The sequence below is a fragment of the Pasteurella sp. P03HT genome (assembly GCF_054052285.1).
This window is the reverse complement of record NZ_JBSIUM010000004.1, coordinates 57672-115342: the sequence shown is the minus strand read 5'-3', so window position 1 is coordinate 115342 and position 57671 is coordinate 57672. Positions and strand designations below refer to the sequence as shown.

Annotated in this window: 47 protein-coding genes (2 of these 47 cut by a window edge); 19 read left to right on the top strand and 28 right to left on the bottom strand. The window is 39.3% G+C overall.

The annotated features are described in order from the left end of the window. The 6 genes in view from ACWIT3_RS04785 to xthA are tightly spaced (at most 15 nt apart) and all read right to left on the bottom strand, a layout consistent with a single transcriptional unit that may run on beyond the window. Nucleotides 1–138, bottom strand: partial view of a LicD family protein gene (locus tag ACWIT3_RS04785; protein ID WP_457161660.1) — the 5' portion only. The gene continues 666 nt to the left of window position 1, outside the view; only the first 138 of its 804 coding nucleotides appear in the window; the start codon lies at nt 136–138; its stop codon lies beyond the left edge, outside the window. A gap of 1 nt (nt 139) precedes the next feature. After that, complete coding sequence (locus ACWIT3_RS04780; protein ID WP_457161659.1) at nt 140–835, bottom strand: NTP transferase domain-containing protein; 696 nt, start codon at nt 833–835, stop codon at nt 140–142. Further along, entirely contained in the window at nt 832–1743 is a 912-nt protein-coding gene (locus ACWIT3_RS04775) for a DMT family transporter (RefSeq protein WP_457161658.1), read from the bottom strand. Before ACWIT3_RS04775 ends, ACWIT3_RS04780 begins: the two co-directional genes overlap by 4 nt. Nucleotides 1744–1752: 9 nt before the next feature. Continuing rightward, nucleotides 1753–2634: a phosphotransferase gene (locus ACWIT3_RS04770; RefSeq protein WP_457161657.1), complete on the bottom strand. Its 882-nt coding sequence runs from the start codon at nt 2632–2634 to the stop codon at nt 1753–1755. Between the two features lie 14 nt (nt 2635–2648). After that, nucleotides 2649–3425 (bottom strand): TIGR01619 family protein, encoded by a 777-nt coding sequence (locus ACWIT3_RS04765; protein WP_457161656.1) that lies wholly within the window; start codon nt 3423–3425, stop codon nt 2649–2651. 15 nt (nt 3426–3440) lie between these two features. After that, nucleotides 3441–4244, bottom strand: coding sequence for an exodeoxyribonuclease III (gene xthA / locus ACWIT3_RS04760; RefSeq protein WP_457161655.1), 804 nt, complete (start codon nt 4242–4244; stop codon nt 3441–3443). A gap of 265 nt (nt 4245–4509) precedes the next feature. On the opposite strand from xthA, the gene acs reads away from it, so the two are divergent. After that, nucleotides 4510–6468 carry an acetate--CoA ligase gene (gene acs, locus ACWIT3_RS04755; RefSeq protein ID WP_457161654.1) on the top strand — a complete coding sequence of 653 codons (1959 nt, stop codon included), beginning with the start codon at nt 4510–4512 and terminating at the stop codon, nt 6466–6468. Between the two features lie 81 nt (nt 6469–6549). Here acs and folE read toward each other — a convergent pair whose 3' ends face one another. Continuing rightward, a complete protein-coding gene (gene folE, locus ACWIT3_RS04750) occupies nt 6550–7206 on the bottom strand; it encodes a GTP cyclohydrolase I FolE (protein ID WP_046338542.1) in 657 nt (218 codons plus the stop codon). 140 nt (nt 7207–7346) lie between these two features. On the opposite strand from folE, the gene moeA reads away from it, so the two are divergent. Further along, nucleotides 7347–8570, top strand: a complete 1224-nt coding sequence (gene moeA, locus ACWIT3_RS04745) for a molybdopterin molybdotransferase MoeA (protein ID WP_457161653.1) — start codon at nt 7347–7349, stop codon at nt 8568–8570. Nucleotide 8571: 1 nt separating this feature from the next. Continuing rightward, entirely contained in the window at nt 8572–9294 is a 723-nt protein-coding gene (gene moeB, locus ACWIT3_RS04740; RefSeq protein WP_457161652.1) for a molybdopterin-synthase adenylyltransferase MoeB, read from the top strand. 20 nt (nt 9295–9314) lie between these two features. On the opposite strand, the gene ACWIT3_RS04735 is transcribed toward moeB, so the two are convergent. After that, nucleotides 9315–9902, bottom strand: coding sequence for a UbiX family flavin prenyltransferase (locus ACWIT3_RS04735; protein WP_457161651.1), 588 nt, complete (start codon nt 9900–9902; stop codon nt 9315–9317). Nucleotides 9903–10234: 332 nt separating this feature from the next. Between ACWIT3_RS04735 and ACWIT3_RS04730 the strand changes: the two genes are divergently transcribed. After that, the gene (locus ACWIT3_RS04730) at nt 10235–10987 is read left to right on the top strand and encodes a hypothetical protein (RefSeq protein ID WP_457161650.1); all 753 of its coding nucleotides are present in this window, start codon (nt 10235–10237) and stop codon (nt 10985–10987) included. Between the two features lie 50 nt (nt 10988–11037). On the opposite strand, the gene purF is transcribed toward ACWIT3_RS04730, so the two are convergent. The 3 genes from purF to yfbV form a co-directional block, all read right to left on the bottom strand. After that, nucleotides 11038–12552: an amidophosphoribosyltransferase gene (gene purF, locus ACWIT3_RS04725; protein WP_457161649.1), complete on the bottom strand. Its 1515-nt coding sequence runs from the start codon at nt 12550–12552 to the stop codon at nt 11038–11040. Nucleotides 12553–12568: 16 nt separating this feature from the next. Beyond that, complete coding sequence (locus ACWIT3_RS04720; RefSeq protein WP_457161648.1) at nt 12569–13060, bottom strand: CvpA family protein; 492 nt, start codon at nt 13058–13060, stop codon at nt 12569–12571. A gap of 150 nt (nt 13061–13210) precedes the next feature. Continuing rightward, a complete protein-coding gene (gene yfbV, locus ACWIT3_RS04715) occupies nt 13211–13654 on the bottom strand; it encodes a terminus macrodomain insulation protein YfbV (RefSeq protein WP_457161647.1) in 444 nt (147 codons plus the stop codon). Nucleotides 13655–13940: 286 nt separating this feature from the next. Between yfbV and ACWIT3_RS04710 the strand changes: the two genes are divergently transcribed. Next, nucleotides 13941–15143, top strand: a complete 1203-nt coding sequence (locus ACWIT3_RS04710) for an acetate kinase (RefSeq protein ID WP_457161646.1) — start codon at nt 13941–13943, stop codon at nt 15141–15143. Nucleotides 15144–15213: 70 nt separating this feature from the next. Beyond that, entirely contained in the window at nt 15214–17352 is a 2139-nt protein-coding gene (gene pta / locus ACWIT3_RS04705; RefSeq protein WP_046338551.1) for a phosphate acetyltransferase, read from the top strand. Nucleotides 17353–17423: 71 nt separating this feature from the next. Here the strand turns inward: pta and rnd are convergent, their stop codons facing one another. From rnd to ACWIT3_RS04680, 5 genes are all read right to left on the bottom strand, one after another. Beyond that, nucleotides 17424–18578: a ribonuclease D gene (rnd, locus tag ACWIT3_RS04700; RefSeq protein WP_457161645.1), complete on the bottom strand. Its 1155-nt coding sequence runs from the start codon at nt 18576–18578 to the stop codon at nt 17424–17426. A 56-nt stretch (nt 18579–18634) separates the two neighbouring features. After that, entirely contained in the window at nt 18635–20323 is a 1689-nt protein-coding gene (gene fadD / locus ACWIT3_RS04695) for a long-chain-fatty-acid--CoA ligase FadD (RefSeq protein ID WP_457161644.1), read from the bottom strand. A gap of 127 nt (nt 20324–20450) precedes the next feature. After that, the gene (locus tag ACWIT3_RS04690) at nt 20451–20993 is read right to left on the bottom strand and encodes a Slp family lipoprotein (RefSeq protein WP_457161643.1); all 543 of its coding nucleotides are present in this window, start codon (nt 20991–20993) and stop codon (nt 20451–20453) included. A gap of 28 nt (nt 20994–21021) precedes the next feature. Beyond that, complete coding sequence (gene tsaB / locus ACWIT3_RS04685; protein ID WP_457161642.1) at nt 21022–21741, bottom strand: tRNA (adenosine(37)-N6)-threonylcarbamoyltransferase complex dimerization subunit type 1 TsaB; 720 nt, start codon at nt 21739–21741, stop codon at nt 21022–21024. Beyond that, nucleotides 21734–23674: an ATP-dependent DNA helicase gene (locus ACWIT3_RS04680; protein WP_457161641.1), complete on the bottom strand. Its 1941-nt coding sequence runs from the start codon at nt 23672–23674 to the stop codon at nt 21734–21736. Before ACWIT3_RS04680 ends, tsaB begins: the two co-directional genes overlap by 8 nt. 98 nt (nt 23675–23772) lie before the next feature. Between ACWIT3_RS04680 and ACWIT3_RS04675 the strand changes: the two genes are divergently transcribed. Continuing rightward, nucleotides 23773–24600, top strand: a complete 828-nt coding sequence (locus ACWIT3_RS04675) for a D-hexose-6-phosphate mutarotase (protein WP_457161640.1) — start codon at nt 23773–23775, stop codon at nt 24598–24600. A 54-nt stretch (nt 24601–24654) separates the two neighbouring features. On the opposite strand, the gene ACWIT3_RS04670 is transcribed toward ACWIT3_RS04675, so the two are convergent. Continuing rightward, nucleotides 24655–25614 (bottom strand): AEC family transporter, encoded by a 960-nt coding sequence (locus ACWIT3_RS04670; RefSeq protein ID WP_457161639.1) that lies wholly within the window; start codon nt 25612–25614, stop codon nt 24655–24657. A gap of 135 nt (nt 25615–25749) precedes the next feature. On the opposite strand from ACWIT3_RS04670, the gene yhbY reads away from it, so the two are divergent. Beyond that, nucleotides 25750–26052, top strand: coding sequence for a ribosome assembly RNA-binding protein YhbY (gene yhbY / locus ACWIT3_RS04665; protein ID WP_457161638.1), 303 nt, complete (start codon nt 25750–25752; stop codon nt 26050–26052). 109 nt (nt 26053–26161) lie between these two features. Here yhbY and ACWIT3_RS04660 read toward each other — a convergent pair whose 3' ends face one another. Both ACWIT3_RS04660 and greA read right to left on the bottom strand, forming a co-directional pair. Continuing rightward, a complete protein-coding gene (locus tag ACWIT3_RS04660) occupies nt 26162–34051 on the bottom strand; it encodes a YadA-like family protein (protein ID WP_457161637.1) in 7890 nt (2629 codons plus the stop codon). A 448-nt stretch (nt 34052–34499) separates the two neighbouring features. Then, on the bottom strand, nt 34500–34976 hold the full coding sequence (greA, locus tag ACWIT3_RS04655) for a transcription elongation factor GreA (RefSeq protein ID WP_457161636.1): 477 nt from the start codon (nt 34974–34976) through the stop codon (nt 34500–34502). A 168-nt stretch (nt 34977–35144) separates the two neighbouring features. Between greA and dacB the strand changes: the two genes are divergently transcribed. The 7 genes from dacB to yfaE all read left to right on the top strand — a co-directional run bounded on the left by dacB (nt 35145) and on the right by yfaE (nt 43553). Then, on the top strand, nt 35145–36608 hold the full coding sequence (gene dacB / locus ACWIT3_RS04650) for a serine-type D-Ala-D-Ala carboxypeptidase (RefSeq protein WP_457161635.1): 1464 nt from the start codon (nt 35145–35147) through the stop codon (nt 36606–36608). 2 nt (nt 36609–36610) lie between these two features. After that, on the top strand, nt 36611–37399 hold the full coding sequence (locus ACWIT3_RS04645; RefSeq protein WP_457161634.1) for an MOSC domain-containing protein: 789 nt from the start codon (nt 36611–36613) through the stop codon (nt 37397–37399). A gap of 298 nt (nt 37400–37697) precedes the next feature. Further along, complete coding sequence (gene nrdA / locus ACWIT3_RS04640; protein WP_457161633.1) at nt 37698–39968, top strand: class 1a ribonucleoside-diphosphate reductase subunit alpha; 2271 nt, start codon at nt 37698–37700, stop codon at nt 39966–39968. A gap of 310 nt (nt 39969–40278) precedes the next feature. Beyond that, nucleotides 40279–41790 (top strand): sodium-dependent transporter, encoded by a 1512-nt coding sequence (locus tag ACWIT3_RS04635; RefSeq protein WP_457161632.1) that lies wholly within the window; start codon nt 40279–40281, stop codon nt 41788–41790. After that, the gene (locus ACWIT3_RS04630; protein ID WP_457161631.1) at nt 41787–41879 is read left to right on the top strand and encodes a methionine/alanine import family NSS transporter small subunit; all 93 of its coding nucleotides are present in this window, start codon (nt 41787–41789) and stop codon (nt 41877–41879) included. Before ACWIT3_RS04635 ends, ACWIT3_RS04630 begins: the two co-directional genes overlap by 4 nt. A 212-nt stretch (nt 41880–42091) precedes the next feature. Continuing rightward, the gene (nrdB, locus tag ACWIT3_RS04625) at nt 42092–43222 is read left to right on the top strand and encodes a class Ia ribonucleoside-diphosphate reductase subunit beta (protein ID WP_046338566.1); all 1131 of its coding nucleotides are present in this window, start codon (nt 42092–42094) and stop codon (nt 43220–43222) included. Nucleotides 43223–43304: 82 nt separating this feature from the next. Continuing rightward, entirely contained in the window at nt 43305–43553 is a 249-nt protein-coding gene (gene yfaE, locus ACWIT3_RS04620; protein ID WP_457161630.1) for a class I ribonucleotide reductase maintenance protein YfaE, read from the top strand. Between the two features lies 1 nt (nt 43554). On the opposite strand, the gene ACWIT3_RS04615 is transcribed toward yfaE, so the two are convergent. From ACWIT3_RS04615 to ttrB, 3 genes are read right to left on the bottom strand one after another with little or no spacing between them, the layout of a single operon-like run. Then, a complete protein-coding gene (locus ACWIT3_RS04615; protein WP_457161629.1) occupies nt 43555–46644 on the bottom strand; it encodes a molybdopterin-dependent oxidoreductase in 3090 nt (1029 codons plus the stop codon). Continuing rightward, nucleotides 46637–47686: an NrfD/PsrC family molybdoenzyme membrane anchor subunit gene (nrfD, locus tag ACWIT3_RS04610; protein ID WP_457161628.1), complete on the bottom strand. Its 1050-nt coding sequence runs from the start codon at nt 47684–47686 to the stop codon at nt 46637–46639. The genes ACWIT3_RS04615 and nrfD overlap by 8 nt, the downstream gene beginning before the upstream one ends. After that, nucleotides 47683–48420: a tetrathionate reductase subunit TtrB gene (gene ttrB / locus ACWIT3_RS04605; protein WP_457161627.1), complete on the bottom strand. Its 738-nt coding sequence runs from the start codon at nt 48418–48420 to the stop codon at nt 47683–47685. The genes nrfD and ttrB overlap by 4 nt, the downstream gene beginning before the upstream one ends. A 148-nt stretch (nt 48421–48568) precedes the next feature. Here ttrB and ACWIT3_RS04600 point away from each other — a divergent pair, with 148 nt between their 5' ends. Next, nucleotides 48569–50287, top strand: a complete 1719-nt coding sequence (locus ACWIT3_RS04600; protein ID WP_457161626.1) for a sensor histidine kinase — start codon at nt 48569–48571, stop codon at nt 50285–50287. Continuing rightward, the gene (locus tag ACWIT3_RS04595) at nt 50281–50859 is read left to right on the top strand and encodes a response regulator (protein WP_457161625.1); all 579 of its coding nucleotides are present in this window, start codon (nt 50281–50283) and stop codon (nt 50857–50859) included. The genes ACWIT3_RS04600 and ACWIT3_RS04595 overlap by 7 nt, the downstream gene beginning before the upstream one ends. Nucleotides 50860–50917: 58 nt before the next feature. Here the strand turns inward: ACWIT3_RS04595 and dapB are convergent, their stop codons facing one another. Genes dapB through ribH form a run of 6 tightly spaced genes read right to left on the bottom strand, consistent with a single transcriptional unit; the run spans nt 50918 to nt 54810 of the window. Next, entirely contained in the window at nt 50918–51730 is an 813-nt protein-coding gene (gene dapB, locus ACWIT3_RS04590; RefSeq protein ID WP_457161624.1) for a 4-hydroxy-tetrahydrodipicolinate reductase, read from the bottom strand. A gap of 22 nt (nt 51731–51752) precedes the next feature. Then, nucleotides 51753–52379, bottom strand: a complete 627-nt coding sequence (locus tag ACWIT3_RS04585; RefSeq protein ID WP_457161623.1) for a homoserine/threonine efflux transporter — start codon at nt 52377–52379, stop codon at nt 51753–51755. 8 nt (nt 52380–52387) lie between these two features. Beyond that, the gene (locus tag ACWIT3_RS04580) at nt 52388–52870 is read right to left on the bottom strand and encodes a phosphatidylglycerophosphatase A family protein (RefSeq protein ID WP_457161622.1); all 483 of its coding nucleotides are present in this window, start codon (nt 52868–52870) and stop codon (nt 52388–52390) included. Further along, nucleotides 52870–53877: a thiamine-phosphate kinase gene (thiL, locus tag ACWIT3_RS04575; RefSeq protein WP_457161621.1), complete on the bottom strand. Its 1008-nt coding sequence runs from the start codon at nt 53875–53877 to the stop codon at nt 52870–52872. The genes ACWIT3_RS04580 and thiL overlap by 1 nt, the downstream gene beginning before the upstream one ends. 19 nt (nt 53878–53896) lie before the next feature. Then, complete coding sequence (gene nusB, locus ACWIT3_RS04570; protein WP_046338576.1) at nt 53897–54331, bottom strand: transcription antitermination factor NusB; 435 nt, start codon at nt 54329–54331, stop codon at nt 53897–53899. Between the two features lie 5 nt (nt 54332–54336). Beyond that, nucleotides 54337–54810: a 6,7-dimethyl-8-ribityllumazine synthase gene (gene ribH, locus ACWIT3_RS04565; protein ID WP_457161620.1), complete on the bottom strand. Its 474-nt coding sequence runs from the start codon at nt 54808–54810 to the stop codon at nt 54337–54339. A gap of 213 nt (nt 54811–55023) precedes the next feature. Here ribH and ACWIT3_RS04560 point away from each other — a divergent pair, with 213 nt between their 5' ends. Then, nucleotides 55024–56235: an aromatic amino acid transport family protein gene (locus ACWIT3_RS04560; RefSeq protein ID WP_457161619.1), complete on the top strand. Its 1212-nt coding sequence runs from the start codon at nt 55024–55026 to the stop codon at nt 56233–56235. A 270-nt stretch (nt 56236–56505) separates the two neighbouring features. After that, nucleotides 56506–57671: the 5' portion of a Do family serine endopeptidase gene (locus tag ACWIT3_RS04555; protein ID WP_046338579.1), read on the top strand. The gene runs 214 nt beyond the window's last position; only the first 1166 of its 1380 coding nucleotides appear in the window; it begins with the start codon at nt 56506–56508; its stop codon lies beyond the right edge, outside the window.

Below are 57671 nucleotides of genomic sequence, written 5' to 3'. Positions count from 1 at the left end.
GCCTTGATGACGGACTGCACCAATAAGTGTTCCACCACCGAGAGAATATTTGATCTGATGTTCTGCACAAATTTGATCAAAATACTTCAGAATATCTAAAGTAATTAATTGATGTTCCCTGAGCGTGATTTGTCTCATATTAATTTCCTGCTAAGCTTTTCAAAATAAATTCGTATTGAATCACATTGTCCATTTCATATCCGTCAGATAATGCGACCTCTTTTGTCATGACATCCAATTCTTTCATTTGCTCCATAGGAATATTATCCCAATACAAGCTCGACTGGCTTAACATGTCGTGATCAAGATAGTGAGGGAGCACTGATTTTATCTTACGACAATCTTCATTTGACCAAAAGGAAACGCCTAATAAACTCGGCAAGTGCTTATTTGTAACTTCTATTTTTTCTACTTTCCCTTCAGCCGTTAAAATTGGCACCCATTCTTTATCTTCACTCTCTGGTCTTTGAACAACAAAATAGAAACTTTTCTCTGGTTTTGTTAAAAAAATATTCTTAAATAACACCACATCAGAATCGATCACAAAACTATCCGAAAAATAATCTTTTGCAGTAAAAAAGGAATAAATACTATTATATTCACGGTATTTAGCGTTATATAAAAGATGGCAGCCATATTGTTCTGCTAAGTAATCAAACTGCTCTGACAAATGTCCTGTTACAATATAAATCTCGTTTATATTCGCTTGTTTTAAATAGTGAATCGTTCGTTCAATATTAGGAATATTATCAATGGGTAAGAGCGCTTTATGAGTTTTTTGTGTAATTTCTTTAAAACGACTGCCTAACCCAGCGGCAAGTATAATTGCATTCATAGCCTTTCCTTATGTTCTTTTAATGTCAATCCAGCCCCTAAAATCACACCTAATACTAATAACATCGAGACAAAATTCACATCAGTATCATTAACAACTAACCCAATCAAAATAATCCAAAATCCGTATGTAATATTCAACATCATTGCACGAATAGGTTTGATCAAATAAATTGCTCTATAGTATAAAAAATAAGACATCATGGATGAAAGGATAATAAAAATAATCAAAGTCAAAAAGTGCGTATTTTTAAATGAAGGTAAAAAATCCAAAAAGGCGACATCGAATGACAAAAGTAATATCAAGTACCCAATACTCGAACCGAGTTGTCTCAAAAAATAAGCAACAGAGGAAGGAATCGACTGCATGACATAAGAAGAAATCACAATTTCACTGCCCCAACTGAGCGCACAGACAACAGCTAACGCGATTCCCAATAGAGAAAATTGAGCATTGTTTGCATCAATACCTAATAAAATAGTACAGCCGATTGCAAGAGACAAACCAATTACACCTGTTTTGGTCATCGAATCTTTTAAGAATAAAACTGCTAAAATAGCACCAAATACAGGATAAACTGATGAAATTGGTGCCGCATAGCCTACACCAATATATTGAATGGCTTGGAGATAACACAGCATACCAATCGGTCCACCAATGATACCCGCCAAAACGCCTAGTATGGTACCTTTATTCTTGAACTTAATGATCGATAAACTTTTTAATTTATAGTGTGAAATGCCACAAAAAATAAAGGCTGTGCTTTCAATGATAAATAATAAGCATAACACGATTGCAAGTGATGTGGTAAAAGGGTAAGTAGTATTTAAAATTTCATACAAAATCCCTGCAATACCCCATAATAACCCCGAAAAAATCCCTGCTAAATAGCCTTTATATTTGTTCATCGTATATCCTTAAGCTTGCTTCCATTCACTCATAAATGAAATCGCTCTTTCGAGGCGCCGCTGACCATAATCATCAAAAAACTCATTATTTTCTTCTTTGACTAGCGTCCAGACAAACCACAACACATCTTGTGTAAATTGATAAAATTTAATTTTTGTTAGCATGACAGCGGAAATCGGTTCATCTTGAAAATAATGCAATAAAAAAGTCTTTTTTTGCTCATCGTTTAGTCTTGCCTCTAAGAAAAAGGCCGCAAGATCAAACATAGGGTCATTCATACCTGAATATTCCCAATCAATAAAATAAACATCTTGCTTTTTTAAAAGAATATTTTCAGGAACTAAATCATTATGACAGGCTACAAGTGTTACGGTGTGCTCTGATAAATAATTCTTCACAAATTGGAAAAAATCCAGTAATTCTGGCATGCGCTGATGATAGTGGTAAAAACGAAGCTTATCTTTTAAAAGCCCCAGATATTTATCAAATTCCAGAAATGGATCAAAACGGTTGGCTAATTTTGCATTACTCTGATGAAGCGCACGCAATTGTTTGGCTACTTGAATTAAATGGGTTGTATCCTTAATCGTGTCGTGATCTAGCGTCATACTATCTGATAAATATTTAGTAATTTTAATACCTGATTCAGCATCTAAAAAACAGGTTTCTACGTTGAATCCAGCCTCTGACATTACAACACTATTGATGGCTTCATGATCTCGAACAATCAAGCTTTCTGTCATTGCTCCAGGAATTCTCACAACATACTGCTCTTGTTGTGTCGTAACAAGATAGTTTTTGTTTGTCATTCCGCCCAAAAACACAGTATCAACAATGTCAGTTGGTGCCAATCCTAGTTTATCCTTAATAATCGCGTTAATTTCTTCCATCGTGTTTTCTTTCATTAATTCAATTGTTCTCTATCATTTATAGCATCACATTCCCAACCACTGTATTCGCCACCAAATTGATTGGCAAGTTCCTCACATTCTTCGACGACTCGAAAAATATCAGCATTATCTAAAGGCATCTCCTGCTCTAATTTGACAAGATACTTTTCCTGCTCTTCCTCTTCAAGATTGATTGGCGCGTTACTATATTGCAAGGAAACAAAATCAATGTTCTGAATATTTACCTGTTCCATAAAACGAAACATACTCTCTTCATCATCAAAATAAAAAGTATGTTCAACGACATAAGTATCAGAAAGATCACGACCATTTTGACTTAATAACGCTAATACTTCTTCCGTCGCATTCATTTTCATTTCTAATGGAGAAGGCAATAAAAAATCAAAGTAAATATCCCAATGTGGATCATCTTGACTCTCAATGTGTTCAATATAGTCAAATTGTTGTAATACATCCAGACAAGGCTCAAGGTCGTCACAATAAAAATAGAGTTGAGCCTTACCTGCTGAAAAAACATATCCCGCATATAAGGTATTGGGTAAAGCACTAAGCTGTGTTGATACTTTTAAAATCTGTGTCATTAATGTTTGATAAGCCTGATTGGTGGGCAATTCGCCATCATCCATCACCTCATATGCAAATTGAAATTGGATAATTTTATGACTCGTTTCCGAAGGAAATTTCGTTAAAATATCAAGATTCACAGAAAAGATGGCAAGTTTATCATTCACTAATGAGCGATAATGTTGCCAGCTTTGTTCTAATGTCATGGGATTACCTTAACCTTATTTAAATACAGCCCAAACTGGCGCATGATCAGAAGGCTTATCCATCGCACGAATATCTAATGCGATCCCAGTATCTACGCAACGCTCTGCTAAACTCTGATTAGCAATAATATGATCAATGCGTAAACCTCGATTATCATCAAATCCTTTAGAACGGTAATCAAACCACGAGAATTTATCATTGACCTCTGGATGTAAATAACGGAAGGTATCCACTAAACCATAACGATACAAACGATTCATCCATTCTCTTTCTTCTGGTAAGAAAGAACATTTTCCTGTGCGTAGCCAACGTTTACGATTTTCATCACCAATCCCAATATCTAAGTCAGTCGGACTGATATTCATATCCCCCATAATAATAATAGGATTCTCGGCATTGTGGTCCTTTTCTAAATACTGTTGCAAATCGGCATAGAATTTTTCTTTAGCGGGAAATTTGGTTTCATGTTGACGACTTTCTCCCTGCGGGAAATAGCCGTTAATCACGGTCAATAAACCAAAATCCGTTTCAAAATCTGCCATAATAATACGCTTCTGGGCATCTTCAGCATCCGTTGGAAAGCCTTTACGCACTGCTTTGGGTGCCTGTTTTGTTAACAGTGCGACACCATAATGTCCTTTTTGACCATGGTGGAAAACGTGATAACCCAAGTGTTCGACCAATTCATAAGGAAAAACCTCATCTGCGACTTTAATTTCTTGCAAACCTAAAACATCTGGCTGATATTTTTCAATGATCGCTTCTAATTGATGAGGTCGAGCACGCAATCCATTAATATTAAAAGAGATAATTTTCATTCTAAATATTCCTATTTCACTTGGCATTATTTGAGCTGGTGATTATACCGAATATCGACAGCATACTGAACAACTAAACTGTGCCTTTTATTACCAGCAAATCAATAATGTGAAAAAGTCCCATTTTTTTCTGTGATTTGACTGTTTTTTTCAAAAAATGTGATCTCACGCAATAACATTTCATTAACAACCATTGAACATTTAATAAACATATTTTACATTGAAACGACTCCACAAATTATTCAAACACGATGCCGGAGGATCTATGCCGCACAATTCAATGTTAAAAGAAAATCGTATTTTCAAACCAACAGATGAATTTCGTCGTCAAGCCAATATTTCAGGCTTAGAAACTTATCAAGAGCTGTGGGAATTTGCTGATAAAGATTACCTAACGTACTGGAGTGATCTTGCCCGTGAATTGATCACGTGGAAAAAGCCGTTCATGAATATTTTTGATGACAGCAATGCCCCATTTTATAAATGGTTTTCTGATGGTACATTAAATGTTTCCTACAACTGTCTTGATCGCCATCTCCCCGACAAATCCGAAAAAACAGCCATTATTTTTGAATCAGATTTTGGTCAGGTTCAGCTTTATACTTATGCCAAATTGCATAATCGTGTTTGTCGCTTTGCCAATGCATTACGCCAATTAGGCATCAAAAAAGGAGATCGTGTCATCATTTATCTGCCAATGATCGTGGAGTCCGTCATTGCAATGCAAGCTTGTGCAAGAATTGGGGCGGTTCACTCTGTCGTTTTTGGTGGTTTTTCTGCAAGTGCCCTGCGCGATCGCATTGAGGATGCAGAGGCAACATTAGTCATCACCGCTAACGGTGGCTTGCGTGGTGGGAAAATCATTCCGTTGAAAGCCACTGTCGATGAAGCTTTAGAAATGGGCTGTAAAACCGTTGAAAACGTAGTTGTTTTCCACCGCGTAAATATCGATACACCTTGGAAAAAAGGGCGTGATTTATGGTGGGATGAATTGACAGCCAACCAACCTGCATTCTGTGAACCAGAATGGATGAATGCTGAAGATCCGTTGTTTATTCTTTATACTTCTGGGTCAACAGGCAAACCCAAAGGCATTGTACATAGTACTGGGGGCTATTTATTAGGCGCACTTAATTCTTTCCGTAATGTGTTTGATAATAAACCGAATGATATTTTCTGGTGTACTGCTGATGTAGGCTGGATTACGGGTCACTCTTACGTCTGTTATGGACCGCTTGCCAATGGTGCAACACAATTGATGTTTGAAGGTGTACCGAGTTACCCTGACCCTGGTCGCATTTGGCGTATGATACAACGTCACAAAGTGAATGTATTTTACACCTCCCCTACCTTAATCCGCTCTTTAACGCGATTAGGTGATCATATTCCGAATAAATATGACTTATCTACATTACGCTTACTTGGTAGCGTGGGCGAGCCGATTAACCCATCAGCGTGGATGTGGTTCTATGAAGTGGTTGGGAAAAGCCGCTGTCCAATCGTAGATACTTGGTGGCAAACAGAAACTGGTTCAATTATGCTTGCACCAATGCCGGGCATTATTGCGACAAAACCAGGATCTTGTACCCTCCCATTACCCGGCATTATGGCTGATGTCATTGATGAAAATGGACAAAAATGCGAGGTAGAACAAGGTGGAGCATTAGCTATTAAGCGTCCATTCCCATCAATGTTACGGACCATTTGGAACGATCCTGAACGTTATAAATCTACTTATTTTCCACAAGAATATGGTGGCAAATACTATATTGCAGGTGATAACGCCCATCGAGATAAAGATGGTTATTTTTGGATTTTAGGTCGTACCGATGATGTGTTAAATGTCTCTGGTCATCGCCTTGGTACGATGGAAATCGAATCCGCTTTAGTTGCTAATCCCAAAGTGGCAGAAGCAGCAGTAGTCGGTAAACCAGACGAAATCAAAGGAGAAGCTGTAGTAGCATTTGTGGTTTTAAACGATATTCGTCCAGAAGGTGATGAGGCGCGCCAACTAGCAGAAGAACTTAAAGCCTGGGTATCAAATGAAATTGGTAAAATTGCACGCCCTGAAGACATTCGTTTTGCCGACAACTTACCAAAAACCCGTTCTGGCAAAATTATGCGACGTTTATTACGCTCGATTGCAAAAAATGAACTGATCACACAAGATATTTCTACTTTAGAAAATCCACAAATCATTGGTCAATTACAACAGCAATGGTGATGACATAATAAAAGCCCCTTGCACAACTCAAGGGGCTTTTTGTGAATAAAGTGCGGTCAAGTGTTAAAACATTTCATTTAACTACTTATTAATCAACGTTAAAAATTCTTTGCGTGTTTCACGATCGTCTAAAAACACGCCACCAAACGCAGAAGTCACTGTATAGCTATTAGTGTCTTTAATTCCACGACATTTCACACAGAAATGGGTGGCTTTTACATACACTGCCACATCCTCAGTTTCTAAAATCGTTTGGAATGCCAATAAAATCTGTTCCGTTAAACGCTCTTGCACCTGAGGACGTTGCGCAAAGAATGATACAATCCGATTGATTTTTGAAAGACCAATAACCCATTTTTTAGGATAATACGCAACCGATACCATCCCATCAATCGTGACGAAATGATGTTCACATGTACTGGTTAATGTCACATCATTAACCAACACCATTTCGCTCACTTTCATACGGTTTTCAATATTAGTAATTTTAGGGAAATTGGCATAATCCAATCCACTAAAAATTTCGTCTACAAACATTTTCGCCAAACGGACTGGTGTTTCCTCTAAACTATCATCACGTAAATCTAAACCAATCAGTTTCATCACTTCACGCATATGGTGTTCAATCCCAGCTCGACGAGCATCTTTATCTTGCTCAAGGGAAATCATTGGGGTCTCAATCCCTTTACTTAATAATGCGTGACGGACTTTTTCTGCCTCTGGTGAAATCTTGTTCATTTAACACTCCTGATAAATAATCGGCACATTCTAGCAAACTCTGACTTAATAATAAAATGAGAAATAAAACGCTATAGGGGATGAAACGTTTTTAGTATAAAATAGCCCGTACTCTAATATGAACAAAAAGGATTCAAACTATGTTACCTCTTGAACAAGCACTAAACCAAATGCTTGAGGCGTTGCCTACGCCATCTTTACAACACCTTGAATCATGTCCGTTAGCACAAGCTGCAAATCGTATTTGTGCCGAAAACATTATTTCGCCAATTAATGTCCCATCGTTTGATAATTCAGCGATGGATGGGTATGCAGTTCGTTTAGCTGATTTAGCTCAGTCCCCCACTTTAGCCGTAGCAGGTAAATCCTTTGCAGGTAACCCTTTCACACAAGCCTGGCCAGCCATGAGCGCAGTACGTATTATGACGGGTGCAATGATTCCAGAAGGGGCTGATGCCGTAATTATGCAAGAAGAAACTGTTTTAAATGAAGATGGTAGCGTAACTTTCGTGGCAGATCGTATAAAGCTGGATCAAAATATTCGAAAAATTGGAGATGATGTCAAAGCAGGTGACATTGTTTTACCACAGGGCTCGCTCTTAAATGCGGTCTCTTTGCCTCTTTTAGCCTCTCTTGGCATTGAACGCGTCAACGTTTTCCCTCGTTTAAAAGTCGCGATTCTCTCAACAGGAGACGAACTCGTTCCAGTTGGTCAACCGCTTCAAGCTGGACAAATTTACGATACTAACCGTTTCAGCGTAAAACTCATGTTAGAAAAACTTAATTGCGATGTTCTAGACTTTGGCATTTTACCCGATGATGAACAGGCATTCGAAAACGCCTTTATTAACGCACAACGACAAGCAGATCTTGTGATTACTAGCGGCGGTGTTTCTGTGGGTGAAGCCGACTTTACCAAAACTGTTTTAGAAAAAGTAGGACAAATCAATTTCTGGAAAATTGCTATGAAACCAGGTAAGCCATTTGCCTTTGGTAAACTAGAAAATGCGTGGTTCTGCGGTTTACCAGGCAACCCTGTGTCTGCATTAGCCACCTTTTATCAATTAGTCCAACCTGTTATCGCCAAGCTCAGTGGTTATAGCCAATGGAAAGCGCCACAACGTTTTTCTGCCATTGCCGCGACGAAAATGAAAAAAGCGCCAGGTCGTTTAGATTTCCAACGTGGCTATTATCAAGTGAATAGCAATGGACAAATCGAAGTACAACCCGTAGGGTTCCAAGGCTCACATTTATTCAGCTCATTTGTGAAAAGTAACTGCTTTATCGTGTTAGAACGTGAACGTGGCAATGTAGAAGCAGGCGAAACGGTCACTATCGAGCCTTTTAATCATGTGATCCGCTAATATGACAGAGTTAAGTTATCAAGAGGAATTGCGTTATAACCGTCAATTGATTCTCAAAGCAGTGGATTTTGACGGTCAAGAACGCTTAAAAACCAGCAAAATGTTGATTGTTGGCTTGGGTGGTTTAGGTTGTGCGGCAAGCCAATATTTAGCGACAGCGGGCGTTGGTCATTTAACATTGTTAGATTTTGATACCGTGTCACTTTCTAATTTACAACGTCAAGTCCTGCACGATGACAGCCGTTTAGGCATGCCCAAAGTGGAATCTGCTCGCCTATCTTTACAACGTTTAAATCCACATATTCAAATCGACACGATAAATGAGAAACTATCTGAACACAAACTTGCAGAAATAATACCGCACTTTGATGTGGTATTAGACTGTACGGACAATGTGGATATTCGCAATCAACTTGATCGTTGTTGCCAACAAGCCAAAGTGCCATTAGTGTCGGGCGCAGCAATTCGAATGGAAGGTCAAGTCACTGTATTCACTTACGAAGAAAATACACCGACTTATCATCATCTAAGCCAATTATTTGGTGAAAATATATTAAGCTGTGTAGAAGCAGGCGTGCTTGCGCCAATTGTAGGTATCGTAGGCACCCTTCAAGCCTTAGAAGCGATTAAAGTGCGGTTAAATATCGGCAAAAATTTGTGTGGCAGACTACTAATGATTGATGGCATGACCATGTCGATTCGGGAAATAAAGTTGCCTGTTTAATACAGGCATTTTTTATGGATTTATCGAATATCCCCACCCCAACGCTGAAACAAATCCTGTGCTAATTGAATCTCAAATTGATCACATAAACGATTCACACTTTGATCTACAATATCTTGTACAGATTTAGGATGATGATAAAAGGCTGGCATTAATGGTGTAATTTGTGCGCCGATTTCAGCTGCTTGGGTCATTAAACGTAAATGCCCTAAATGCAATGGGGTTTCACGCACACACAACACTAAAGGTTTGCGCTCTTTTAAACAGACATCTGCCGCACGTGTGATTAAATCATCGGTATAACTATGCGCAATACCTGATAACGTTTTAATCGAGCAAGGCAAGATAATCATGCCTAAAGTGCGGTAAGATCCTGATGAAATTGCTGCGCCAATATCACGTACATCATAATTCACATCCGCAAGTGCTTTGACCTCTTGAATACTGTAATTTGTTTCTGCCGTGATAGTTTGTTTAGCGGCATTACTGATAATTAAATGGGTTTCAATGTACGCCACCTGTTTCAGTACTTCGAGTAGTCGAATAGCATATATTGCGCCTGATGCACCGGAGATACCAATAATTAAACGTTTCTTTTCATTTGTCATTGTGAGTTATCTCTTCTCAAAATTGGCTCATTTTATCACAGATTCATAATGATACAGTATTGCTTTCTTACTCATATGTTTTAAGTTCTCGTTCTAATAAAAAGCGCCATCTATGCGTTTTTATATGACGCTCTGTGTATCACGCGGATACACCAACACGCGAATGGATTGACGATAACCCGCCATTTGAGTGAAAGCACATAACAAAAAGCACTGAAATTATTCAATCGCTGATTTATTGGACAATAATAACCTAAAAATAGGTGGTGATTAGACCAGTTTCTTTTTTATTTAAAATAAAATTTAATTTTTCACTATCAATAGGGAAATTGATGTTAAAAAATATCAGTGATCTTATTTTCTCATCTATTTCAATGGCATTTCTTGTTATTTTAAGCTGGTCTATCGCTTATTCTTATGGATGGGGTCAATCTTATTTTTATGGTTATCCATGGTGGTATGTAGATATTCATGTGAGCAATATCGCACGCAGCATTGGTTATGTCATGTCCGTCACGTTATTACTCGCCAGTATTTCTTTCCTAACAATTTATGCCATTAGAAAACTAAAACCTTTCTTGTCTTATAACAATTTAAATCGATTAAGAGCATCAAGCCTGAGTTTTATTATGTGGCTTCCCCTCTTGATAATCGGTTTTCTATTAACTGGAAACCTAAACCACTTAATTTTAATTAGCTACCTGATTTTATTTATCAGTTTTACATTCATCATAAAAAATTATATTGAAAAATATATTCGCTATTTTAACAAAGACATCATTTTGAAATACGTCCATCAATATAAATTTTATTTAGCTATCTTAATTTATCTTTTCTTTGTTTTATTTGCGTTTGTCATCGGTTACTTTAGACCTCAATTCACTCATACTTTTGATATGGTTGAATTTAACCGAAAAATGTATTACGTTTTATCAAAATATGAAGATACGATTATTTTATCGGAAAGCATTAAAAAAGAAGGGGAAGATTTTTATATTTATCGCATTAATACAAATGTATTAAATCATATTAAAACAGGTCAAAGTGGCTATTTAGCCGATAGAAAATGTGATGAAGAACACTAAAAAAGAAAGAGAGCTCACTCGCTCTCTTTCTTATTAATTTCATGAATCACTTATTTCTCATTGTGCATTTCAAGATTCGTTGCATCTTTTTCACGCTTTTTCTTCGCGCTATCACTGCGTTGTTGTGCAATATTTTCAAGATACTCTGGTGTAATGTCACCCGTTACATAGCATCCTGTAAAGACGGAACAGTCAAATTCTTTAATCGCAGGATTTTCTTGTTGAACCGAGCCCGTTAATGCATCAAGATCTTGGAAAATTAATTTATCTACACCAATTAATTTCGCAATTTCATCAACATCTCGTCCATAAGCAATTAATTCATGCTTCGTTGGCATATCAATACCATACACATTCGGATAACGAATCTCTGGTGCAGCCGACGCAAAATAAATTTTCTTCGCGCCCGCAGCTCTTGCCATTTCAATAATTTGTTCTGATGTTGTACCACGAACAATCGAATCATCAACAAGTAGCACATTCTTATCTTTGAATTCTGAGGCAATGGTATTGAGTTTACGACGTACTGAACTGACACGCTGTGCTTGACCTGGCATAATGAAGGTACGACCAACATAACGGTTTTTGACGAAGCCTTGACGATAAGGTTTATTGAGTACACGAGCAATACGTAACGCAATATCATTTGAGGTTTCAGGTACTGGAATTACGACATCAATATCATCTACATCAGCCCATTCACGTGCAATTTTCTCACCTAAACGCTGTCCCATATGCACACGTGCTGCGTAGACTGATACGCCATCGATACAAGAATCTGGACGTGCAAAATAAACATATTCAAAGATACAAGGCGTCAATTTTGGATTTTCAGCACATTGTTCTGAATACAATTTACCGTCAAACGTCACATAAATGGCTTCACCCGGCTGTACATCACGAACAAATTCAAACCCCACCGTATCAAGTGCGATACTTTCAGAAGCAAACATATAATCTGTTTTACCTTGTTCTTCTCGTTTACCTAAAACGAGCGGACGAATACCATGAGGATCACGAAATGCCACCATACCATGTCCAATGATCATTGCTACACAAGCATAAGCACCGCGGATAGTTTTATGTGTTTGTTTAATCGCTGTGAAAATGTCTTCAGGTTCTAATTGGTATTTTTCAAATTTATCAAGGTGGTTTGCTAAGATGTTCAGCAATAATTCTGAATCGGAATTTGTATTGACATGACGACGTGCAAGTCTAAATAGTTTTTCTTTTAATTCGGCAGAATTCGTTAAATTACCATTATGTACTAAAGTTAAACCATAAGGCGAATTCACATAAAAAGGCTGTGCTTCAGAGACACTAGAACTGCCTGCCGTTGGATAACGGACATGCCCAATCCCCGCATTACCTTGTAGACGTAACATATGGACTTGCTCGAATACATCACTGACTAGCCCATTTGCTTTTCGTAAACGAAATCGATTTTCGTCGTCGACTGTCACGATGCCTGCAGCATCTTGTCCACGATGCTGTAATAATGTTAACGCATCATAAATTAATTGATTAACAGGGCTTTGACTCACTATACCGACAATACCACACATTCGTGTTTATCCTCTATTATTTATTTAAAGTTGAATTTATAAAACTAGAACTTGCTTGTAATTGCTGAAAAAACCATTCAACAATAAAGGCAAAGTGGGGGATTAACTTTGATTCTTTCCACCAAACACTTTGACTGAAATTCGTAAAGGTATCCATAAAGAATAACAATGCAGCCACAATGAGCACACCGCGTAACAGACCAAAACACGCGCCAAGTACACGGTCGGTGCCTGTTAACCCCGTTTTATCGACTAACGTACCCAAAATGTAATTGACGATTGCACCAACAAGTAATGTTGCAATAAATAAAATCGCTATTGCTGTTCCATTACGGATATAAAGTGACTCAATTTGTGTTAAATACTGTGCTAGGTAAGGATAAAAGTGGCTTGCCACCATAAAGGCAACAACCCAACTCACCAATGACATCACTTCTCGTATAAATCCACGTAATAGACTGATAATAATCGAAAATACAATTATGGCGATGATAATATAATCAATCATGGGCATATCTCTAAAAATGCTCGAATTCTGCCTGCGCTATTCTACAAAAAAAGAAAACGTTTGCGTAGTACAAAATTCAAGAAAGTTGAACAAAAATCAAAAATAAAAAGTAGGACACCATCATGTGACAACCTATCCTTTATATGCTTGCTATAGCTCTTGCCAAAATGCCTTATCTAATCGGCGCTGTGCTTTTGTCAGCACATCGGCTAAATGCTGGTAGGTTGGCTGTACATTCATCACGGGAAGGGATTCATTAACTTGCTTCAATCGCTCACAAATTTCATAAAACCAATGCGCACTTTGTGGCGACAAAGGGGTAATTGCACGTTTACCCAGCCAATATAACCCCTGTAAAGGAAGACATAACGCAAAAATCGCGCTCAAGATCGCAATAGCAAATGCCGCCATATCTGATTTTGCATAAAACTGCTGCCAAGTGATCGCAAATACGGCTAAAAAGGGCATAAATTTTTGTGCAAAGACAGTGGCTTTAATGATTCGATTTTCGGGGAAAATCATCCCTAGCTTACTTTCCAATGGCCAACTTTTCAAATAATGCTGACCTTTTTTTAAAAAAATAAAAAAACGCATATGTTGTGATATCGTACCTTTGTGACCGAGAATAACTGGCTAAACATACCATAGTTTGTTCAAATATTCAGCTCAATTTCACTCTCCTGTTTTACCATTGCTGGTTGTTTGTTAAATCTGTTTAAAAATTGATGATTTTTTTGATAAATGTCTAATTTTTGGCTTTTTGTGAATTTATTTTATAGGATGAAAGGTGTATTCTATAGCCATCAGATTTTCGTCTGCCTATTCGCTCAACTATCGAGCGAATAAATTTTTTAACTTAAAATCAAATTATAGGTCTCTTATGTCTCAAAAATTAGTCCTAATCTTAAACTGTGGTAGTTCTTCATTAAAATTTTCTATTTTAGACCCGCAAACTGGTGATGAAAAATTGTCAGGTTTAGCAGAAGCTTTTCATTTAGATGATGCTCGTATTAAATGGAAATTACACGGTGAAAAAGGTAATGCTGATTTAGGTGCAGGTGCTGCACATAGTGAAGCACTTAACTTTATTGTGAACCATATTTTCCCATTAGACCCATCATTAAAAGAAGATATCGTTGCAATTGGCCATCGTATCGTTCATGGTGGCGAGAAATTTACATCTTCTGTCGTGATTACAGATGAAGTGGTCAAAGGCATCCAAGACGCCGTTCAATTCGCGCCACTGCATAACCCTGCACATTTAATTGGTATTGAAGAAGCGTTTAAAATGTTCCCACATTTAAAAGAAAAAAATGTGGCAGTTTTTGATACAGCATTCCACCAAACTATGCCAGAGGAAGCCTATTTATATGCTCTTCCTTATTCACTTTATAAAGAACATGGCGTACGCCGTTATGGTGCTCACGGTACCAGTCACTTCTTTGTAAGCCAACAAGCAGCAGAACGCTTAAATGTCCCAGCCAATAAAATTAATGTTATCACTTGCCACTTAGGTAACGGTGCTTCAGTTGCAGCGGTTCGTCACGGTGAATGTATTGATACGTCTATGGGGTTAACACCATTAGAAGGATTAGTCATGGGAACGCGCTCAGGAGATATTGATCCTGCGATCGTATTCTATCTACATGATAACTTGGGGCTTTCTGTAGCAGAAATTAATACGTTATTAACTAAAAAATCAGGTTTACTCGGTTTAACTGAAGTCACTAGCGATTGCCGTTATTCAGAAGATAACTACGATAAAGAAGCTCCAGCAAAACGTGCATTAGATGTTTTCTGCTATCGTTTAGCAAAATATATCGGTTCTTATATGGCAGTCATTGGAGAGCGTTTAGATGCTATTGTCTTTACAGGTGGCATTGGCGAAAACTCCTCTTTAGTGCGTGAATTAACTTTAAACCACTTAAAACTCTTTGGATACCAAATTGATACAGAGAAAAATAAAGCCGCACGTTTTGGTCATGAAGGTGTGATTACTGCAGATAATACTCCTGTTGCAATGGTTATTCCAACTAACGAAGAACTTGTTATTGCACAAGATACAGCTCGTCTTTGTATCTAAAAAATCAACGAACTGCCGATTTATCGGCAGTTTCTTTTTATATCAATAATCAACAAAATTAAGGTTTATTATGTCCCGTACAATTATCCTTATTCCAATTAGCGCTGGCGTTGGTTTAACAAGTGTAAGCTTAGGCTTAACTCATGCTCTTGAGCAAAAAGGCGCAAAAGTAGGTTTCATGAAACCTATCTCACAACCCAACTCTGGTGAAGATACTATCGATCGTACTACCTCTATTATTCGTACCAGTACCACGATTGAAACCGCTGAACCTTTCATGCTCAGCGTTGCAGAATCATTAATCGGTCAAAATCAATCTGATGTAGTGCTAGAGAAAATTGTTGAAAATCATCAACAACTTGCAAAAAGTAACGAGATTGTTGTCGTTGAAGGCTTAATTCCAACACGTAAACATTCTTATGCGAATAGCATCAACTATGAAATTGCACAGGCTCTAGATGCCGAAATTATTTTAGTTGCGGCGCCCGCGACTGAGACGCCTGCTGAATTAAAAGAACGTATTAAGGCAGCTGCATCGCTGTTTGGCGGAAAAAACAATCCTAACTTATTAGGTGTCGTAATCAATAAATTTAACGCACCAATTGATGAATCAGGTCGTACACGCCCAGATTTAGCTGAAATTTTTGATTCATTCCAACACACGCAAAATCAAGTCTCTGAGATTTATCAATTATTTGATAAAAGCCCAATTAAAATTCTCGCATGTATTCCTTGGAGTGCGGACTTAATTGCGACCCGTACAATTGACTTAGCAAAACACCTAGGGGCAGCCATTATTCATGAGGGTGCAATTAATGAGCGCCGTATTCGTGGTATTACGTTCTGTGCACGTAACTTAACGAACATGGTTGAACATTTCCGTGTGGGGAGTTTATTGGTCACTTCAGCAGACCGTCCAGATGTGATTGTTGCTGCTGCCTTAGCCGCAAGTAACGGTGTGGAAATTGCAGGTGTACTTTTAACTGGTGGTTATAAAATTGATAACCAGATCAAAAAGTTGTGTCAACACGCGATTGAAAGTACGGGCTTGCCTGTATTCCGTGTTGAAGGAAACACATGGCAGACTGCTCTTGCTCTACAAAGCTTTAATTTAGAAGTTCCAGTTGATGATAAAGATCGTATTGAGAAAATCAAACATTACATCAGTGATCTCATTGACAGTGAATTTATTGATTCACTTGCAACGGCCTCTTCTCGCTTACGTCGCTTATCTCCACCTGCATTCCGTTTCCAATTGACTGAACTCGCGCGTCAAGCACAAAAGCGTATTGTGTTACCTGAAGGTGATGAGCCTCGTACAGTCAAAGCCGCCTCACTTTGTGCTGAACGCGGTATTGCAGAATGTGTGCTTTTAGCGAGCCCAGAAGCAGTGATGCGTGTTGCAGAAGCACAAGGTGTACAATTAGGCAAAGGCATTACTATCATTGATCCTGCAACAGTACGTGAAAATTATGTTGCTCGCTTAGTGGAATTACGCAAAAACAAAGGCATGACCGAAGATTCCGCACGTGAACAATTAGAAGATAACGTTGTATTAGGTACGATGATGCTAGAAGCAAATGAGGTAGATGGTTTAGTATCAGGTGCAGTCCATACTACAGCCAACACAATTCGTCCTCCAATGCAAATTATCAAAACAGCACCAGGCAACTCTATTGTTTCTTCTATCTTCTTTATGTTGTTGCCAGACCAAGTGTTAGTTTACGGTGACTGTGCAGTGAATCCAGATCCAACCGCAGAACAATTAGCTGAAATTGCAATTCAATCGGCTGACTCCGCAAAAGCATTTGGTATTGATCCTAAAGTTGCGATGATCTCTTACTCAACAGGTACATCTGGAAGTGGTGCCGATGTAGAAAAAGTGAAAGAAGCAACCCGCCTTGCTCAAGAAAAACGTCCAGATTTAATCATTGATGGTCCATTACAATACGATGCGGCCGTGATGGAAGATGTGGCTCGTTCTAAAGCACCAAACTCCCCAGTTGCAGGTAAAGCGACTGTATTTATCTTCCCAGATCTGAATACAGGTAACACCACTTATAAAGCGGTACAACGTTCAGCAGATCTTGTTTCGATTGGACCAATGTTACAAGGTATGCGTAAACCAGTAAACGACTTGTCTCGTGGTGCCTTGGTTGATGATATTGTTTACACCATTGCGCTCACTGCAATTCAAGCAACACAATAATTTTCATCTTTCCATAAAAAACCGCACTTTTATGTTTAAAAGTGCGGTTTATTTTTTACAAAATTTGAAAACTATGCCTCTCCTTTAAGGACTGGCAATAATGCTAGACCAAATTGTCGTCGCCAGCCAATCATCAAATCGGGTAACTTATCTTCTGCTTCTTGATCTAACCAAACCCACTTAATCAAACTTTCCAAACTTCTTTTACTCGCAATCACATCAAGTGCCAATGTTTGAGGTGCAATCACTTTTAATTTTTGTTGCAGTGCTTTGAGTACTTTTTTATAACGAGGATCATCCGCAATACGCACAATCGGCATTGGATAATCGATTGGATCATTTTTTTTAGTTTGTAAAAGGAGTTGGAGTAGCTTTTTACCATGAATACGTACTTCTTGGGCGGTTAATCCGAGTTCCAGTAATTCGGAAGTATGCTTAGGATTATATTTAGCCACTTGCCACAAATGTTCTGAACGCACGACAAAGTTCAACGCTAAATCCCGTTTCATAGCCTCTTCTTGTCGCCATTTTGCAATGACTTTCAAACGCATTAACTGCTCTGAATTTAAACGCCAAGCATTTGGAATCGTCAAATAAGCCGTGTCTGGTGATTTAGCTTGCTCTCTTTTCGCTAATAACAATTCACAATCATTTTCTACCGCACGTTGCCAAGGTGTTTTAGCCAATGCCTGTTGCATTTGATGATAAAGAGGCAGCAAATACCAAACATCTGCCGCTGCATAAACAAGTTGTTTTTCCGATAAAGGACGCGCTAACCAATCCGTACGGGAGGCCCCCTTATCAATTTCTATTTGAAAATAATGTTGAATTAATGTAGCTAAGCCAGTGGAATTTGGAAAGTTTAAAAAACTTGCCATAATCTGTGTATCACACATCGGCACAGGGGCTTGCCCAAAATGATGTAAAAAAACCTCTAAATCCTCACTGCTCGCATGCAATACTTTTAGGACTGCCGTATTTGCAAGTAAGGCGATAAAAGGTGAAAAATCCTGAATAGGTAGCGGATCAATTAAACTTACTTGATCACCATCATAGAGTTGGATCAAGCCTAGCTTAGGATACAATGTGCGCACACGAATAAATTCGGTATCTAATGCTACAACTGATTTTTGCTGTGCTAAATCACAAACTTCAGCTAATCCCAAGTCCGTGTTAATAACAGTAAAGTGCGGTCTATTTTTAATTTCTTTTAATTGAATGTTCATCTTAATACGACAAATTGGGGGCTTGCTCGCCCCCAATAAAATGAAATGAATAAAAATCAAGCTACTGGACGTTTTGCCAGTTCCTCATCACGTAATACACGACGTAAAATTTTACCCACATTGCTTTTTGGTAACTCGTCACGGAATTCAATCTCTTTTGGAACTTTATATCCCGTCAAATATTGACGACAATGTTTACGTAACTCATCTCGAGTTAGACTTTCATCTTTTTTCACCACAAAAATTTTAATAGTTTCACCAGAAACTTCATGTGGTACGCCAATTGCTACGACTTCTGAGACTTTATAATTGAGCATGACAACATCTTCAATTTCATTTGGATAAACATTAAATCCTGACACTAAAATCATGTCTTTTTTACGATCAACGATACGAAGATAGTAATCTTTATCCATGATAACAATGTCCCCAGTTGCCATCCAACCATCTTTCAATACTTCTGCCGTTGCTTCTGGTCGTTGCCAATACCCTTGCATCACTTGAGCACCTTTTACCCACAATTCCCCAGGTTCGCCTAATGCGGCTTCATGCCCATCTTCTTTAACAATACGAACATCAGTATTCGGCACAGGCACACCAATACTGCCATTGTGTTTCACCATATTAATTGGGCAAGCTGCGATGAGAGGTGAGCATTCAGTCATCCCATATCCTTCAATGATGTTACATCCTGTGGTTTCATGCCATCGTGTTGCAACAGATTGTTGAATAGACATCCCACCACCGACAGATAATTTCAAGGCGGAAAAATCCACTTCTTTGAAATTTTCGTTATTCAACAAGGCATTAAATAACGTATTTACCCCTGTAATTGCTACAAAACGATGTTTTTTCAATTCTTTTACAAAACCATCAATATCACGAGGATTAGTAATCAATACGCCTGTGATCCCTAACTCAATGAATAATAAACAGTTTACTGTCAGCGCAAACACATGATAAAGCGGTAGCGCAATGATTGCTTTGCGTTCTTTACTGCGATCACCAACAAATGGCTCAGCAATCCAGTTAGCTTGGAATAAATTGACGATAATATTGCCATGTGAAAGCATTGCGCCTTTCGCAACTCCTGTTGTTCCCCCTGTATATTGTAAGAATGCTAAATCTTTACGCTCAACTTGAGGACGAACATATTGGCGATGTTTCCCAATACTCAATACTTCACGGAAAGTCACAGCATTAGGTAACTTATATTTTGGGACTAATTTTTTAATGTATTTTACGACAAAGTTAACTAATGTCCGCTTACCGAAAGAAAGCTGATCGCCCATTCGAGTTAAAATGACGTGTTTTACATCGGTATTAAAAACGACTTTTTCTAACGTAGACGCAAAATTTGAGACCACAACAATGGCACTTGCACCACTGTCTTTAAGTTGGTGTTCTAATTCTCGTGGTGTATAAAGTGGATTCACATTCACTACGACCATACCCGCTCTTAATACACCAAACAACGCAATAGGATATTGCAGTAAGTTCGGCATCATGAGCGCGACACGATCACCTCGTTTAAGTTTTAATTCATTTTGTAAATACGCAGCAAACGCACGACTGCGTTCTTCTAATTTACGGAAGGTTAGCACCTGCCCCATATTAATATATGCGGCACGGTCAGGATGCTGACGAACAGCATTATCAAACATATCAAGAAGAGAGTCATATTTTGAGGTATCTAACTCCCTCGGTAAACTGTCAGGGTAATTCTTAAACCAAGGTTTTTCCATGTTATATCCTTATTTTTTTCAACAAAAATAAGCTCAAATTATAACGCATTGTCGCTTGTGTACGAAATAAGAAATTTCATGACTGGTCGAACCAATTAACTTACATCAATGTGCTTATTTATGTCATTTAGTATAAAACATAGCGTAATCGCGGTTCAGGTCGCCAAAATGGATAACCCCATCCTTTACGACGACTTTCGCGCCAATCCGCCATTTCCTCTGGATCATAGTAGTATTCTTCGACTAATTTCCACACTTTATAATGCGCAGCTTGTATCACGGGATAAGGGTACTCAACTTGATCAATTTTGCCTATTTCTTGCCCTTTTAATATTCCTTTTACAGTAATAAATTGTGCTTTTAAGCGTTCTGGATCAAGAAACCCTTCGAGATACACAATAAAACGCCCATTCGTTTCCGCCTCAAGCATCGGTTTCGCCGATAAGGAAACTAGCGGTAAACTTAATACTTCAAGTTTCATTTGTCCTTTTAATGCCGTGGCAGATAATATTTTTCCCCCTAAACGTGCTGATTTACATTGACAAGCATAGTCCTGTTTTGTGATGGTATCGAGTTGCTGTAGCGTCAATTCATCACGTTCTAGCCCTTTCGGTGCCATGATACAGCCACTTAACAAAAAAGACAGAAAAAGTGCGGTGAGTTTTTTCATGCTTTACCTCCAGTTTATATTTCGTGCGTTATTCACGACCAGGTAATTTTTTCCATGTGACTTCATTGCGTAAATAAATCGGTTCAATCTCTAATGCAGTGATGACGTGTTTTTGTTGCCATAGCGGTAGGGCCAAGGACAACATATATTGTGCTGAAGGCAATAAAATGTCCGTTGTTTTATCTTCAGCTAAAGCGGTTAACTCAGAATAAGCTGACCAACCTGTTCCGACCGTATGCCATGTGCCTGTCAGAGACGACAATTGTGCTACAACAGAAGCAGGGCTTGCCACTTGCTCTTCAATCACTTCTTGCCACACGATCCCCTCGCCCAATGTACCAAACACTTTTTGCGCTTTCCATTGAGCAAAATAGACTTCATTCATACGAGCATCAATCGCTGTTAAAACCTGTTCTGCACCAAGCTGTTCGTAAGCTGCCTGAGCCATTGCGGCTAAATTTGAAATCGGGATAACAGGTAATTCAGCTCCTAATGCCAGTCCTTGAGCAATCCCTGCCCCAACCCGCACGCCTGTAAAACTGCCTGGTCCGCGCCCAAACACTAAGCCATCGACTTGTTTTAAACTCAGACCAGATTGCGCTAAGATCTGATCGATCATAGGTAAAATTCGCTTCGTATGTGTACGTTGTGCTAATTCTTCTAATACGGTTTTTTCACCTTTATGTAGTAGCGCCACTGAACAGGCTTCAGTTGACGTATCTAATGCTAATAACGTTACATTATTCATCTTGTTGTCCATCTTGAATTGCTGTCAAAAATTGTACCACTTTGTTGAGATCTCGGGTACGTTTTGAATTGGGTAAACTTTTTAAAAATGTGGCGCCGTAGCTACGCATCACTAAACGGCTGTCACAAATCATCACCACACCACGATCCGTCACATCACGAATTAATCGCCCGACCCCTTGTTTTAGGCTGATGACGGCTTCAGGAATCTGAATATCATTAAAAGGATCACCGCCTTGTAAACGACAATCTTCAATACGAGCTTTTAACAACGGCTCATCTGGCGCAGTAAAAGGTAATTTATCGATAATCACTAGAGACAGTGCATCACCTCGCACATCAATCCCTTCCCAAAAGCTCGATGTCGCGACTAAGACAGCATGCGGCTCTGAAATAAACTGATCGAGCAATTTTGTTTTTGCGGTCTCTCCTTGTAGTAAAACACACAATTGGCTCTGTTCTCGAAAAAATTCTGCTAGACCTCGCATCATGACATAAGAAGTACATAATACGAAACAGCGCCCTTGGTTTGCTTCAATCACGGGTAATAGCATATTGCCAAGCTGTTTTAGGGTATGGGATTGATTGCTACTCGGTAAATAACGCGGTACGCACAATAATGATTGTTCAGGATAATTAAAAGGGCTGGGTAGAATTTTTTGAGTAGCATCAGTAATCCCTAAACGTTGACAAAAATGTGTAAAGGATCCTCCCACTTCAAGCGTCGCTGAAGTAAAAATCCATGCACTTTCACGCTTTTGCATTTCTTCACTGAATTTGTCTGCCACCGTAAGCGGTGTGATATGTAAAGCGAACTGTCGCCCCACCGCTTCATACCAATAGCAATAGCCCGTAATCGCTGTTTCCGTCAAGCGTTTTACTTGTATTTTTACAGCTTCAAGGCGTTCAAAAATACTATCTAATGTTTGCGAGCGACCTAATGCCAACTTCACGACTTCTGACACAAATTCAATTTTGTCTTGCAGATGCTCAAAACGTGCTTTGATAGCCGCTTGTGCCAATCCCTCACGCCAATTTCCACGTACATTACCTTCACCTAGTACCAAACGAAAATCCTGTATGGTTTTTAATAAATGATCAGATGCTGTGCCGAGTTGTGCCATATCTTTTATTTCTGTACGATACACAATATTGATGTCTTTACACAGATCAAATAATTGGCGAGAGGTGAGCGATTGCCCGAAATACTGGCTGGCGATATCTGGCAATTGGTGTGCTTCATCGAACACAATCACTTCCGCTTGTGGAATCAGTTCGCCGAAACCAGTTTCTTTGACCGCGAGATCGGCAAAAAATAAATGATGATTCACAACCACTAAATCTGCATTCAGCGCTAGCTTGCGTGCAGCGGCAACATAACAGTCTGCATAATTAGGACAATCAGTCCCTAAGCAACTGTCTGCGGTACTGGTTAATTGAGGCAAAATCGGACTGTCCTCTGCTAATTCAACACACTCCGTAAGATCGCCTGTTTTGGTCGCATTATTCCATTGTCGAACTTTCGCTAAATCTGCCAGAACAGCACGATCGCCTAATACACCTTGTGCGATTAATTGATCTAGCCGCTCTAAACATAAATAATTTGCTCGCCCCTTTAATAATGCAATTTTTCCCGTGTAAGCCAAGGCATTTTTAATCGCGGGTAAATCTCGTTTGAATAATTGGTCTTGTAGATTTTTTGAACCTGTTGAAATAATAGTCTTTTTCTTTGCAAATAGTGCAGGCGCGAGATAAGCAAAGGTTTTTCCCGTACCAGTTCCTGCTTCGATGACTAACGTTTTTCGCTGTTTAATCGCTTGTGCTACCGCACTTGCCATCTCAATTTGCTCTGCGCGTGGACGAAAGCCATGAATATGTTGGCTCAGCGCACCTTGTTCAGAAAAGACCTTGATTATTTGTTCAATATTCGCCATTATTTTTCAAATTCATTTTTACATTGTGTCTTAGTGTAGCAGATTTTCCCTCTGCGCTAAATAATATACTGAATAAAAGAACAGTATCATGAGGTTTTATGCAACATTCAATTTCTCCCCAATTCATCAAGCAACTAGCGCCAGCCCTGTGCTTATATCACTATAATCAAATTCCTGTTATCGCACTTCAACACCCAGTTGGCTCAGCCCTAATCTCGCTACAAGGAGCTCAATTACTCAGTTGGACCCCTACTGCTGCTCAACAAGATGTCATTTGGTTAAGCGAAGTAGAACCCTTTCAATTAGGTCAAGCGATCCGAGGTGGTATACCTCTTTGTTACCCTTGGTTTGGTCCAGTAAATTCCCCTGCACATGGTACTGCCCGAATTCGCTTATGGCATCTGACTGATTACCAACTTAACTCAGAGGAAGTGCGGTTAGTTTTCTGTTTATTTGACGATGACCATCTGATTGAAGCAAAACTGGAAATCGTATTTAACCAAGATTGTCAATTAACTTTCCAGCATTATGGCACTGAAACAGCCCAAGTAGCCTTGCATAGTTACTTTCGTGTGGGTGAGATCGAACAAATTGAAATACAAGGTTTACCAACAACCTGCCTCAGCAATATCACAAAACAAGTAGAACAAGTTCCATCACCTCGAGTGATTAGCGAAAATGTAGATTGTATTTATTCGATTCAACATCCTGAAACAACGCTGATCGATCAGGCGTTGGCACGTCAAATTGTGCTAACCCATCATCAAGCTTCTGATGTGGTGCTGTGGAATCCTTGGCATAAATCAACCAGTAATATGAGCCAAACAGGCTACAAAACGATGGTTTGTATCGAAACGGGACGAATTAGCCACACGCTCAATACTGGCGATCAGGTCTCCGTCACCATCAAAGTGCGGTCTAATTAAACACAAGTTCAGAGGCAAGGAAACTGCCTCTTCTTACGTCCATATGGGTGTACGTTATATCCAGCCCAGCTGCGTTAAAATTAACAAGCCTAATGAAGAAGAGACAATCGCACCTAATGTTGTTAACGCAATAATATTGGCTGCACTGGTCCCTTCACCTCCCATGCCACGCACCATCGCATATGCAATTGTCGCCATCGGAGTGGCAGCCATTAGAAACAAGATCCCCATATTCATCCCTGATAAGCCGAAAAGTTTCCCTATCCCCACCATCAAAATAGGGGCGATAACAATACGTGCTGTACTCCCCCAGAGCACCGTACGAGAAACGCTGCCAATGCCTTTAAATTTCACACTGGCTCCCGCACAAATCAGTGCCAGTGGTAAGGTCATACTGGCTAAATAATTACCAGTTGTTTGTAATGTTTTAGGAAAAGTTAACTCAATACCATTTACAACATAACCTAACACGATTGCAATAATTAAAGGGTTCTTGAACACATTTTTCAACATGCCCAACATGCTGACACGTCCATCTGAAAACGCTCGATTTAATGTAATCACGCCCAATACGTTAAATAAGAAAATCGTGGCTGCCGCATAAATAGAGGCTGGAGCCAACCCAGCTTCCCCATACGCATTAATACACAGCGCTAATCCTAGAATCCCATGATTACCACGGTATACACTTTGTACAAAAGTACCTCGTTCTTGTTTTTCTACAATATACTTCGCGGCAACCCATTCCGCGATAATAAAAAGTAACAAAGTCCCCGTAAAACTCGCAGTAATCGGGAGCAATTGACGACGAAAATCCACGGGATTATTGGTAATATTTAAAAACAATAAGATGGGTAACGTAATATTGAAAATAATTTTTGTTGCTTGCCCAGTAAACTTATCATCCACGATCCGCCGTTTTTGTAGCAAGACACCTAGCAATAACATTAACACTGTCGGCAGAGTCACACTCATTGAAAATAAAAAAGACGAATAAAAATCCGTGTTGTGCATAGTAATTTACCTGTATTGAATCAAATTGCTTTCTCTGAATGCCATTTGCGGTTAGAATTGCGCAATTACGCAGGTCATTATGCAATAATTTTGGCGAAGATGACCGCACTTTTTTCTCTTTGATTAGGATAAATTATGTCGATTACATTATCTACCAAACAAAAACAATTTTTAAAAGGTCTCGCCCATCATCTCAATCCCGTCGTAATGATTGGTAACAACGGGTTAACAGAAGGTGTCGTCGCAGAAATTGACAATGCCTTAGAACATCACGAATTAATTAAAGTCAAAATTGCAGGGGCAGATCGCGAAGTGAAGCAATTGATTATTGATGCAATCGTACGTGAAACCCGTGCTTGTGCAGTACAAACAATTGGTCATATTTTAGTGCTTTACCGCCCAAGCCAAGAGCCTCACATTCAGCTACCTCGCAAATAACACAACACATACATAAAATAAAACGGTCTCTCTGCCGTTTTATTTTTAGCCAAAAAAGAAAGGGTATTGACGAATCAATACCCTTTTTCATTATACCCTTAAGGCAGAATTACCATTGGTAACCGATACTACCACCGAGGTTCACATCACCACGGGTGTTCACACCACCACCAAGTTTAATTGAGATCTTGTTATTATCAGAGTTTCTTGCGTAACCTACTGCTACAGCTGATTCACTCTTATAATGACCCACACCTAATGACACGATGCTTTTACCAGCTTCATTTGGACGTTGTAAGAAGGCAACTGCTGTTGCTCCAGCTACACCCGCACGAAGATCTTTGTCAACTTTGTTGAGCTGATTACCCAGTTTGTTAATTGCCATCGTGTTGTTGTTCACTTGTTGTTGAACACGATACAACTGGCTACCATTTACGGCTTGTTTACTTGTTGCGCTTACTTGACCATCAGCTACACCGTCAACTACGTTGTTACCCATGTTAATTGTCGCGCCTTTTTCAACCAGGAATTTTTCCTTAACCGTTACGCCTTTCACATTGATGTTATCATTCAGTTTCACACGAATCGTGCTACCTGCCACCGCTGTTGTGATATTGTCATCACCTTTAATCTCAACTTTTGAGCCGAGTTTGGCGTTATGATCCGTACCACTATCAGCACCAAAGACTAAACCATCGTTCATGGTAGCAAGTTGTTCTTCTTTGCCATCTGGTTTTTTATAGACAATACGTGTTTTGCTATTGCCATCTTTACCATCATTTTCAAACAAGCCTTTCTCGCCGTCTTTTACACTGATTGTCGCATTGGCATTTTTGCCATCTGCACCCGCTGGACCCGTTAGCCCGATTGTACCGATACCATCTTTACCGCTGATAGCGACCGCATCTTTACCATCTTTACCGACGATACTGATACCATCTTTACCATCTGCACCATCTTTCGCGCTAATGACAACCGCACCTTCTGCTGGTACACCATCTTTACCTTTCTCACCAACAACAACCGCTTCTTTCACATTAATGTTGTCAGATAAACCAAAGGTGACATTGTGTTTGTCGTCTTTAGCTGTTTTGGTCAGAACGATGTTACCATCCGTATTGTTTAAATCCACAATATGTTTTGGTTTCACATTCGATGAATCTTCACCATTTGCAGTTAAATGCCAGCCTGCTTCAGCGATCTCTTTCACAACATGTAATTGACCACCATTTACAGCATCTTTGCTAGAAGGTGAAATATCGCCATCAGCAACATTTGTCACTTTCTTACCACCTGCATTGATACCCTCAGCCGTGATGTTAATGTCACCTACTTTAACAGAGTTGAAATCCACATCATTTTCTGTTGCGACAGTATAGGTTGTACTACCATCTGCATTCGTTGTAGGTGTGACAGTAATGTTTTTACCTTGTGCGACTTTAGTCGTTGCTTTTGCAATACCTTTTTCTAACTGGCTGACATTGACAGCATCACTTGCATCCGTACCATCTTTGACATTGGTAATACGACCATCTTGATTGAAGGTGACACCTGGGTTACCTTCTTTATTCTTGATGGTTAAGCCCGTTGTGTTTCCATCTTTATCTGTCACTGCAGCAAGAGACATTCCATCTTTACCATCTTTCTCGAATTTAATCGCAACATCTTGATCGTCTTTACCATTGAGGACTAGACCAGAGAACGTTGGACGCTCTTTCATCACGATTTCTAAACCTGTCCCTGCAGCGTTGCTTTTCACCCCTACATTGCCAGAAGACACTTTTGTATTATCTGCAACCGTTGTAGCATCTAGTCCACCTTTAATATCTAATGTTTCATTCAGCTTGCGGATCACTTCTTTACCATCGTTACCCACAAACTTCATGCCATCATTTAAGGTAGCAACTTCTTCCTCGATAGGTTTACCATCTTTGTCTTTGATCGGATTACCCTCTTTGTCTTTTAAGGTATAGACAATACGTGTTTTGGTTGTACCGTCCGCACCGTTTGTACCATCAACGCCGGCTTTGCCGTCTTTCACGCTAATATCGGTTGATACTGATTTTCCATCAACACCTTTCGGACCAGTTAAACCAATTGAACCATCTTTACCGTTTAGGACAACGCTTGCACCATCTTTACCTGCTACACCAAGCTTACCGTCCACCCCATCAGCTCCAGCTTTACCTAATGAGATTTCATCCGCGAGGCTGACTTCTAATGCTTTACCACCAGTCACATCAATAACTTTCGTATTGATATTTTTATCGCCAGTAATTTGCGCAGTAGTGCCTAAATCTTGTTTCAACTCAACGCCAGCTTTATCTTTCAAGCCAAAGCCACCGTTTGCTGCAGAAGTAATATCAGTAATCGCATTTTTTAAATCACCAACATTCACACCATTTTTCAGTACATCGCCGTCTGCTTCTTTTAACTTAACTGTATTACCCTTATTGTCTTTTAGACCTGTGTCTACATTAACAATTTGGTTACCACCGTTATCTAAACCGTTTTCGGTTACTTTAACTGTTTTATCACCTTGCGTGATAGTTAAGCCATCTTTATTAATGACCGCACCATCTTTTGGATCGCCTGCAGGATTACCAAATGTTGCACTGTCCAATCCTGCTAAGGCTTTGGCTAACGCGATAGTAATGGTATTACCATTGATTTGTGTCATAATATTTTGACCCATATCAAAGTTCGCCCACGTAACATTTGTTGCCGCCCCTTTCACATCAACACGTGTGTTAAGTTTGGCATCATGTACCTCACCATCATTCGCACCGAATTTTAAGCCATCGTTTAGGGTCGCTAGCTCTTCAGTAACTTTACCTGTTGGAGTAGTAATCTCATAAGTAATACGTGTTTTCTTATTTTGATTTGGTGTATTCGGATCATCAGATGTTTCTGCTAAACCAGCTGCACCTTCTGCAACTTTGATTTTCGCTGTTGGTGCATTGGTACCTGCTTGTGCTGGCTCACCTGTTAACGAAATAGCACCTTCACCACCATCAACAACAACACGATCCACACCTTTATTATCTTTCAAAGTAACTTTACCCGCTTCACCCGCAGTTGCCGCACCTTCAGGAGCTTTGCCTAACGTCAATTGATTCGCTAAGCTCACTTCAAGGGCTTTTGCACCATTTTGACCATCGACAACTTTAGTATTGACATTCGCGTCACCTGTAATTTGGGCTGTTTCACCAAGGTTTTGTTTAAAAATATTACCTGCTTTATCTTTTAAACCAAATCCACCCGTGGTATTTGGTGTGCCTTGATCATCATTACCCTTAAAGATATTTCTTAAATCATTAACGTTGACGCCATTTGTGCCCACGGCATTAGCAAGATCCGTTGCAGTACCATCATCTTTTGTTAAACCGCTCGCCACATTTTTAATTTGGTTACCACCGTTATCTAAACCCGCTTGTGTTAGCTTAACGGTTTTATCCCCTTCAGTGATAGTTAAACCATCTTTATCAATCACCGCTATATCTTTAGGATTAGCCGCAGTATCGCCAAATGTTGCGCTAGTTAAACCTGATAGAGCTTTGGCTAATGCGACTGTAATAGTGCTACCGTTGATTTGTGTCATGATATTATGACCCGCATCAAAACTATCCCAGGTTTTGTTCGCCTCAGCGCCTTTTACATCAACTTGAGTATTTAACTTCGCTTTCAGCGTATCGCCTGTATTCGCACCAAATCTTAAACCATCATTTAATGTGGCGACTTCTTCAACACTCGCTACACCAGGAGTATTATAAGTAATACGCGTTTTCATCTTAGTCAGATCATTGCCAGCAGGCTCATTTTCTACATCAGCCTTACCTCTTTGAACTTTAATTTCTGCAGTTACTGCATCGGCTCCTGGTGCAGCACCTGGTACAGTTGGATCAGGTTTATCACTTGTTAAAGTCAATGAACCTTTAGCACCATCAAGCACCGCGCGATCTGTCCCTTTGTCATCTTTCAATGTCAATTTACCAGCCTCGCCAGCTACTGTGCCTTTTGGTTCTGTGCCTAATGTAATGTTATTTGCTAAGCTAATTTCTAAAGAATCTGCTTTATCTGCATTATCTTTTAAAATCTTAGTGTTAACATTTTTATCACCAACTACTTTAATCGTTTCGCCGATAGGTCTCTTGATATTCTCACCTGATTCAGCCTCTAACCCAAAACCAGCTGCTTTAAGATCATTTAACTGTTTAACATTAACCGCATCGTTATCTGCTTGACCTTCAGCTACATTGATAATTTTGTTATTACCATTGTTTAAGCCAGTTTCAGTTAAGCTTACTGTTGAAGTGCCATTAGTAATCGTCATACCATCTTTATTGATGACAGTCTTATCACCATCTGCACCAAACGTTGCTTCAGTTAAATTCGTTAGGTTCTTAGCCAGTCTAACTTCCATTGAATTATCGTCAGTAACAATAACACCAATATTCTTATCTGTTTTAGCCGTCAATTTATTAGTATCTGTCTCACCACCAGTAATATCAATCGCTTGATTAGAACTACGAGAGACGACATTAACATCTGTAGCTGGTTTACCATCTTGGTTTGTTAATGTAGAGTTATCACCCGCAAAACGTAATGGGCGTGTTAAGGCAAATAATTGGCTACCGTTAATTGCATCAGTACTATGCTCAGTTACTAAACCTGCCGCTACATTTTGTACACGACGTTCTTTACCTTCTGCACCAACTGTTACTACACCAACAGGCTGCGAACCCGCGAAGGTATAACCTGATTTATTTAAATTATCTGCCATATTAGAATATGCAGTCATTCCAATTGTAGAATTTCCATTAGTATAAGCGGACTCTTTACCTAAATAGACAGAATTACCAAGTGTAGCGTTAACATTATTACCTAATACAAAAAAGTCAGAACCCGCTGTATTTAATGTATTATTTGCACCAATAACTGATGAATTTGTTAAAATAAACTCTTCTGTTGAATCTGGATTAGATAGTTGTGCTACTTTATTATTGTGACCATAAACAAACAAGCCACTTAAATCTTTAGCCAATTTTTTATCACTACTGATTTTATTGTCATAACCTGTAACATAAATATCTTTTAAGTCATTAGCTGGAGAAGCTGGTGGTGTTCCAGGAACGTGTGCTTTCTCTTCAATAGCACCAATCAAGTTTTTATTACCTACAACACGCGCATTGTCTTTGGCTTTAATCGCATTACTATTACCAAAAATACCACTTTCATTCGCCGTAACTGTACTGTTCGTATTCCCTACGGAGTAAGTGCCTTCACCTTCTACGATAGTTTTATGTACATCTGCTTCAGCACCTGCATAACCAATACTGCCAGAATTTTTTCCCTTAACGTTTTGATTTGTACCAAAAGCAATAGAGTTTTCACCACCTGCGTAAGCTTTAGTACCAATTGCATTCGAAGCAGCTGCATCTGAGAATGCTTCGCTACCAAAAGCATTCCCCGTCAATGAGTTGGCAACAGCTCGATCACCAATTGCGTTAGCTTTCTGTGCTGAAGATGTTGCTCGATAACCAATAGCAATTGCACGATCTACATTACCTTTTTGGATATCTTGATTAGAGGCAGATGCTAAACTACCAATCGCAAGAGAATTATTACCTTCCGTATTAGCCCCAGCACCAATAGCTAAACCATATTTATATGGTTGATTTGCTACTGTTGCATTGGTTGCACTACTTCTTGCTTTGCCATCATCTAATGCATCACTTCCTTCATAGAAAGTTCCAATTGCTATTGAACCAACTCCATGTGCACTCGCCTTATTACCAATAGCGACACTACGTTCCTCTCTAGCAATCACACCTTGTCCAATTGCCATAGAGAGTTTTCCTACAGCACCATCATTATCATAATTAGATGGTTTTTCAGTTAAATCTTTATCATTAACGCTAAAATAGTGTATTTTATCTTGGCTAAGAAGATCTTGTACTTGTGCTAAATTCACTGCATCAGTAGCAACTTTTGCTTTTGCTACATTAGAAATACGAGTGTTATCTTTTAATACAATTTTATTTTTAGCATCATCATCTGGATCTGGAGTCCAAGTTGCATACTTAATTTCAGATGCTGTTGTAGCATGATTTAAATTATTAAATTGTGCTTGTAATTTAGTTGTAACATCATCCGAAACTCGTTTTAACTGAGCTACCGTTACTGCATCTTGATCAGCAGAACCATCTGCAACATTAGTTAATCTGCGTAAAATATGTTGAGTAGAGTTTCCTTCTTGTGAACCTACTGAAACAATTAAAGTTGACTTTTGACCTGTCATATAACCTGTTGCTTCTGGCATTGTTCTAGCAAGAGAATTAGCACCTAAAGCAACATTATTTGCTCCAGCAATTGCATTTGCACCTATAGCAACTGCTAAATCACCTTCTGCTTTGGATGCATAACCAAATGCAGCCGCTTTTTCACCTGTAGCTTTTGTATCATAACCGAATGCAGATGAATCTGAAGCAGTCATAGATTGTGAGCCAACAGCTGTCGCTCGTTGAATAGGTGTCGCTGTTTTGTAGTTATTAGCACCATTACCAATAGAAACGTTTTCTCCTACTGTCTCCGTTGAGTTAGCTAAATTAGTACCTGCATAAATACCTAAAGCTACGTTCGCTTTACCAACAACGCCCATACCTGCTTCTGTACCAATACCAATATTGTATTGTCCTTTTACTCCCGCACCAGCACTTTCACCAATATTGATATGTGAATGTTTTGTACCATCCTTATCTGACTCTTGACCTTTACCTGCATTTAAACCAATCGAAATAGTTTTATTAGGTAAAGCCTGGGCTGTTTCACCAATTGCAATACTTTGCGAACTTAATGCTTCACTATCTTTACCAATCGCAATAGTCGATGCAGTATGTGCTTTTGAATTAGTGCCAAAAGCAAGAGAAGACTCTCCTTTTGCAATGGCCATATTACCAAATGCGATTGCTTTTTCTGCGAAAGTTTCTGCTGTATCACCTAGCGCAATCGAGGAATTAGCACCATTATTCGCTCTCGCCGATTTACCAAAGGCAATAGAGTTATTACTTGCAATAGTTTGTGCACTCGTACCTATCGCAATATTATTTTGAGAAATTTCAGTTTTGGCATCTTTATTAGAAGTTAAAGCATTTTTACCAAGTGCAATACTTGCTTTACCTCTACTGATAGCGGTATCACCAATAGCAACAGAGCTTTCACCATCGCCTTGACCGATAACGTAGGAAGATGCACCATCATAAACCACATCTCCACTCTGTCTAGAACCAACACGCGCATCATTACCGATAGCAATACCTTTATCTGCTGTTTTTACCGCGTATGAACTATGACCCATTGCAATTGCTTTATCTGCATTAACTATAGCAGCATTGCCTACTGCTACGGCGCTCTCTTTTGAAGAAACAGCATTAGGACCAATTGCAATCGCATCCTCACCTGTTGCTGAGGCATCGGTTTTGGTTGATTTAGCTTTAAAGTATTTAATACCAGTATACTCACCGCCTGGGACTAGACCTAATTGTGCGACTAAATCACTCAAAGCTTTTAAATCTGTACTATTCGCTTTAGTATTAACCGTATTCTCTAATGTCTTTAAAGCTGCTTGATCTGCTTTACCTGCTACCGCGGTATTAACTTGTTCCTGAGTTGCTACTTCCTTACCATTAACTGTTAACGAATTTGCAACCACTGCGCCATTAAACGTAGCTTGACCAGTAAAAGTAGATGTTCCAGTAACTTTTAAATTATCAGCAGTAACATCCTGCGCCATAACTTGAGTAGGTAAGAATGTCATAAGCGATGCCAGCGCAAGTGCACTGACTTTGAATGTAGCTGGAAGGCTAGCACTCACTTGAGATTGTTGGCTAGAAGGTATAACGCTAACTGACTTTACTTTACCTTTCGAAGTTGCTAACTCCGATACAGCAATAAAAGTATTTGTTACATGACTCCATATAACTCGATAGACCTTATTCATAGATGCCCCTTTAGGTAGAAAAATAGTATAGGTAGATAGTCGATTTAAAGTGACAACTACTAGTCAAAACATTAAATCAGTCGGATACAAATTAACCACTAGGAATTTGTACGATTCTAAATCACTTACTATTGGAACATTTATTATTAGGCAAGTAAATTGATCGGATGTTATGCAAAACCAGAATATCTAATAACCAATTGAAATATAAAGAAAAAGCACAATGTAAAGTTGAGTAATATCCGATATCACTAAAACTTACACAAAAAACATAATTTACATTTCTCCATTTTATTATTGTTTATCAATGAGTTATCAAATTTACATTGCAAAAAGAGAGAAATAAATGGTAATAAAAAAAGCGTGATTTTCATCACAAAAATCACGCTTTTTTATCTTTTTTACTTAGCAAAAACAAAGACTAAATCAAGAACATTTTTCTTGTTTATTAATTATACTCTACTTCAACAATTTCGAATTCTACTTTTCCGCCAGGTGTCTGAATAGCTACTACATCATCAACTTCTTTTCCAACCAAACCTCTTGCGATTGGTGAATTAACCGAGATTAATCCTTCTTTGATATTAGCTTCATCATCTCCTACAATTTGATAACGTACTTCTTCTTCTGTATCAACATTAAATAAGATCACCGTTGCCCCAAAAATCACTTTGCCATTATTAGGAATTTTTGTGACATCAATAATCTGGCTATTGGATAATTTTGCCTCAATTTCTTGAATGCGACCTTCACAGAATCCTTGTTGTTCACGTGCTGCGTGATATTCTGCATTTTCTTTGAGATCACCATGTTCACGCGCTTCAGCAATGGCTTTAATAATTTCTGGGCGACGCGTATTCTTCAAAAAATCAAGTTCTTGCCTTAATTGCTCAGCACCACGTACCGTCATTGGAATGTGTTTCATAATCTGTTTTTCTTCCTTTTAGATAAAAACAAAACCACAACATTGTTATTCACGATGCTGCAGTTTAATTAAAAATGATTGATTACGAGAAAAGGATTGATTTACTCTCGAAGATTCAAATACTATTATTGTTCGTCTACACAAAAATAGCAACTACTCGAGTCAATTATGTATAAAATATCCCAATTTTCAACCGCACTTTTTCCTCACGCTGTCAAAAAATCACTTTTTCTCTTGGGATTATTTTTTACACCGCCTCTGACCGCACAAGTAGATGTCGCCCAGATCGCACCTTACTTACCTGAAGGAGCGAACCTAGGGTTTATTGCCAAAAACCTAACACAAAATCAAGTGATTGCAGAATACAATAGTCGGGCGTTTATGTTGCCTGCTAGCACACAAAAAGTGTTTACGGCGTTGGCGGCTAAATTAACTCTGCCAGAACAATTTCAATTTGAGACCAGTTTATTCACAAACGGCAAGATACAAGACGGAACCTTAAATGGTGATTTAATTATTCGTTTTACTGGTGATCCAGATTTAACCAGTGGTCAACTTTATCATTTATTATCCCAATTAAAAAAACATAACATTCGTCAAATTAAAGGAGACTTAATTTTAGACACTTCCGTTTTCACTAGTCATGATCGCGGGTTAGGTTGGATTTGGAATGATCTTACGATGTGCTTTAATGCACCGCCTGCTGCGGTCAACATTGATAATAACTGTTTTTACGCCGAATTAGATGCGAATTACCCTGTCGGAGAAGAAGCAAAAATTACAATCCCCGCACAATATCCCGTGCAAGTCTTTGGTCAAGTTTATATTGCAAGCCCCAAAGAAGCGGCTTATTGCCAATTAGATGCCATGGCGTTAGATAACAACCGTTATCAACTTAAAGGCTGTTTATCCCATCAAAATAAGCCTTTTGGTCTCAGTTTTGCGATTCAAGATCCGAATGCATATGCAGCCGCTATCATTCAACGCAACTTAACACGTTTAGGGATTGCATTTAATGGGAAAGTGAAGCAGCCGTATCAGCAACAAAAAGGGCAATTGCTGGCACAACACTTATCTAAACCGCTACCTGATTTACTGAAAAAAATGATGAAAAAATCAGACAATCAAATTGCAGATGCCTTATTTAGAACGATTGCTTACCACCATTATAAACGACCTGCATCTTTCCCATTAGCGAGCCAAGCGATGCGTCAAATTTTATACTCAAAAGCAGGGATCAAATTTGGTCATAGTGTGATTGCTGATGGTTCAGGCCTCTCACGTCATAATTTGATTTCAGTACATACCCTATTACAAGCACTCGATTATATTGCGAAACATGAATCGGAATTAAAATTAATGGAGACTTTTCCTATCGCAGGGGTGGATGGTACATTGATGGGACGAGGATCGTTAATTCACGCCCCTCTTGTCAAAAACTTGACGGCAAAAACAGGCGCATTAAAAGGGGTGTATAACTTAGCGGGCTTTATCACAAATAAAAAAGGCGAAACCGTTGCGTTTGTACAGTTTATCAATGGCTATTCCACGGGTGACTTTGAGCAAAAAACTAAACGCGCTCCTCTAGTCAAATTTGAAAGTCATATTTATAACGCGCTTTATCAGGATTAATCATGCAACTACAGCAACTGTACCTCTATCCGATCAAATCCACACAAGCTTACGGAGTATCGCAGGCTGTCGTACAGCCCCAAGGATTACATTTTGATCGTGAATTTATGTTAACTGAACAAGATGGCACATTTATTACCGCGAGAAAGGATCACGCGTTATATCATTTAACTGCCCTCCCTCTTCCTCAAGGGCTTTTTGTTCAGCACAAGCTGGGGGAAAAACTGATCGTTCATTATCGTGACTTTACACAACAAATAAGTTGTGAAGTTTGGGGTTCTCATTTTCTTTCCTGGGTAGCTAATGACAACATTAATCAGTGGTTCAGCCATAAACTTGGGCGAGCAGTACAGTTACGTTGGCTCGGTGAACACGTTCAACGTCGGATCAAAAAATTCCCTGATATCCCTGTATCATTTGCTGATGGTTACCCTATTTTATTAACAACATCCCGATCGCTAGATGCGCTACAAGCTCACTGTCCTCGTCCAATTGATATGCGACAATTTCGTCCAAATTTCGTTATTGATGGCGAGTCCCCTTTCGTAGAACAACAATGGAAAAAAATTCAAATCGGCGAACTCACCTTTCTAAATGCCAAGCCGTGTGAACGCTGTGTATTGACGACTCGTCACCTTGAACACAACATCATGGATCCACATATGGAGCCGTTTCGGACGTTGAAAAAAATTAATCGCAGTGCTGAAGGTCAGCCCCTATTTGGCATTAATCTTATTCCATTGAAGACGGGGATTATTCGTTGCGGCGATCCCGTTCAGGTACTTGAATAATCAAGAATAGCCCGTTCAAATGACACCTCTTTTCATTCGAATTGTGCCAAAATTGACCGCACTTTTAAGGAACAAAACACTCCTTTAGATTAAAATTTGATCTACTGCACAAATTTTGATAATTCAATTTTTATGCTTTTTGAAATTTTACTTATTTATAAATAAGTTATTCCATGTCAACAATTCTAATGAAAAATTTACTACTTGAATTTTGTTCATCAGCCCATTATCTTGTACCCAACTTTTCACAACACAACTAGATATTGTGTTTTCATACATTAAAGAACAGGTCTGCAACATGAACAAATCATTGATGGTCACGAAACGTGACGGGCATCTCGAACCCATTGATCTTGATAAAATCCACCGTGTTATTACTTGGGCAGCAGAAGGACTAGATAATGTTTCTGTTTCACAAGTGGAGCTCCGTTCACATATCCAGTTTTATGAAGGGATTCGTACCTCTGATATTCATGAAACGATCATCAAAGCTGCGGCTGACTTAATTAGCAAAGAAAGTCCAGACTACCAATATTTAGCTGCACGTTTAGCGGTTTTTCATTTGCGCAAAAAAGCGTATGGTCATTTTGATCCACCACGTCTTTATGATCACGTTAAAAAATTAGTCCGCATGGGAAAATACGATCCTGCCTTACTCACTGATTATACTCGTGAAGAATGGGATGAGATGGACAGTTTCCTTGACCATTGGCGTGACATGACCTTTTCTTATGCGGCAGTGAAACAATTAGAAGGTAAATATTTAGTTCAAAATCGCGTGACGGGTGAAATTTATGAATCCGCACAATTCCTCTATCTCTTAGTTGCTGCCAGTTTATTTTCAAAGTATCCTTCTGAAACTCGATTGGATTATATTCGTCGTTTTTATGATGCGACCTCGACTTTCAAAATTTCGTTGCCTACGCCAATTATGGCAGGCGTACGTACCCCAACACGTCAATTCAGTTCCTGTGTATTAATTGAATGTGATGACAGTCTTGACTCAATTAATGCAACAGCCTCTGCGATCGTGAAATATGTCTCACAACGTGCAGGTATTGGGGTCAATGCTGGCGCCATTCGAGCTTTAGGCAGTCCAATCCGTGGAGGAGAAGCCTTCCATACAGGCTGTATTCCGTTCTATAAATATTTCCAAACGGCTGTGAAATCTTGTTCACAAGGTGGGGTACGCGGTGGCGCAGCGACAGTTTACTACCCCATTTGGCATTTAGAAGTAGAAAGCTTATTAGTATTAAAAAATAACCGTGGTGTTGAAGACAACCGTGTACGTCATATGGACTACGGGGTACAATTAAATAAACTCATGTATCAACGTCTGATCAAAGGTGGTGACATTACGTTATTTAGTCCATCTGATGTTCCTGGGTTATATGAAGCCTTTTTCGCAGATCAAGAAAAATTTGAACAACTTTACTTACAATACGAACACGATCCGAATGTACGTAAACGCGCTGTAAAAGCGGTAGAGCTGTTCTCTTTATTAATGCAAGAGCGTGCCTCAACGGGTCGAATTTATATCCAAAACGTTGACCACTGTAATACGCATTCGCCGTTTGATCCGAAAGTTGCGCCTGTTCGTCAATCTAACTTATGTTTAGAAATTGCGCTGCCTACTAAACCATTACAACATTTCCATGATGAAAATGGTGAAATTGCGCTCTGTACGTTATCCGCATTCAACCTAGGTAAACTGGATAATTTAGACGAATTGGAGGGGCTATCTGATTTAGCCGTACGTGCTTTAGATGCGTTGCTTGACTATCAAGACTATCCTGTTATTGCAGCGAAGAAAAGTTCACTTTCTCGTCGTTCATTAGGTATTGGGGTCATCAATTATGCATACTATTTAGCCAAAAATGGTGTGCGTTATTCTGATGGCAGTGCAAATGACTTAACTCATCGTACGTTTGAAGCTATTCAATATTATTTATTAAAAGCGTCAATGAACTTAGCCAAAGAGTTAGGTGCCTGTGAGTATTTTCATGAAACGACGTATTCACAAGGTATCTTGCCTATTGATACCTATAAAAAAGACATTGATATGTTAACTAAAGAGCCATTGCATTATGATTGGGAAACCTTACGCAAAGACATTCAAGAATTTGGCTTACGTAACTCAACATTAACGGCGTTGATGCCTTCAGAAACGTCATCACAAATCTCTAATGCAACAAATGGTATTGAACCACCACGTGGTCATGTCAGTGTAAAAGCCTCAAAAGACGGTATCTTAAAACAAGTTGTACCAGAATATGAAACTCTCGGTGATAATTATGAATTGTTATGGGACTTACCCGATAACAATGGCTATCTCCATTTAGTTGGGATCATGCAAAAATTCGTTGATCAATCAATTTCTGCGAATACTAACTACGATCCACAACGTTTTGAGGACGGTAAAGTGCCAATGAAACGTTTATTAGGCGATTTATTGACTGCCTATAAATACGGTTTAAAAACACTGTATTACCAAAATACCCGTGACGGTGCCGATGACGGTCAAGAAGATATTGATGACGGCTGCTCAGGCGGAGCATGTAAAATCTAAACGGCTCATACACCAATCTAAGCAACTGAAAGTGCGCTTCTTTTTTAAAAGAAGCGCATTTTTTTTGACATATTTTTGCTAGCTTTTTGTTCTTTTTTCGTCATCAAAATCTAGTTGTTAAATTTGTTAATTCCATCTTTTTAGAATGAAAATCTAAACATAAGCAAAAATGCAATATATTCCACTAGTAATTAAAAATTTCTTCTACAAAAGAAAGCATTTATGCCTATTGACTCAACCTAATATTTCATTATATTTCTAAATCCTAACATTTTTTTAACTAAAACAAACAAAAACAAAGGTTGCTATCATGACAACATCATCTCAAAGCCGCGAAACGTTCTCTGGACGTAAGGCGTTTATTTTTGCAGCAATTGGGTCTGCCGTTGGATTGGGAAATATTTGGCGTTTCCCTTATGTGACTTATGAAAATGGCGGTGGAGCATTTATCATTCCTTATTTAGTTGCACTTTTAACCGCGGGAATTCCACTTTTATTCTTAGATTATGCGATCGGTCACAAATATCGCGCTTCTCCACCACTTGCTTTCCGTAAACTCAATAAAAATTTTGAGACGTTTGGCTGGTGGCAAGTGATGATCAACGTGATCATCGGCATTTACTATGCTGTGATTTTAGGTTGGGCGGCATCTTATACGTTCTTCTCCTTAAATAGTGCTTGGGGAGCTGATCCTGCAAGTTTCTTCTTTAAAGATTATTTGCAGATGGCAGAAGGTGTGTCAGTCGGGCTTGACTTTGTCGGCAGTATTACGGGTCCATTGATTGCAGTGTGGTTGTTCATCCTTGTTATCTTGGCATTAGGTGTACAAAAAGGGATTGGTAAATCATCCGCATTCTTTATGCCATTATTGACAGTGATGTTCGTCATTCTTGTCATCACTGCTCTTTTCTTACCCGGTGCGAGCAAAGGTTTAGATGCGTTATTCACACCAGATTGGTCTAAATTATTAGAGCCTACTGTTTGGGTTGCCGCCTACGGACAAATTTTCTTCTCATTATCAATTTGCTTTGGGATTATGATCACCTACTCCTCTTATTTGAAAAAGCAAAGTGATTTAACAGGCTCAGGACTTGTGGTGGGTTTTGCAAACAGCAGTTTCGAACTCCTCGCAGGCATTGGGGTATTCGCTGCGCTTGGTTTTATGGCAGCCGCTGGCGGAAAAGAAGTGAGCGAAGTCGCAACATCGGGTATTGGTTTAGCGTTCATCGCATTTCCAGCTATCATTGACCAAGCCCCATTCGGCGCAGTCATTGGTGTATTATTCTTTGGTTCGCTATTATTCGCAGGTATAACTTCTTTGATGTCAATCTTAGAAGTTATTATTGCGGCAGTACAAGATAAACTCAGATTACGTCGTTCTATTGCCACGGCAGCAGTGTGTACCCCTATGGCATTTATTTCTATCTTATTGTTTGGTACCACTACTGGATTACCTGTACTTGATGTCCTCGATAAATTCGTCAATAGCTTCGGTATTGTGGCAGTAGGTTTAATGGTAATTTACGCAGTCTTGATTAATGAATCGTTATCAGGTTTAGCCGCCCATATCAATGAAACCTCTTCTTTCAAAGTGGGGATTGTATGGCGTGTGCTTATTGGTACTGTCACCTCAACCGTATTAGTGTATATGTTATTTACTGAAATCAATAAAGTCGCAACTGAAGGATACGGTGGCTATCCAGATTGGTTCGTCAACACATTCGGTTGGGGAATGGCCATTGGTTTAGGTGTGATTGCATATTTATTATCACGTTTACCTTGGAAACACTTAAATGATTCAACAAAAGGAGAGAAACAATGAGTATTAGCGCAATTATTATGATGGTCGTTGCTTTGGCTATCATCTGGGGCGGTTTAATTATCTCCGTTACCCGCTTACCAAAAGAATAACAGGCTCTCCTCTCACATCAGCACCAACTTAGGTGCTGATGTTTTATGGCAAGATGGTCGTTTCATTTCTTGTTCAAATTGTTCAATAAATGAGAAATATTGTCATTTCTCTAGCTTAAATTTTGTGACTTGGGTAAAATACAAGATAACGATTTATACCTTAAAAGTGCGGTTCATTTCTCCGTACTTTTCATTACTGGAGAATATCAATCATGGCTTACACAACGTTTTCGCAAAATAAAAATGATCAATTAAAAGAACCCATGTTTTTTGGTCAAAATGTTAATGTGGCACGTTATGACCAACAAAAATATGAAACGTTTGAAAAATTAATTGAAAAACAATTGTCATTTTTCTGGCGTCCAGAAGAAGTTGATGTGTCACAAGATCGGATTGATTATCAAGCCTTACCTGAACATGAGAAGCATATTTTCATCAGTAACTTAAAATACCAAACCTTGTTAGATTCGATTCAAGGTCGTAGTCCAAATGTGGCGTTATTACCCCTCGTCTCTATCCCAGAATTAGAAACATGGATTGAAACTTGGACTTTCTCTGAAACTATTCACTCACGCTCTTATACACATATTATTCGCAATATTGTGAACGATCCTTCTGTGATTTTTGATGATATTGTGACAAACGAAGAAATTATCAAACGTGCAAAAGACATTTCATGTTATTACGATGATCTAATCCGTGATACTCAACTGTACACGCTGTATGGCGAGGGCACTTATACCGTAGATGGACAGGAATGTAAGGTGACATTACGTAACCTAAAACGCCAACTTTACTTGTGTTTAATGAGTGTAAATGCCCTTGAAGCGATTCGCTTCTATGTATCGTTTGCTTGTTCTTTCGCGTTTGCAGAGCGTAAGTTAATGGAAGGTAATGCGAAAATTATCAAATTTATTGCGCGTGATGAGGCGTTGCACTTAACAGGAACTCAGCACATTCTTAATATTATGGCATCAGGTCAAGATGATCCTGAAATGGCAGAAATTGTTGAAGAATGCAAACAAGAAGCCTATGAATTATTTGTTGCTGCGGCAGAACAAGAAAAAGAATGGGCAGATTACTTGTTTAAAGATGGCTCAATGATTGGGCTAAACCGTGATATTTTAGTGCAATATGTAGAATATATTACGAATATCCGTATGCAAGCTGTCGGTTTGCCTCTTCCTTTCCAAGCTCGCTCCAACCCAATTCCTTGGATCAATGCGTGGTTAGTGTCAGACAACGTACAAGTTGCCCCACAAGAAGTGGAGGTTAGTTCATATCTCGTTGGTCAAATTGACTCTAAAGTGGATACAAAAGATTTTGGTGATTTTGATCTTTAATCTTACCGCTAAAACAGACCGCACTTTTACTTAGTCTAAAAGTGCGGTTATTTTTTCTCATATTTTATCATTTAGCTCGGATATGAAGATTCACCTCATTCATCGTCAGATAACCCTAGAACATCATAATCACACATCGTTGCTTACGCATTTAGAAAACCAAGGGATTTTTCACGAATATCAATGCCGTTCAGGCTATTGTGGTTCATGTCGCGTCAAAATAAGAAAAGGCAAGGTTTCCTATAAAGAACCGCCCCTTGCCTTTATTCAACCTGATGAAATTTTACTATGCTGTTGTCAGGTTGAAGAAGATTTAGAAATTGAGATGTAATTTATGCCACTTTCTGCAATTTGGCTGGAATCCCTTGTCTAACTGCTGAACCACATACCCAATCTAACCAAGGTGAAACAATTTCTTTCGTAGTATCTAACAACCCTAAATCATTGATGTTCACACCTCGTTTAATTTGTTCATTACCTTGGATTTCTTTGCCATCAATGACATAGCTCACCGCACCAAGTTGTTTATGTCCATACCCATGTTCAATGGCAATGGTACCTTTGATCACCCCATCCATCACTACAATTTGCACATGTTGTTGACCACCAGGCGTCATTAATGTAACCAGATCACCATGCTTAAAGCCTTGTTCTGTCGCATCCTGTTGATTCATCGCCACTAAGCCATCGGGTTTAATGCTGTGCAAACGTAATAATGGCGCGGTAATACTACTCATTAAATTAGATTTAAATGACATCAGCTTAAACGGCCATTCTTTCGTTGGATAATGACTCTCAACAGTAGACGTATCGGCGAACTGTGGCTCAAAATATTTTGGACAACCATGATAGTGTTTACCCGTCTGAGCATGTTTTGCTTTTGCTACAGTTTCGTTCCAAATTTGCAAGCAGTTTTTCCAACGTGCTTGCATATTGTCTTCTTGCCATGCACTTTTATAAGGTGCAAAGCGTCCGCCTTTACAATACACATTCGCAACCTTTAACACTTCTTCTGGTTTTAAGGTTTGCTCGAGCGTTGGCATTAAACGTTGTACCCCTGTTAATAGCAGATCTTCTGCCGTCGCATCCTTCACAGGTTCTTTCCCATCATATGCAATGTTTGCCGCGGCTCGTAAGAAATAATCTTCTGTACGGTGTAATGGGTAAGTATTTTGTTGTTTATCCATGATCGCATTGTCACCAAACCCTGGAAGGTTCATAGCTTTAGCAATCGCAATAATGAAGTTTTCCATACAAATCACTTCACCATTTGCCATACGTGCATTCTGAGATTGAATCACAGGCCAACGCGCTGTCGTGGTTTTGGTTGGGACGCCCGCCCAAGGTGTACTGAATCCCCAGCTCTCAAAATTATGCGTATCGGGGACAATATAATCGGCTAATGCGGTGGTTTCATTCATAAACGCATCGACAGCAATAAATAAAGGAAGCATTTTCGGATCACGCAATTTTGTATCCGTGATGTGATGAATTCCTGTCATACCATAAATTGGATTGCTCATATGACTAATCCAGGCTTTCAGCGAATAAGGATAGCCTTGTAATGCCGAAGTAATCATTTCTGACATTTGCCCACCCACAAATGGATACCATGATGCGCGAGCTGGATAAGGTGAAACACCTTGTTCTACTTTACGTTTAAACTCACTGGATTTCTCATACGCTTTATTACTACGCGCCAAATTTGTGCCTTTTGGTTTCACCATATTCGGAAAATTCGCTAAGTCATAGCGTGGCCCTCCGCCAAAATCTTTGAATTTTCCTCCAGCCATGCTCATACCACCTTTCTTATTCATATTCCCTACCATTGCGTTGAGTAAGAGAATCGACCACGCAGTATAGAAGCCAGTGCCATGCATCGTGCCACCATGAGTAATCGCCGAAGCACGATGTCCATGAGAAGTAAATTCTTTTGCTAATTGGCAAATCGTCTCCGTTGGGACACCACAATGTGCAGAATACTCCTCGATCGTGAGCTCAAAACAGGATTCTTTAAAGAGCTGCATCGCGGATTTTGCTAACACTTGTGTCCCATCTTTTAAGATCACCCAATCTTGCACAAAAATAACCGCACTTTCACAATCTTTCGCCGCGATAAACTCACCTGTCAATTGGTCTTTAACGATAATCTCGCTATCCACTGGCTTTTCAGGTACGGGCATCTCGACCATATCTTGTAAACGAAGTGCCTGACCATAACGTTTATGTGCGGGATCAGCAATAAATAAATGGGTCGCATTACAAAAACTTACCCCATTGGCTTTTTGCATTGCCTCTTCACTTGGTATGGATAAATACGCTGCGTTATAACGTTCATTTTCGATAATCCAACGTAACATCCCTAAAGATAAAGATAAGTCTGTTCCTGGAATAATCGGCACCCAACGATTCTGTTTTACGGCTCGACTATTGGTCAATTCTAAGCGTGGCGCAACAACAACATAGTCAAAGTTTTCCTCTGTCCGTTGTTTGGTTAATTGACGAGCTTGACGTTTGAATGGGTTTCCTGCTTGTGCGGGTGAAGTTCCCATAAACAGAATAAATTCTGCATGATCCCAGTCTGGTTTAGCGTGCGAGTTATTGACCAAATCATTCATGAAAGCACCTGAACCAGCACGATAAGACAAGCCACAAAATGAACCATGAGAAGCAAAATTAATCGTACCAAAACTGTTATTGGCAAAGCGTTTTAATAAGGGTTGACGTCCTTCTGGACCCGCAAATGTCACCATCAATTGATTCACTTTTGCACCGAAATCAAGGTTGTCTGCATCCACTGGCGTAGTCAAATCACGAATCGCTTTTAACCCATCCACATGCCCTTCTCCAAACAGATCACCACCATTCACGACTTCTTCAACGAGCTGTTCAAAGCTAATGGTTTTCCATTTTCCTTCTCCTCGTTTGCCAACCCGTTTTAATGGTTGAGTAATACGATAAGGGCTGTTAATTCCTTCTAAAAATGCCGCCCCCCTTGCACACGCAGTCGAACGATTATCTAACCCATTTTCTCCCGCGACACTGAGTTCGGCTTGTTGAATAGATTGGTTAAAATCAAGATGCACATCAGCAGAAAGAGGATGATAAGGATTACCATTGATTCGAATGACTTGATTTTTTTCTAAATCAACACGCGCACGTAAGCCACACAATGTCCAACATCCCATACACTGTGTATTACATACGACTTGTTTACCATTCGCAACTAATTGACCATTTTGAACCTGATATTCAGGTAATAAAGCATTGCCATGGAGTTTATCTGCTGTATGTTCACCCGAAGTGCCATCAATTAACCCCGTAGCAATTTCTTTCACTTTCGGTGAATAACCTGCAACAAAGGCTGTTGCTGTTCCTAAAGCGAGTCCACCTTTTAATAAATTACGTCGTTGGTTATTCATATTTTCCCCCAGTAACATCCATTTGAGATAATGCCGAACTAAATAAGTGCCATAATAAAATGCCAATGCAAACCCATAAACTGAATACCGATATCATGCCAATTGCCCCATCCACATGCCATGTTAATTGATACGGGTTCATGAGTGCATTGTATTTCGCAATACTCTGGACTTGAATCACTAAGATCCAACGTACTAATCCAGTAAAACATAAACCAATGCACAAGGCGATTGTATTCAAAACTTGAGATTGCGGTAAATAAATCAATATGCACAAGACGGCAACACAACCTAACGTTAATAACGGTAACGAGCTAAGTTGCCACAATTGCATCAGTTGCTCTGCTCTTTGTGCTGAGGAAAAATAGACACCCGCTAACACCGCGATAAACATCAGCAAGCTAAATAAAATCAGATGAGAAAACGCATACTGAGTAGACGTCGGATTAAAAAACTGAATAAAGAAACGACAAAGTAAGAACGCCGTCGGTAAAACGCTAAATAGAACTAGTGGCATGAGGCCATAGTGATGCCATAACGGACGTGCTTCGACCGCATACACTTCCATCGTAGTATAAATTAAAATCAATACTGACATCACCAAAGAAAAAAGGCGGAAAAACGTTGTCCAACGAGTAAGATTAAGTTCACCCCAATAAAGAAGATGGAACACTTTTGGTAGACTGGTTTGTGGCACCACTTGACGCAATAAACATAAGAAATATCCCACAACGGCGACGGTAAATAAAGGCAAGAAGATCGCTCCCCATGCCATCCAAGACCAGGGGGTTAAATTCAAATAGAAATTCACTATACGGCTTGGTTGGTGTAAATCCGCAGTTAACGCGATAGGTGCCACAATGGCGCAGCTGAGTGCTAATGTGATCGCAATAAATTCAGCACGTAAATTTTTCTCTTTTTGATTAATCCATAACCCCACAAACACAGAAGAAAACGATAAACCAATAAAAAAGAAGTAACTGACCGCCCAAGGTAACCATGCAATTGCTTGTGGCTCAACCACAATTTCACGAATCATCATAATGTTGCCTCCTTCGCTTGCCATAACATAGGTTGTCCTTGAACATGATCAACAAATGCCTCATCTAAGCCTAAATAAAAGACATGAGGAATCGTACCAGAATCAGGCTTTAAGACTTTCAATTCATCTTTATGTTCTGCCACCATCTTACTAATTGTGCTATTCGGATCTTTTAGATCACCAATAATCCGTGCACCCCCTACACAACTTTCAACACAAGCAGGCAACAACCCTACTTCAAGACGATGCGAACAAAAAGTACATTTATCCGCAGTTTTGGTTTCCTCATTGATAAAGCGAGCATCATAAGGACAGGCTTGGACACAATACGCACACCCAATGCAGCGTTCATTGTTGATGACAACAATCCCATCTTTACGTTGGTATGTTGCTTGTACAGGACAGACAGGGACACAAGGGGGGTTATCACAATGATTACATAGTCGTGGTAACAGCACATTATTCACAACATGATTTGAATCTGTAACTTCGTATTGACGAACTGTTGTTCTAAATTCACCAATTGGTGTCGCATTTTCGATACCACAACTGATTGTACAAGATTGGCATCCAATACAACGACGCAAATCCACCAACATAGCATAACGATGCGTTTCACTTCCCTCTCGTCGAGCTGGCTGAAATTGCGTTTCAGCTTGACTCAATGGAATAAACGCTTGCCCCACACTTAACACAGATAAATTTTTTAAGAAAATTCGCTTACTCATTTCCATAGTGGCGTTCCTTTTAGTTATTCTCATTAACCCAATTGAGTTATGACTTTTTTTAGCGTATTGTTAAAGAAGGTCAAATAAAAAACTATTGTGGTTTTCCACATAAAAAGTGAGTGAATTTGATTTCAATCAATAAAAAGGAAGAAATGTGAAAAAGTGCGCTCAATTCTTGAAAATATTCATTTTGCTCATTGGTTTACTGCCTTCTCTTGCCTTATCAGAGCAATGGAAAATTGGCATTTTGGCGCAACGTGGTGTGGCACATGCACATGCTAAATGGCAACCTTGGATTGATTGGTTAAATCGACAATTTGATCCACAGCATCAATTTACATTAGTCACATTAGACTTAAATGATCTGAGCGAAGAACAAGCACAAGGTGTTGATTTTGTGCTGACTAATCAAGCACAATTCTTTTATCTAAATAATACACAAGTCAGTTGGCTAGTCACACTTAGATCACCTCGACAAATTCAACATGCCTCAATGGGACGTATTGGTAGTGCTATTTTTGTTCGACAAGACAGCCCCTTTTACCAATTAACTGACTTAAAAAATAAAACATTTAGTGCGGTAGGAAATAACGCATTTGGTGGTTTTTTGCTCGGATACCATGTTTTATATCAACAAGGTTTAATTGAGAACAAAGATTTTCAATTAAAATACACTGGTTTTCCTGTTGATAATACCTTACTCCTCTTGCAAGAAAAAAAGGTCGATGCGGCCATTGTCCCCGCCTGTATTTTAGAAGACCTTGATCATGAAGGGGTCATCAAAAAAAACGATTTTCGCTTATTGGCTGGTAAACCTAACACATTAGGTTGTTTAGCCAGTACTGAATTATTGCCCAATTGGTCACTGGCAGCCTTACCACAAGTGCCCGTAGATTTAACCTCAAAATTAGTGACACTCTTGCTGAGTGAAATTCCGACACATTTACCACAGTGGACACCGCCGTACTCAACCACACAAGCAGACGGCATCTTACGTAACCTCTATAAACATCCTAAACAAGATTTATGGGATAGCACAACTTATTGGCTTCAACAATATCGTGGTTGGATTATCTTTATCGGCTTATTATTACTGTTAAATTACCTCTGGATTAGTTTCCAAATTCATCGCAAAAGCAAAGCGTTACAACAAGCATACCATGAAATGCGCCAATATGAACAACAACTGGCACAAGCTGATCGATTGAGTATTTTAGGTGAAATGAGTACTGGAATTGCCCATGAAATTAACCAACCGCTCTCTGCAATCCGTATGTATGTTGAAGGAGTAAAATATCAATTGAGCCAATCTCACTCGGATCCCAATACACTGGCAATTTTAGATAAGGTCTTAATTCAAGTAGATCGTAGTGCGGAAATTATCCGTAATTTAATGAATTGGGCAAAAGGGAAAACAGATGACAAAACTGAATGTACTGATTTAAATAAACTGTTACAACGTGTGATCAATTTTATGTCCTTACAGCGCCATAATCAGCCACTTATCCGTTTAATCTGCCCAACAACAATTAAACTTGAACTCAAAACAACGATTTTAGAACAAGTGATTGGTAATTGTTTATTGAACGCATCACAAGCGCATGCAAGTGAGATTGAAATTGAAGTCACAAAAGAAGAAAGTATGATTGCAATTCATATCAGAGACAATGGCTCAGGCTTCAAGCCGTCTGAATTAAAATTTCCTTTTGTACCCTTCCGAACCAGTAAAGCGAATGGTTTAGGATTAGGTCTAGTATTATGCCAACGTTTACTTCGTTCCATTGAAGGCGAAATTACGTTACAAAACCGCACAGACAAACAAGGTGCGGAAGTCATTTTGACATTGCCAAATAAAAAGGGGGAAACATGTTAATTCATCTTGTTGATGATGACTTAACAGTACTTGATGCAGCCTGTTTTTTGTTAAAACAAGCAGGATATGAAGTACAAACATGGTCAAATAGCCAAGAATTTGTTGATAATGTACCACTCTTTGAGCCGGGCATTGTGTTACTGGACATGAAAATGCCACTATTGGATGGTCATCAAGTCCATCAATTTCTCTGTCAACACCAAAGTACCTTAGCCGTAGTCATTATGACTGCACATGGTGATGTACCGATGGCGGTTCAAGAGTTTAAGCTCGGTGCGGTCGATTTTTTACAAAAACCTGTACAATTCAGTCAATTACAATCGGTCTTAAAACTGGCGGAAGAAAAAACACAAGCCCGTTATGAACGTTATAAAATTCAACGTTGTTACGCGCTATTAAGCAAAAAAGAATTAGATATTTTAGCATTATTACTTCAAGGCTATATTAATCGGCAAATTGCTGAAACCTTAAATATTTCAGTCAGAACGGTGGAAGTGCATCGCTCGCATATTATGGAAAAAATGCAGGCACAAACGATTGCAGAACTGATTTATAAAACTGCACAGCTATAACAGTGCACTCAATAAAAAAACCAGGCAGTGTAAACACTGCCTGGTGATGATTGTCTGATTATAGATTATTCAGATCTAAGACATCGGTCATATCAAATAATCCTCGCTCTTTTTGAGCCAACCATGTTGCTGCACGAACTGCGCCTTTGGCAAAGGTCATACGACTGGTTGCTTTGTGTGCAATTTCAACACGCTCACCGATATCCGCAAACCACACACTGTGTTCACCTACGACATCACTCGCCCGAATCGTTGCAAAACCAATTTCATCGCGTTTGCGTTCCCCCGTAATACCTTCGCGTGCAAAAACACCATGAGTTTTTAAATCACGTCCTAAAGTTTTAGCAATATGTTCGCCCATTGACAATGCTGTACCAGATGGCGCATCAACTTTATGGCGGTGGTGTGCTTCGATAATTTCGATATCACAGTAATCGCCCATCACTTTGGCAGCTTTTTCTAATAATTTGAACACTAAATTCACACCAACACTAAAATTTGAGGCAAAAACAATCGCCGTTTTCTCAGCCGCCTGCTGGATCTGACGTTTTCCTTCTTCATCTAACCCAGTGGTACCAATAACCATTTTCTTATGATGTGTAACACAAAACTGAAGATGTGTTAACGTCCCTTCAGGACGAGTAAAATCAATTAATAAATCAAATTGGTTTTGCTGACTTGCCAAATCGTCCGATACAATAACCCCCAGTGGACCAATCCCTGCTAACTCACCTGCATCCATCCCCACCAAAGTGGAACCTGGACGTTCAAATGCCGCCCCTAATTTAACACCCTCTGTCTCTGAAACCGCTTGAATGAGTTGACGCCCCATTCTTCCACCAGCACCAACTACTGCAATATTTAATGTCATGTTCACCTCAGCCTTATGTCTATCACTTCATTTCCATTACGCCACTATACACCAAATAAACGCCGAATAGCAGAAAAATCCCCCCAGCAACACGATCAATATAACGGCTATATCGACGATAAAACTGCTTCACTATCTGACGAGAAAAGAGCAAAGAAATCATATAAAAATAAAGAAAGGTTTCAACCACAATGATCACAAGTGCGATGAGCATTTGCCACGTTTCTGTTAAATTCACTAAGACAAGCGACATCACACTGGCAAAATAAATAATTGCCTTCGCATTCGACAGATTAATTAAGAGCCCTTTCATGATTTCTTTGTATATTGTCGTCTTTTGATGACGTTGTTGTTCTAAGCTTGGCTCAAACACCACGTTAGTACGGCTGTTTAACATCAACCTGCCCAAATAAGCTAAATACCCACCACCTAAACACATGATTACTCCATGCAAAATAGGCATTGTAGTAAATAACAGTGCAAGACCAAGTAGAGAGGCTAATGCCCAGAACAGCACACCTAACGTAATGCCAAACACGCCACAAATCGCATTACGTCGAGAATGACTGGCGGCTAAGCGACTCACATACAAGAAATCTGGACCAGGCGTAATTAAACCAAAGAAATGCACAATCATTAAATTCAGCATGATTTGCCCTAGAGGAAAAGACGAATAAAGAAAATGACTAACACACTATAAACTGCGGCTAAAACATCATCTAGCATAATGCCAAAGCCACTTTCTAATTTGCGATCAAAATAACGAATTGGATAAGGTTTAACAATATCAAAAAAACGGAAAACGACGAACGCCGTCAAACACCAAAACGGCGATAAGCTAGGCACAGCCAACAAGACAAGAAAAATACCAACAATTTCATCCCAAACAATCGCCCCATGATCATGAACGCCCATATCATCTGCCGTTTTCTTACATAAGTAACAACCTATCCAAAAACATAATCCAGTCAAAATGAAAAAAAAGCTCGGACTGAGAAACTGCAATAATATCCACCCCAACATCAACCCGACCAAACTGCCCCATGTACCTGGTGCTGGGTGGATCAAGCCAGCGCCAAATCCTACGGCTAAACAATGAATTGGATTACGTAAATTAATTGATTGGAGAGGTGGTTTCATTATTTATCATCCGATTGAAAGTGATCAAAACCTGGCTTCAAATTCATATCAATTGCCATACTATTACGTTCGAACTTAATACGCTTTTTATTTTGTGGGCTAATTGCTCTAACTTGTCCAACACAAGTATAGTCAACACCAATGTAGGCTAAAGCGCGTTCTAATTTGGCTTTATTATTATCTGGCACAGTAAAGCAAAGTTCATAATCTTCTCCACCCGACAAGGCAAATTTCTCTGCTTGTTCCAGACCAAACGTACTGACTAATTGAGGTGAAAGTGGCAATTTGTCTACATCCACGACAGCCCCACACTGACTACGCTCAAGAATATGCCCCAAATCCGCCACAAACCCATCCGATATATCAATTGCCGCATTGGCTAAAGAAGAGACAGCTAACTCTAGCCCTAAAAGCACACGAGGAGTAGGACGAAGGTGGCGTTGAATTAAGAAAGCTTGCTCAGAATTGACCGCACTTTTCTGCGCTAACAGTAACGCTAACCCACCTGCACTGTCACCCAATGTCCCAGAGACGTAAATCCAATCGCCAACTTTTGCACTATGGCGACATAATGCTTTCCCTTTGGCGATAATGCCATGGGCTGTAATCGTAATGGCGAGAGGACCTTTTGTAGTATCACCGCCGATCAAATCAACGTTATAGTGATCTAGCACATCAAACAAACTTTCACTAAATTCACGCAGCCATGATTCATTGACTTCGGGTAAGGTAAGGGCAAGTGATACCCAAGCAGGCTCAGCCCCCATCGCTGCAAGGTCACTTAAATTCGTTGCAGCGGCTTTATAGGCTAAATCTGCTGGGCTAATACTAGGTAAGAAATGTGTATTTTCTACCATTGTATCAGTCGTAATGACTAAACGTTGATTTTGACGAAGTTCAGTAATTGCGCAATCATCACCAATAGAAACGATGACATCTTTACGTGCAATACGCTTTGATGAGGCAGTGAAATAACGTTGAATTATATCAAATTCGCCATCACTCATTGTTGACCTCTCATCCTCTTTATTTACGAGACAAAGCGGGAGCAACTTTATCTAATACACCATTTACATATTTATGGCTGTCATCTGCACCAAAGACTTTTGCGACTTCAATCGCTTCATTAATGACGACTTTATAGGGTACATCTAATTCAAACTTCAGCTCATATACCGCAAGGCGCAAGATAGCTTTTTCAATTGGATCTAATTCATTCACATCACGATCCAAATACGGTGCCATCGCGTCATCTACAACATCAACTTGCTCTGCTGTTTGACGAAAGAGCTTACGGAAATACGCCACATCCACACCTTTGAGATCTTGATCCGCCACAAAAGCCAATTCAATTTCAGCAGGTGAATTTTGTGATACATACCATGAGTATAAAGCTTGTACTGCACATTCTCTCGCACGACGGCGTGGAGACACTTTTTTTTCTACTTTAGTTTCTGTCATCTGAATTACGCCGCGTCAATTTGAGCTAATAAATTTACCATTTCTAAAGCAACCAGTGCCGCTTCCGCACCTTTATTCCCAGCTTTAGTTCCAGCACGTTCAATGGCTTGCTCAATGTTTTCTGTTGTTAATACACCAAAAGCAACAGGAATATCAGCACTCATTGCAACTTGACCTAGCCCACTACTTGCTTCCCCTGCAACATATTCAAAATGCGCTGTACCACCACGAATGACGGTACCTAATGCAACAATGGCGTCATATTTTTTGCTTTCTGCTAAACGACGTGCCACTAAAGGTAATTCATAAGCACCTGGCGCACGTACTAAGGTAATGTTTTCTTCTTTCACTTGCCCAATGCGTTTTAAGGCATCTAATGCTCCTTCTAATAAGCTTTCATTAATAAAGCTATTAAAACGCGCAATCACCACTGCGATTTTGGCATTGGGTGCAGCAATTGTCCCTTCTAATACGTTCATATTGTTTCCTAATTTGTCAGGTTGATAGATAAAATCGGTTGCGAATTTTAACACAAAATTTTTATTCAATCAGTAGTTATCTGATGGATTCCTTGTGAAGCAAAAAATACACACTGTAAAAAAATCATAACACCTGTAAAAAAATGATTACATTTTATTTTTTTTACGCTAGAATGCTTGCACTTATTTGTTGTTTTTACTTGAGAGAAATTTATGAAAAATAAAACGTTTGGGAGTGCCCTCTTAGTTGCAGGTACCACAATTGGCGCAGGAATGCTAGCCATGCCACTCACTTCTGCAGAAATGGGTTTTACTTATACTTTGATTTTGCTCTTCATTTTATGGGGACTGCTTTCTTATAGTGCCTTACTTTTTGTTGAAGTTTATCAAAAAGCGGAAACCAAAAATGCAGGGATTGCGACATTAGCGGAACAGTATTTTGGCTTACCTGGTCGTATCTTAGCCACATTCTCCCTGGTCATCTTCATGTATGCAATTCTATCTGCTTATGTCACAGGAGGGGGCTCGCTCCTAGCCAGTGTTTTACCTTTCTTAGGCGAGTATGCCACATCAATTTCAATTGTACTCTTTACACTGGTGCTTGGGGTCTTTATTGTCATTAGTACGGGTGCCGTCGATATGCTGACGCGCTTACTCTTTGCGATCAAATTGGTTGCCTTTGCATTAGTCTTACTCATGATGCTGCCACTGGTTAAAACAGATAATTTACTTGCCATGCCGTTAAAAGATTTTTTAATTATTTCGGCAAGCCCCGTCTTTTTCACCTCATTTGGTTTCCATGTCATCATCCCAAGTATTAATAGCTATTTAGAGGGAGATATTCGCCGTTTACGTATTGCCATTATCACTGGTACTGCTATTCCATTAGTGGCTTATATTGTATGGCAAATGGCAACCCATGGCGTGTTCCCACAAAGTCAGTTTGTACAAATTCTAAATACAGACCCGACATTAAACGGTTTGATTACAGCAACATACCAAGCCACTGAAAGTAGTTTGATTAGTTCAGCAATGCGCTTGTTCTTTACATTAGCCTTAATTACGTCATTCTTAGGGGTTGCTCTGTCTTTATTTGACTGCCTGTATGATTTATTAAAACGTGTCAATATTAAAGCTAACCGTTTTTCATTAGGACTCCTTACTTTCTTACCACCGCTCGTATTTGCCTTGTTCTACCCAGAAGGTTTTGTCATGGCATTAGGCTATGCGGGTCAAATGTTTACATTCTATGGGTTAGTTTTACCTGTGGGTATGGCTTGGCGTGCCAGAAAACGTTACCCTGATTTACCATATCGTGTGATCGGTGGAAACCTTACGCTGTTTGCAGCATTAATCCTCGGACTATTAATTATGAATGTACCGTTCTTGATTAAAGCAGGTTATCTTCCAGCCGTAATTGGTTAATTAACAAAAAATGATGTCGTTTAAGCAGGTCGGTTAATAACTGACCTGTTTTTTTATGTCTGATCTACTCGCCTATCAGGCTTTACTCTGAAAATGCAGAGCACGAAGCGCATTTCAATCTTTGCTCTCTGTCCTCTTTGTGTTATTTAAGTTGAACAAAAAATAAAAATTTTAAATAAACTCGAACATTTTTTTATTTTTTTTGTCTTATGAATACCTAAACTGCGGCTTGTGGTTTGGTGTTTCTACTTTTATTGGAGAAAATGAAAAATGAAAAAAACAAATTTTCTATTAACCAGCATTGCTCTCGGATTAAGCATTCTATCAACGCCGATGCTCTCTCAAGCATCACTCCCAGCCTATGTTGAAGGTCAACAGGTTCCTAGTCTCGCCCCGATGTTAGAAAAAGTCTTGCCAGCTGTTGTCTCAATTTCGGTGGAAGGTAAAGCACAAACTAATGGTCCTGCCCAATTTCATGGTATCCCAGAGGAATTTAAATTTTTCTTTGGTCCCGATATTTTTAATGATCGTGCGCCTCGTAATTTCCGTGGTATTGGTTCTGGCGTCATTATTAACGCAGAAAAAGGCTATGTGTTAACAAACAATCACGTTATTGATAATGCAGATAAGATTACTGTACAGCTACAAGATGGACGTGAATTAAGTGCAAAAGTCATCGGTGCAGATGAACAATCCGATGTTGCGTTAATTCAAATTGAAAAACCCAAAAATCTTACCGCACTTAAGATTGCCGACTCAGATAAGCTCCGTGTAGGTGATTTCACTGTAGCCATCGGCAATCCATTTGGTTTAGGTCAAACGGTCACCTCTGGCATTGTTTCGGCTTTAGGTCGTTCAACTGGTTCTGATAGTGGAACTTATGAAAACTATATTCAAACGGATGCGGCGGTTAACCGCGGCAATTCTGGTGGTCCACTAGTCAATTTACAAGGCGAGTTAATTGGTATCAACACCGCAATTATTTCCCCAAGTGGAGGCAATGCGGGTATTGCTTTTGCGATCCCAAGTAATATGGCAAATAATCTTGTACAACAAATTCTCGAGTTTGGTGAAGTTCGTCGAGGAATGTTAGGGATCAAAGGGGGAGAATTAAATGCTGACCTCGCAAAAGCCTTTGATATCGAAGCACAACAAGGCGCCTTTATTAGTGAAGTACTGCCAAACTCTGCGGCTGAAAAAGCGGGGTTAAAAGCGGGTGATGTGATTATTGCAATGAATGGGCAAAAAATTTCGAGCTTTGCAGAAATGCGAGCCAAAATTGCCACATCTGGCGCAGGAAAAGAAATTGAATTAACGTATTTACGTGATGGGAAAAAACAGCATGCAAAAGTGACGCTGCAATCAGATGATCAAACCCAGGCTGATGCAAGTAATTTATTACCAGCACTCACTGGGGCTGAAATGAGTAATTATGA

Bases quoted from the DNA above. Each gene is read 5' to 3' on its own strand.
- ACWIT3_RS04780 (WP_457161659.1), bottom strand. From the start codon at position 835: ATGAATGCAATTATACTTGCCGCTGGGTTAGGCAGTCGTTTTAAAGAA.
- ACWIT3_RS04775 (WP_457161658.1), bottom strand. From the start codon at position 1,743: ATGAACAAATATAAAGGCTATTTAGCAGGGATTTTTTCGGGGTTATTA.
- ACWIT3_RS04770 (WP_457161657.1), bottom strand. From the start codon at position 2,634: ATGGAAGAAATTAACGCGATTATTAAGGATAAACTAGGATTGGCACCA.
- ACWIT3_RS04765 (WP_457161656.1), bottom strand. From the start codon at position 3,425: ATGACATTAGAACAAAGCTGGCAACATTATCGCTCATTAGTGAATGAT.
- xthA (WP_457161655.1), bottom strand. From the start codon at position 4,244: ATGAAAATTATCTCTTTTAATATTAATGGATTGCGTGCTCGACCTCAT.
- acs (WP_457161654.1), top strand. From the start codon at position 4,510: ATGCCGCACAATTCAATGTTAAAAGAAAATCGTATTTTCAAACCAACA.
- folE (WP_046338542.1), bottom strand. From the start codon at position 7,206: ATGAACAAGATTTCACCAGAGGCAGAAAAAGTCCGTCACGCATTATTA.
- moeA (WP_457161653.1), top strand. From the start codon at position 7,347: ATGTTACCTCTTGAACAAGCACTAAACCAAATGCTTGAGGCGTTGCCT.
- moeB (WP_457161652.1), top strand. From the start codon at position 8,572: ATGACAGAGTTAAGTTATCAAGAGGAATTGCGTTATAACCGTCAATTG.
- ACWIT3_RS04735 (WP_457161651.1), bottom strand. From the start codon at position 9,902: ATGACAAATGAAAAGAAACGTTTAATTATTGGTATCTCCGGTGCATCA.
- ACWIT3_RS04730 (WP_457161650.1), top strand. From the start codon at position 10,235: ATGTTAAAAAATATCAGTGATCTTATTTTCTCATCTATTTCAATGGCA.
- purF (WP_457161649.1), bottom strand. From the start codon at position 12,552: ATGTGTGGTATTGTCGGTATAGTGAGTCAAAGCCCTGTTAATCAATTA.
- ACWIT3_RS04720 (WP_457161648.1), bottom strand. From the start codon at position 13,060: ATGATTGATTATATTATCATCGCCATAATTGTATTTTCGATTATTATC.
- yfbV (WP_457161647.1), bottom strand. From the start codon at position 13,654: ATGCGTTTTTTTATTTTTTTAAAAAAAGGTCAGCATTATTTGAAAAGT.
- ACWIT3_RS04710 (WP_457161646.1), top strand. From the start codon at position 13,941: ATGTCTCAAAAATTAGTCCTAATCTTAAACTGTGGTAGTTCTTCATTA.
- pta (WP_046338551.1), top strand. From the start codon at position 15,214: ATGTCCCGTACAATTATCCTTATTCCAATTAGCGCTGGCGTTGGTTTA.
- rnd (WP_457161645.1), bottom strand. From the start codon at position 18,578: ATGAACATTCAATTAAAAGAAATTAAAAATAGACCGCACTTTACTGTT.
- fadD (WP_457161644.1), bottom strand. From the start codon at position 20,323: ATGGAAAAACCTTGGTTTAAGAATTACCCTGACAGTTTACCGAGGGAG.
- ACWIT3_RS04690 (WP_457161643.1), bottom strand. From the start codon at position 20,993: ATGAAAAAACTCACCGCACTTTTTCTGTCTTTTTTGTTAAGTGGCTGT.
- tsaB (WP_457161642.1), bottom strand. From the start codon at position 21,741: ATGAATAATGTAACGTTATTAGCATTAGATACGTCAACTGAAGCCTGT.
- ACWIT3_RS04680 (WP_457161641.1), bottom strand. From the start codon at position 23,674: ATGGCGAATATTGAACAAATAATCAAGGTCTTTTCTGAACAAGGTGCG.
- ACWIT3_RS04675 (WP_457161640.1), top strand. From the start codon at position 23,773: ATGCAACATTCAATTTCTCCCCAATTCATCAAGCAACTAGCGCCAGCC.
- ACWIT3_RS04670 (WP_457161639.1), bottom strand. From the start codon at position 25,614: ATGCACAACACGGATTTTTATTCGTCTTTTTTATTTTCAATGAGTGTG.
- yhbY (WP_457161638.1), top strand. From the start codon at position 25,750: ATGTCGATTACATTATCTACCAAACAAAAACAATTTTTAAAAGGTCTC.
- ACWIT3_RS04660 (WP_457161637.1), bottom strand. From the start codon at position 34,051: ATGAATAAGGTCTATCGAGTTATATGGAGTCATGTAACAAATACTTTT.
- greA (WP_457161636.1), bottom strand. From the start codon at position 34,976: ATGAAACACATTCCAATGACGGTACGTGGTGCTGAGCAATTAAGGCAA.
- dacB (WP_457161635.1), top strand. From the start codon at position 35,145: ATGTATAAAATATCCCAATTTTCAACCGCACTTTTTCCTCACGCTGTC.
- ACWIT3_RS04645 (WP_457161634.1), top strand. From the start codon at position 36,611: ATGCAACTACAGCAACTGTACCTCTATCCGATCAAATCCACACAAGCT.
- nrdA (WP_457161633.1), top strand. From the start codon at position 37,698: ATGAACAAATCATTGATGGTCACGAAACGTGACGGGCATCTCGAACCC.
- ACWIT3_RS04635 (WP_457161632.1), top strand. From the start codon at position 40,279: ATGACAACATCATCTCAAAGCCGCGAAACGTTCTCTGGACGTAAGGCG.
- ACWIT3_RS04630 (WP_457161631.1), top strand. From the start codon at position 41,787: ATGAGTATTAGCGCAATTATTATGATGGTCGTTGCTTTGGCTATCATC.
- nrdB (WP_046338566.1), top strand. From the start codon at position 42,092: ATGGCTTACACAACGTTTTCGCAAAATAAAAATGATCAATTAAAAGAA.
- yfaE (WP_457161630.1), top strand. From the start codon at position 43,305: ATGAAGATTCACCTCATTCATCGTCAGATAACCCTAGAACATCATAAT.
- ACWIT3_RS04615 (WP_457161629.1), bottom strand. From the start codon at position 46,644: ATGAATAACCAACGACGTAATTTATTAAAAGGTGGACTCGCTTTAGGA.
- nrfD (WP_457161628.1), bottom strand. From the start codon at position 47,686: ATGATGATTCGTGAAATTGTGGTTGAGCCACAAGCAATTGCATGGTTA.
- ttrB (WP_457161627.1), bottom strand. From the start codon at position 48,420: ATGGAAATGAGTAAGCGAATTTTCTTAAAAAATTTATCTGTGTTAAGT.
- ACWIT3_RS04595 (WP_457161625.1), top strand. From the start codon at position 50,281: ATGTTAATTCATCTTGTTGATGATGACTTAACAGTACTTGATGCAGCC.
- dapB (WP_457161624.1), bottom strand. From the start codon at position 51,730: ATGACATTAAATATTGCAGTAGTTGGTGCTGGTGGAAGAATGGGGCGT.
- ACWIT3_RS04585 (WP_457161623.1), bottom strand. From the start codon at position 52,379: ATGCTGAATTTAATGATTGTGCATTTCTTTGGTTTAATTACGCCTGGT.
- ACWIT3_RS04580 (WP_457161622.1), bottom strand. From the start codon at position 52,870: ATGAAACCACCTCTCCAATCAATTAATTTACGTAATCCAATTCATTGT.
- thiL (WP_457161621.1), bottom strand. From the start codon at position 53,877: ATGAGTGATGGCGAATTTGATATAATTCAACGTTATTTCACTGCCTCA.
- nusB (WP_046338576.1), bottom strand. From the start codon at position 54,331: ATGACAGAAACTAAAGTAGAAAAAAAAGTGTCTCCACGCCGTCGTGCG.
- ribH (WP_457161620.1), bottom strand. From the start codon at position 54,810: ATGAACGTATTAGAAGGGACAATTGCTGCACCCAATGCCAAAATCGCA.
- ACWIT3_RS04560 (WP_457161619.1), top strand. From the start codon at position 55,024: ATGAAAAATAAAACGTTTGGGAGTGCCCTCTTAGTTGCAGGTACCACA.